The 54,837-nt window shown below is 70.7% G+C and carries 51 protein-coding genes, 2 tRNA genes and 1 riboswitch (2 of these 54 only partly in view); of the genes, 23 read left to right on the forward strand and 30 right to left on the reverse strand.

From position 1 onward, the window contains the following. From ACFSC0_RS18100 to ACFSC0_RS18110, 3 genes are all read right to left on the reverse strand, one after another. Positions 1-385, reverse strand: the start of a protein-coding gene (locus tag ACFSC0_RS18100) for a glycine--tRNA ligase subunit alpha (RefSeq protein ID WP_377282270.1). The gene continues 515 nt to the left of window position 1, outside the view; only the first 385 of its 900 coding nucleotides appear in the window; its start codon is at positions 383-385; its stop codon lies beyond the left edge, outside the window. A 132-nt stretch (positions 386-517) separates the two neighbouring features. Next, a complete protein-coding gene (locus ACFSC0_RS18105; RefSeq protein WP_377282271.1) occupies positions 518-979 on the reverse strand; it encodes a hypothetical protein in 462 nt (153 codons plus the stop codon). Positions 980-1,046: 67 nt separating this feature from the next. Continuing rightward, a complete protein-coding gene (locus tag ACFSC0_RS18110) occupies positions 1,047-1,673 on the reverse strand; it encodes a fasciclin domain-containing protein (RefSeq protein ID WP_377355218.1) in 627 nt (208 codons plus the stop codon). Between ACFSC0_RS18110 and ACFSC0_RS18115 the strand changes: the two genes are divergently transcribed. The 3 genes from ACFSC0_RS18115 to ACFSC0_RS18125 all read left to right on the forward strand — a co-directional run bounded on the left by ACFSC0_RS18115 (position 1,651) and on the right by ACFSC0_RS18125 (position 4,264). After that, positions 1,651-1,866 (forward strand): hypothetical protein, encoded by a 216-nt coding sequence (locus ACFSC0_RS18115; protein WP_377355219.1) that lies wholly within the window; start codon positions 1,651-1,653, stop codon positions 1,864-1,866. The two genes, ACFSC0_RS18110 and ACFSC0_RS18115, sit on opposite strands and share 23 nt — an antisense overlap. A gap of 453 nt (positions 1,867-2,319) precedes the next feature. Next, entirely contained in the window at positions 2,320-2,658 is a 339-nt protein-coding gene (locus tag ACFSC0_RS18120; protein WP_329633267.1) for a P-II family nitrogen regulator, read from the forward strand. 28 nt (positions 2,659-2,686) lie between these two features. Continuing rightward, the gene (locus ACFSC0_RS18125) at positions 2,687-4,264 is read left to right on the forward strand and encodes an ammonium transporter (protein WP_377355220.1); all 1,578 of its coding nucleotides are present in this window, start codon (positions 2,687-2,689) and stop codon (positions 4,262-4,264) included. Between the two features lie 229 nt (positions 4,265-4,493). Here the strand turns inward: ACFSC0_RS18125 and ACFSC0_RS18130 are convergent, their stop codons facing one another. The 3 genes from ACFSC0_RS18130 to ACFSC0_RS18140 are packed head-to-tail and all read right to left on the reverse strand — an operon-like array spanning position 4,494 to position 8,841. Next, positions 4,494-5,375 (reverse strand): 4-(cytidine 5'-diphospho)-2-C-methyl-D-erythritol kinase, encoded by an 882-nt coding sequence (locus ACFSC0_RS18130; RefSeq protein ID WP_377284195.1) that lies wholly within the window; start codon positions 5,373-5,375, stop codon positions 4,494-4,496. Between the two features lie 19 nt (positions 5,376-5,394). Continuing rightward, positions 5,395-7,110 carry a tetratricopeptide repeat protein gene (locus tag ACFSC0_RS18135; protein WP_377284194.1) on the reverse strand — a complete coding sequence of 572 codons (1,716 nt, stop codon included), beginning with the start codon at positions 7,108-7,110 and terminating at the stop codon, positions 5,395-5,397. Positions 7,111-7,167: 57 nt separating this feature from the next. Further along, positions 7,168-8,841, reverse strand: a complete 1,674-nt coding sequence (locus ACFSC0_RS18140) for an electron transfer flavoprotein-ubiquinone oxidoreductase (RefSeq protein ID WP_377284193.1) — start codon at positions 8,839-8,841, stop codon at positions 7,168-7,170. A gap of 119 nt (positions 8,842-8,960) precedes the next feature. On the opposite strand from ACFSC0_RS18140, the gene ACFSC0_RS18145 reads away from it, so the two are divergent. Then, positions 8,961-9,776 carry a uracil-DNA glycosylase gene (locus tag ACFSC0_RS18145; RefSeq protein WP_377284192.1) on the forward strand — a complete coding sequence of 272 codons (816 nt, stop codon included), beginning with the start codon at positions 8,961-8,963 and terminating at the stop codon, positions 9,774-9,776. Positions 9,777-9,930: 154 nt separating this feature from the next. After that, positions 9,931-11,544, forward strand: coding sequence for a lytic transglycosylase domain-containing protein (locus ACFSC0_RS18150; protein WP_377284191.1), 1,614 nt, complete (start codon positions 9,931-9,933; stop codon positions 11,542-11,544). Positions 11,545-11,548: 4 nt separating this feature from the next. Here ACFSC0_RS18150 and ACFSC0_RS18155 read toward each other — a convergent pair whose 3' ends face one another. Next, positions 11,549-11,923, reverse strand: coding sequence for a hypothetical protein (locus ACFSC0_RS18155; protein WP_377284190.1), 375 nt, complete (start codon positions 11,921-11,923; stop codon positions 11,549-11,551). Positions 11,924-11,999: 76 nt separating this feature from the next. Between ACFSC0_RS18155 and ACFSC0_RS18160 the strand changes: the two genes are divergently transcribed. After that, positions 12,000-13,076 carry a PA0069 family radical SAM protein gene (locus ACFSC0_RS18160; RefSeq protein ID WP_377284189.1) on the forward strand — a complete coding sequence of 359 codons (1,077 nt, stop codon included), beginning with the start codon at positions 12,000-12,002 and terminating at the stop codon, positions 13,074-13,076. Positions 13,077-13,247: 171 nt separating this feature from the next. Here ACFSC0_RS18160 and ACFSC0_RS18165 read toward each other — a convergent pair whose 3' ends face one another. Both ACFSC0_RS18165 and ACFSC0_RS18170 read right to left on the reverse strand, forming a co-directional pair. After that, the gene (locus ACFSC0_RS18165) at positions 13,248-13,562 is read right to left on the reverse strand and encodes a polyhydroxyalkanoic acid system family protein (RefSeq protein ID WP_377284188.1); all 315 of its coding nucleotides are present in this window, start codon (positions 13,560-13,562) and stop codon (positions 13,248-13,250) included. A gap of 3 nt (positions 13,563-13,565) precedes the next feature. After that, positions 13,566-14,741 (reverse strand): YihY/virulence factor BrkB family protein, encoded by a 1,176-nt coding sequence (locus ACFSC0_RS18170; protein WP_377284187.1) that lies wholly within the window; start codon positions 14,739-14,741, stop codon positions 13,566-13,568. Between the two features lie 56 nt (positions 14,742-14,797). Between ACFSC0_RS18170 and ACFSC0_RS18175 the strand changes: the two genes are divergently transcribed. Continuing rightward, on the forward strand, positions 14,798-15,259 hold the full coding sequence (locus ACFSC0_RS18175) for a YaiI/YqxD family protein (RefSeq protein WP_377284186.1): 462 nt from the start codon (positions 14,798-14,800) through the stop codon (positions 15,257-15,259). Here the strand turns inward: ACFSC0_RS18175 and ACFSC0_RS18180 are convergent. Both ACFSC0_RS18180 and ACFSC0_RS18185 read right to left on the reverse strand, forming a co-directional pair. Continuing rightward, positions 15,209-15,523, reverse strand: coding sequence for an EF-hand domain-containing protein (locus tag ACFSC0_RS18180; protein ID WP_377284185.1), 315 nt, complete (start codon positions 15,521-15,523; stop codon positions 15,209-15,211). The two genes, ACFSC0_RS18175 and ACFSC0_RS18180, sit on opposite strands and share 51 nt — an antisense overlap. Before the next feature lie 63 nt (positions 15,524-15,586). Continuing rightward, positions 15,587-16,855, reverse strand: a complete 1,269-nt coding sequence (locus tag ACFSC0_RS18185) for a class I SAM-dependent RNA methyltransferase (protein WP_377284184.1) — start codon at positions 16,853-16,855, stop codon at positions 15,587-15,589. A 163-nt stretch (positions 16,856-17,018) separates the two neighbouring features. On the opposite strand from ACFSC0_RS18185, the gene ACFSC0_RS18190 reads away from it, so the two are divergent. Then, a complete protein-coding gene (locus ACFSC0_RS18190) occupies positions 17,019-17,435 on the forward strand; it encodes a glycine zipper 2TM domain-containing protein (protein ID WP_377284183.1) in 417 nt (138 codons plus the stop codon). 43 nt (positions 17,436-17,478) lie between these two features. Continuing rightward, positions 17,479-18,099 (forward strand): glycine zipper 2TM domain-containing protein, encoded by a 621-nt coding sequence (locus ACFSC0_RS18195; RefSeq protein ID WP_377284182.1) that lies wholly within the window; start codon positions 17,479-17,481, stop codon positions 18,097-18,099. A gap of 155 nt (positions 18,100-18,254) precedes the next feature. On the opposite strand, the gene ACFSC0_RS18200 is transcribed toward ACFSC0_RS18195, so the two are convergent. From ACFSC0_RS18200 to ACFSC0_RS18225, 6 genes are all read right to left on the reverse strand, one after another. After that, entirely contained in the window at positions 18,255-18,992 is a 738-nt protein-coding gene (locus ACFSC0_RS18200; RefSeq protein ID WP_377284181.1) for a TlyA family RNA methyltransferase, read from the reverse strand. A 7-nt stretch (positions 18,993-18,999) separates the two neighbouring features. Further along, positions 19,000-20,760 (reverse strand): class I adenylate-forming enzyme family protein, encoded by a 1,761-nt coding sequence (locus tag ACFSC0_RS18205; protein ID WP_377284180.1) that lies wholly within the window; start codon positions 20,758-20,760, stop codon positions 19,000-19,002. A 135-nt stretch (positions 20,761-20,895) separates the two neighbouring features. Beyond that, on the reverse strand, positions 20,896-23,562 hold the full coding sequence (locus tag ACFSC0_RS18210; RefSeq protein WP_377284179.1) for a valine--tRNA ligase: 2,667 nt from the start codon (positions 23,560-23,562) through the stop codon (positions 20,896-20,898). A 120-nt stretch (positions 23,563-23,682) separates the two neighbouring features. After that, on the reverse strand, positions 23,683-24,258 hold the full coding sequence (locus ACFSC0_RS18215; RefSeq protein ID WP_377284178.1) for a DUF2497 domain-containing protein: 576 nt from the start codon (positions 24,256-24,258) through the stop codon (positions 23,683-23,685). Positions 24,259-24,381: 123 nt separating this feature from the next. Next, positions 24,382-25,914: a TolC family outer membrane protein gene (locus ACFSC0_RS18220; RefSeq protein WP_377355222.1), complete on the reverse strand. Its 1,533-nt coding sequence runs from the start codon at positions 25,912-25,914 to the stop codon at positions 24,382-24,384. 166 nt (positions 25,915-26,080) lie between these two features. Continuing rightward, positions 26,081-26,653: a protein-L-isoaspartate O-methyltransferase family protein gene (locus ACFSC0_RS18225; protein WP_377284176.1), complete on the reverse strand. Its 573-nt coding sequence runs from the start codon at positions 26,651-26,653 to the stop codon at positions 26,081-26,083. Between the two features lie 133 nt (positions 26,654-26,786). Between ACFSC0_RS18225 and ACFSC0_RS18230 the strand changes: the two genes are divergently transcribed. Together ACFSC0_RS18230 and ACFSC0_RS18235 are read left to right on the forward strand one after the other, a co-directional pair. Next, a tRNA-Cys gene (locus ACFSC0_RS18230) sits at positions 26,787-26,860 on the forward strand. Between the two features lie 347 nt (positions 26,861-27,207). Further along, positions 27,208-27,283: transfer RNA gene (locus ACFSC0_RS18235), tRNA-Asn, on the forward strand. Between the two features lie 55 nt (positions 27,284-27,338). On the opposite strand, the gene ACFSC0_RS18240 is transcribed toward ACFSC0_RS18235, so the two are convergent. Beyond that, positions 27,339-28,118: an SDR family NAD(P)-dependent oxidoreductase gene (locus ACFSC0_RS18240; protein ID WP_377284175.1), complete on the reverse strand. Its 780-nt coding sequence runs from the start codon at positions 28,116-28,118 to the stop codon at positions 27,339-27,341. Continuing rightward, positions 28,115-28,555, reverse strand: a complete 441-nt coding sequence (gloA, locus tag ACFSC0_RS18245) for a lactoylglutathione lyase (protein WP_377284174.1) — start codon at positions 28,553-28,555, stop codon at positions 28,115-28,117. The genes ACFSC0_RS18240 and gloA overlap by 4 nt, the downstream gene beginning before the upstream one ends. A 228-nt stretch (positions 28,556-28,783) precedes the next feature. Here gloA and ACFSC0_RS18250 point away from each other — a divergent pair, with 228 nt between their 5' ends. Next, positions 28,784-29,854 (forward strand): efflux RND transporter periplasmic adaptor subunit, encoded by a 1,071-nt coding sequence (locus ACFSC0_RS18250; protein ID WP_377284173.1) that lies wholly within the window; start codon positions 28,784-28,786, stop codon positions 29,852-29,854. Between the two features lie 24 nt (positions 29,855-29,878). Continuing rightward, positions 29,879-33,115 (forward strand): efflux RND transporter permease subunit, encoded by a 3,237-nt coding sequence (locus ACFSC0_RS18255; RefSeq protein ID WP_377284172.1) that lies wholly within the window; start codon positions 29,879-29,881, stop codon positions 33,113-33,115. A gap of 3 nt (positions 33,116-33,118) precedes the next feature. Here the strand turns inward: ACFSC0_RS18255 and ACFSC0_RS18260 are convergent, their stop codons facing one another. Further along, positions 33,119-34,969 carry an ABCB family ABC transporter ATP-binding protein/permease gene (locus tag ACFSC0_RS18260; RefSeq protein ID WP_377284171.1) on the reverse strand — a complete coding sequence of 617 codons (1,851 nt, stop codon included), beginning with the start codon at positions 34,967-34,969 and terminating at the stop codon, positions 33,119-33,121. Positions 34,970-35,163: 194 nt separating this feature from the next. Here ACFSC0_RS18260 and ACFSC0_RS18265 point away from each other — a divergent pair, with 194 nt between their 5' ends. After that, the gene (locus ACFSC0_RS18265; protein WP_377284170.1) at positions 35,164-35,766 is read left to right on the forward strand and encodes an LOG family protein; all 603 of its coding nucleotides are present in this window, start codon (positions 35,164-35,166) and stop codon (positions 35,764-35,766) included. A 57-nt stretch (positions 35,767-35,823) separates the two neighbouring features. Here the strand turns inward: ACFSC0_RS18265 and dksA are convergent, their stop codons facing one another. After that, a complete protein-coding gene (dksA, locus tag ACFSC0_RS18270) occupies positions 35,824-36,258 on the reverse strand; it encodes an RNA polymerase-binding protein DksA (protein ID WP_377284169.1) in 435 nt (144 codons plus the stop codon). Positions 36,259-36,357: 99 nt separating this feature from the next. After that, positions 36,358-36,789: a flagellar assembly regulator FliX gene (gene fliX, locus ACFSC0_RS18275; protein WP_377284168.1), complete on the reverse strand. Its 432-nt coding sequence runs from the start codon at positions 36,787-36,789 to the stop codon at positions 36,358-36,360. A gap of 216 nt (positions 36,790-37,005) precedes the next feature. Here fliX and ACFSC0_RS18280 point away from each other — a divergent pair, with 216 nt between their 5' ends. The 6 genes from ACFSC0_RS18280 (at position 37,006) to ACFSC0_RS18305 (ending at position 42,072) form a co-directional block, all read left to right on the forward strand. Beyond that, complete coding sequence (locus tag ACFSC0_RS18280; RefSeq protein WP_377284167.1) at positions 37,006-38,112, forward strand: flagellar basal body P-ring protein FlgI; 1,107 nt, start codon at positions 37,006-37,008, stop codon at positions 38,110-38,112. Continuing rightward, complete coding sequence (locus ACFSC0_RS18285) at positions 38,112-38,435, forward strand: rod-binding protein (RefSeq protein ID WP_377284166.1); 324 nt, start codon at positions 38,112-38,114, stop codon at positions 38,433-38,435. The genes ACFSC0_RS18280 and ACFSC0_RS18285 overlap by 1 nt, the downstream gene beginning before the upstream one ends. 3 nt (positions 38,436-38,438) lie before the next feature. After that, complete coding sequence (locus ACFSC0_RS18290) at positions 38,439-38,882, forward strand: flagellar basal body protein (protein WP_377284165.1); 444 nt, start codon at positions 38,439-38,441, stop codon at positions 38,880-38,882. Between the two features lie 188 nt (positions 38,883-39,070). Further along, positions 39,071-39,224: riboswitch (FMN riboswitch) on the forward strand. A gap of 88 nt (positions 39,225-39,312) precedes the next feature. Beyond that, complete coding sequence (locus ACFSC0_RS18295) at positions 39,313-39,807, forward strand: 6,7-dimethyl-8-ribityllumazine synthase (RefSeq protein WP_377284164.1); 495 nt, start codon at positions 39,313-39,315, stop codon at positions 39,805-39,807. A gap of 5 nt (positions 39,808-39,812) precedes the next feature. Further along, the gene (locus tag ACFSC0_RS18300; RefSeq protein WP_377284163.1) at positions 39,813-40,229 is read left to right on the forward strand and encodes a PaaI family thioesterase; all 417 of its coding nucleotides are present in this window, start codon (positions 39,813-39,815) and stop codon (positions 40,227-40,229) included. An 82-nt stretch (positions 40,230-40,311) separates the two neighbouring features. After that, positions 40,312-42,072: a sensor histidine kinase gene (locus ACFSC0_RS18305; protein ID WP_377284162.1), complete on the forward strand. Its 1,761-nt coding sequence runs from the start codon at positions 40,312-40,314 to the stop codon at positions 42,070-42,072. 142 nt (positions 42,073-42,214) lie between these two features. On the opposite strand, the gene ACFSC0_RS18310 is transcribed toward ACFSC0_RS18305, so the two are convergent. After that, positions 42,215-43,798: an ABC-F family ATP-binding cassette domain-containing protein gene (locus ACFSC0_RS18310; RefSeq protein ID WP_377284161.1), complete on the reverse strand. Its 1,584-nt coding sequence runs from the start codon at positions 43,796-43,798 to the stop codon at positions 42,215-42,217. Between the two features lie 233 nt (positions 43,799-44,031). On the opposite strand from ACFSC0_RS18310, the gene uvrA reads away from it, so the two are divergent. Continuing rightward, positions 44,032-46,923 (forward strand): excinuclease ABC subunit UvrA, encoded by a 2,892-nt coding sequence (gene uvrA / locus ACFSC0_RS18315; protein WP_377284160.1) that lies wholly within the window; start codon positions 44,032-44,034, stop codon positions 46,921-46,923. 87 nt (positions 46,924-47,010) lie between these two features. Beyond that, positions 47,011-47,622 carry a glutathione S-transferase family protein gene (locus ACFSC0_RS18320; RefSeq protein WP_377284159.1) on the forward strand — a complete coding sequence of 204 codons (612 nt, stop codon included), beginning with the start codon at positions 47,011-47,013 and terminating at the stop codon, positions 47,620-47,622. Here the strand turns inward: ACFSC0_RS18320 and ACFSC0_RS18325 are convergent. Next, on the reverse strand, positions 47,619-48,518 hold the full coding sequence (locus tag ACFSC0_RS18325) for a hypothetical protein (RefSeq protein WP_377284158.1): 900 nt from the start codon (positions 48,516-48,518) through the stop codon (positions 47,619-47,621). The two genes, ACFSC0_RS18320 and ACFSC0_RS18325, sit on opposite strands and share 4 nt — an antisense overlap. 236 nt (positions 48,519-48,754) lie before the next feature. Here ACFSC0_RS18325 and trmFO point away from each other — a divergent pair, with 236 nt between their 5' ends. Next, positions 48,755-50,158, forward strand: coding sequence for a methylenetetrahydrofolate--tRNA-(uracil(54)-C(5))-methyltransferase (FADH(2)-oxidizing) TrmFO (gene trmFO / locus ACFSC0_RS18330; RefSeq protein WP_377284157.1), 1,404 nt, complete (start codon positions 48,755-48,757; stop codon positions 50,156-50,158). 108 nt (positions 50,159-50,266) lie between these two features. On the opposite strand, the gene ACFSC0_RS18335 is transcribed toward trmFO, so the two are convergent. From ACFSC0_RS18335 to secD, 6 genes are all read right to left on the reverse strand, one after another. Beyond that, a complete protein-coding gene (locus tag ACFSC0_RS18335) occupies positions 50,267-50,947 on the reverse strand; it encodes a squalene/phytoene synthase family protein (protein WP_377284156.1) in 681 nt (226 codons plus the stop codon). 66 nt (positions 50,948-51,013) lie between these two features. Beyond that, entirely contained in the window at positions 51,014-51,625 is a 612-nt protein-coding gene (locus ACFSC0_RS18340) for a urate hydroxylase PuuD (RefSeq protein ID WP_377284155.1), read from the reverse strand. Positions 51,626-51,709: 84 nt separating this feature from the next. Beyond that, positions 51,710-52,660 carry an aldo/keto reductase gene (locus ACFSC0_RS18345; protein WP_377284154.1) on the reverse strand — a complete coding sequence of 317 codons (951 nt, stop codon included), beginning with the start codon at positions 52,658-52,660 and terminating at the stop codon, positions 51,710-51,712. Between the two features lie 20 nt (positions 52,661-52,680). Beyond that, complete coding sequence (locus tag ACFSC0_RS18350; RefSeq protein ID WP_377284153.1) at positions 52,681-53,040, reverse strand: Mth938-like domain-containing protein; 360 nt, start codon at positions 53,038-53,040, stop codon at positions 52,681-52,683. Positions 53,041-53,043: 3 nt separating this feature from the next. After that, complete coding sequence (secF, locus tag ACFSC0_RS18355) at positions 53,044-54,003, reverse strand: protein translocase subunit SecF (protein ID WP_377284152.1); 960 nt, start codon at positions 54,001-54,003, stop codon at positions 53,044-53,046. Positions 54,004-54,018: 15 nt separating this feature from the next. Further along, positions 54,019-54,837, reverse strand: the 3' portion of a protein-coding gene (gene secD, locus ACFSC0_RS18360; protein ID WP_377284151.1) for a protein translocase subunit SecD. The gene runs 771 nt beyond the window's last position; only the last 819 of its 1,590 coding nucleotides appear in the window; its start codon lies beyond the right edge, outside the window; it ends in the stop codon at positions 54,019-54,021.

Here is a 54,837-nt window from a genome sequence, read left to right on the forward strand (position 1 = left end):
CCCAGGCGCCCACGGTGGGGTTCTCCCAGTCGTCCTCGACGAAGCGGATGTCGTGCAGCTTGAGATCGAGGCCGATCGCCTCCAGCGAGCCGAGGTAGAGGTCCTGGAGGTTGTCGGGGTTCGGCTTCAGGATGACCTGGTACTGGTAATAGTGCTGCAGCCGGTTCGGGTTCTCGCCGTAGCGGCCGTCCGCCGGCCGGCGGGAGGGCTGCACATAGGCCGCCCGCCAGGGCTTCGGGCCCAGCGCGCGCAGCACCGTCGCCGGGTGGAGCGTCCCCGCCCCCACCTCGACGTCATGGGGCTGCAGGATCACGCAGCCCTGACGGCTCCAATACTCGTGCAGCTTCAGGATCAGGCCCTGAAACGATAGCGGCTTGTCCGACATGAGGGCGGTGTGTTCGCAGGCGCAAAAAAAGTCGGCGGACCATAGGGCCCGCCGACCTTCGCTTCAAGCACGCTGGAGCCCGCCTCGTCCGCCCCCGCTGATCGGCGGCGGAACAGGCTCCAGACACCTGGATCAGTTGCCGGCCGGAGCCGTCCGCTTGCCGGCGCGCGACATGGGCTCGCCGTACTTGGCGCGGTTCTCGGGCGTGTCCGGAACCGGTCCGTTGGTGATCAGCTGCACGTTGCCGCCCATGGAGGCGTTCACGCCGGCGCTCGTGGCCGCAGGGGCGCTCGTCGTGCCGACGGTGGCGCTGGTGTCGCTCGACACCGAGCCGGAGGTGGTGACGCTCGAGCTCGTCGAGGCGTCTTCGTCCGCATCCACCGTGCCGCCCGGCAGGTTGGTCCGGCCCGCTTCGGCGCCCGTCGGGCGCGTCGCGTCCACCGACGGCACGCCGGTCTGGGCGTCCTTCGGATCGGCCGGGACGCTCTGATTCGGGGTCGCGCCGGCCTCGGCGCCGGCGCCGAGCTGGGCTTGCGCAGCGCCGGCCATGAGGGCCGAGGCGGCGATGCCCGCGAGCAAGTAGTGCAGTTTCATCTGTCTCACTCCTGGTCTGTGCTCATGCTGGAATGCGCGAACGGCAAAGCCGTTTCGCTCCGCCCGACTATTGATCCTCCCCCTCGTCGGCCGCGCCCGCGGCGCTGCCCGGCGAACGCGACGGGGACTGGGCCCCGGCGTCGCTCGAGGCGCCGGTGCTGGCGACAGGACCCGAGCGCGGCGCCGACGTCGACGCGGTCGCGCCGGCCGAGGTGGTGGTGGACGTGGAGGCCGAGGGGCCGGCGCTCGGGGCCGAGGAGGCCGTGGCCGCGCCCGGCGGCAGCAACACCTTGTCGATGACGTGAATGGTGCCGTTGGTGGGCCGCACGTCGGCTTGGACGATGGTGGCGTCGTTCACCTTCAGCGCCTCGCCGCTGCCGTCCAGCTCGACATTCGTGCCGGCGACCGTCGGGACCGGGCCCCGGGCGCCCTTGATCTTGCTGGAGTCCACCTGGGCGTTGATCACGTGGTAGGTCAGGATCTTCTGCAGCTGCGCCCGGTTGGCCGGCTGCATCAGCCGCTCGAGCTCGCCCGGCGGCAGCGCGGCGAAGGCCGCGTCGGTCGGGGCGAAGACCGTCAGCCCTTTGTTGTTCTTCAGAACCTGGGTCAGGTTGGTGGCCTCGACCGCCTTCAGGAAGGTGCTGAACTGCCCGGCCGACCTGGCGGTCTCGATGATGTCGCCGGACGCCCTCACCTGGGCGCCGGCCGCGGCCGACGCGGTCGCCGCGGCGGCCGGGGTGGAAGCGCTTGCGCCGGCGGCGGGCGCGGCCGGCGTGGCGCGCGTCGCGGGCGTGGCCGGGGTCGCCGGCGCGCCCGGCGCCTTGGTGGCAGGCTCGGCGGGCGTGGCCGGGGTGGCCGGGGTGGCTCTCGTGCTGGAAGTCGACTGAGCCGAAGCGGCGCCGGCGACAAGTGCGAAAGCGGCCGCGGCGGTCAGTAGGCTTGTGCGATTCATACTTGGATCCTCTGGGGTTTGGGTTCGCGCCCCCACGAACCGTGGCGCCAGGCGCACGGGTCCGGCCTGTCTACGCTCGGGCAAGCTCAACGGTTCCGCCCGCTCCCTGAGCTCACGGACTCGTGACGCCGAATGGAAAAATCGGCCATTTACCGGCGCTTAGCGCCGCCGCTCCGGAGAACGCCGGTCGCCTGCCCAATGCGCAGGCAGTCGCGCGGACTCGCCGCCTCCTTTTTGGGCGCAGCTTCGCTTTCCCGCGCAAAGGCGGCCTAGCGGCGCCGGAGGCCGTCCGGGGCGCCCATAGGTTCCCCCTCGCCATCCGGTCGCCCGGCCGGAGGCGGACGGATCAATCGAGGGCGCGGATTCGGGGCCGCGCGGGGAGTTTCGGATGAAACTGATCATGGCCATCGTCAGGCCGTTCAAGCTGGAGGACGTGCGCGAAGCGCTCGTGGCGGCCGGCGTTGAGGGCCTGACCGTCTCGGAAGTGAAGGGCTACGGCCGCCAGAAGGGGCAGACCGAGATCTACCGCGGCGCCGAGTACCAGGTGAGCTTCCTGCCCAAGGTGAAGCTCGAGGCGGTGGTCGAGGACTCCGCCGCCGCCAAGGCCGTGGAGGCGATCAAGGCCGCGGCCGCCACCAACAAGATCGGCGACGGGAAGATCTTCGTGCTGAACGTCGAAGACGCGGTGCGCATCCGCACCGGCGAGACCGGGGCCGCCGCCCTCTAACGCGACATCGGGGACCAAGGGGAAATCCATGAGATCACTGTTTCACCGAGGGCTGGCCGGGCTGACGCTCGCCGCCGTCATCGCCGGGGCGCCGCTGGGCGCGCTGGCGCAGGAGGCGGCCGCGCCCGCGGCGCCGGCCGCCGAAGCGGCGGCGCCCGCCGCCGAAGCCCCGCCATCGGCCGGCGGAGTCGCTGCGGCGGCCGCCGCGGGCGAGACCTCGCCGGCGGAAGCCGCCGCTCCGGCGGTCGCCGAGGACGCCCCCGCCGGCCCGACGGTCGACAAGGGCGACACCACCTGGATGCTCATCTCGACCATCCTGGTGCTGCTGATGATCCTGCCGGGCCTGGCGCTGTTCTACGGCGGCCTGGTCCGCCAGAAGAACATGCTGTCGATGCTGATGCAGGTCTCCACGGTGACCGTGATCGGCATGATGGCCTGGATCCTGTGGGGCTATTCGCTGGCCTTCACCGACGGCGGCGGCCTCGACACGTTCGTCGGCGGCTTCGACCGGCTGTTCCTGAAGGGCGTCACCACGGAGTCGACCGTCGGCACCTTCTCGACCGGGATCGCCATTCCCGAGCTGGTGTTCATCGCCTTCCAGATGACCTTCGCCTGCATCACCGCCTCGCTGGTGCTGGGCGGCGTCGCCGAGCGGATGAAGTTCGCCGCCGTGGTGGTGTTCGCGGTCCTGTGGCCGATCCTCTCCTACTACCCGATGGCCCACATGGTCTGGTGGTGGGCGGGTCCGGACGCGGTCGCGGCCGCGCCGGAAGATCCCATCCAGTCCGGCCTGCTCTGGGGCTTCGGCGCCCTGGACTTCGCCGGCGGCACCGTGGTGCACATCAACGCCGGCATCGCCGCGCTGGTCGGCGCCCTGATCCTGGGGCCGCGCAAGGGCTACCGCCAGGAAGCCATGCCTCCGCACTCGCTGACGCTGACCCTGGTCGGCGCGGGCCTGCTGTGGGTCGGCTGGTTCGGCTTCAACGCCGGCTCCAACCTGGAAGCCAACGGCTACGCCGCCCTGGCGATGGTGAACACCTTCGTGGCCACGGCCGCGGCGGGCTTCTCCTGGGTCATCACCGAGTGGGTCACCCGTAAGCGGGCCAGCATGCTGGGCCTGGCCTCCGGCCTGGTCGCGGGCCTGGTGGCCGTCACCCCGGCCGCCGGCTTCTCCGGCCCGGTGGGCGCGCTGATCCTGGGTCTGATCGTCTCGCCGATCTGCGTGGTCTTCTGCTCGACCATCAAGAATGCGCTGAAGTACGACGACAGCCTGGACGCCTTCGGCATCCACGCGGTCGGCGGCATCGTCGGCGCTATCGCCACCGGCCTGCTGGTCAATCCGGAATGGGGCGGCGCGGGCGTGGTGGACTACACCACCTGCGCGGCCGACGGCGACATCGCCACCTGCGACGTCGGCTCCTACGTGCTGGGGACCCAGGTCATGGCCCAGATCAAGGCCGTGCTGGTGGCCATCCTCTGGTCGGGCGTCGCCAGCGCCATCGTGTTCGCCCTGATCAAGTACACGGTCGGGATCCGCGTCACCGCCGATGTCGAGGAAGAAGGCCTCGACATCACCGAACACGGCGAGCGCGCCTACCACTACTAGAGGACTTGTCTCCCAAGACTTCGGGCGCGGCGGCTCTGCCTCCGCGCCCATTTTCTTTGGGCGAAGGTTTCCCACCGGGTTCGGTTGCGCCGTTTCCGGACCGCCAAGACAGCCAAGATCGCCAAGGCAATGAGGGTGCACAGTCGCCGCGGCGACCGACGGCCGCCTATGCGGGGCCGGCGCGTCCAGTGGCGGTCTTGGCGGTCGACGAATACGTTGGCGGACGCCGCTAAAGCTGGGGCGCGCCGAGGCGGGTGCGGCGGACCCACCAGGCGGGGCGCAGGGCTTCGATGCGTTCGGCCAACGTCTCGGCCTCGTAGTCGCTGGCGCAGAGGGCGAAGCAGGTGCCGCCGGAGCCGCTCATGCGGGCCAGCAGGGTCTCGGGCTCGGCGCGCAGGAAGTCGAGGGCGTCGCCGACCTCCGGGGCGATCTCGACGGCGGCGGTCTCCAGGTCGTTGCGCATCAGCGACAGGAAGCCTGCGGCCTCGGCGGCGTCCTCCAGCGTCTCGGGCAGAGGCGGCCGCTCGGCCGGGCCCCATCCCTTCAGGGCGTCCAGGCGTGCGTAGACCTGGCCCGTTGGAACCGGAACGCCCGGGTTGACCAGCACCGCGTCGAGCGGCGGCGTCGCCGGCGCCGGCGAGAGCCGCTCGCCGCGCCCTTCGGCGATCACCGGCCGGGCCCACAGGCAGGCCGCGCCGTCCGAGCCCAGACCGGCGGCGAGCGCCTCCAGGTCCGGATCGCTCAGGTCGACGTCCAGCGCCCGGCGCAGAAGGCGTAGCGCGGCGCCCGCGTCGCTGGAGCCGCCGCCCAGGCCCGCCGCCACCGGCAGCGCCTTCTCCAGCATCAGGCCGAAGGGCCGCGTGGGTCCCTTGGCCCTCTCCAGCAGGGCGTGTGCGGCGCGCAGGACAAGGTTGTCCGCCTCGCGGGCCAGCGCGAGCGCGAACGGGCCGGAGACCTTCACCTCCAGCGCGTCCGCCTCGTAGGCGCTGACCCGGTCGCCGACGTCGGCGAAGGTCATCCAGCTGCAGATGGGATGGAAGCCGTCCGGCTCCGGCGGACCCACGTGCAGGAAGAGGTTGACCTTGGCGGGCGCGAGCGTTTCGGCCGACATGCCCCCTCCCCCAGCCGCGCTACGGCTGGGCCACCTGCGCCGGGGCCGCGGGGCCGTCCGGGCCCAGGCCCGAGGCGAGCTTGGCCTCGGCGTCGGCCTTGATGCGCGCGTCCGGGTCCAGGGTCAGCACCCGCCGCCACTGGAACATCGCCTCGTCGCGGCGGCCGACGCGCCAGTAGGCGTCGCCCAGGTGGTTGTTGATCTCCGGATCGCCGGCCTCGAGCTCGACGGCCTGTTCGAGCTTCTCGACGGCCTTCTTGTAGTCGCCCATGCGGTAGTAGGCCCAGCCGAGGGAATCGACCATGGCGCCGGACTTCGGATTGGTCGCCACCGCCTTCTCGACCATGGCCAGGGCCTCGGTCAGCCGCTCGCCGCGGTCGATCCAGGAATAGCCGAGGTAGTTCAGCAGCTCCGGGTCGTTGGGCTCGATCTTCAGCGCGGCCATCAGGTCGGCCTCGGCCTTGGGCCAGTCCTTCAGCCGCTCATAGGAGACGCCCCGGGCGTAGAGCAGGCGCCAGTCTTCGGGGTTCTTGGCGATCAGTCCGGTGAGCACCTCCACCGCCTCCTGATGCCGGTCGTTGGCGCGCAGGAGGTCGGCGAGGGTCAGTTGGGCGTCCTCGTGGCCGGAGGCGGCCGCCGCGCGGGCGACCTTCATCGCCGTCTCCGGGTCCTCCGCCTGCTGGTGGCTCCAGGCGAGCTTGCTCTGGGCGGCGGCGTAGGACAGCGAGCCGGGCTTGGGCCGGGTGTAGGCGGCGCGCGCGCCTTCCAGGTCGCCCGCCCCGGCCAGCACGTCGCCGACCAGCAGCCAGGCCTCGTCCCGCTCCGGATCGAGGTGCAGCACCATGCGCAGGTAGACCAGGGCCAGCTGGTCCTGCTTCTGGGCCAGCATCCCGGCCGCCGGAGCCAGCAGCGCCTCGGCCGCGCCCTGCCTGAGAGTCGGCGCCTTGGGGGCGCTCTTGCCGGCGGCTGCGCGGGCGCGGGCCAGCCGCACGCCGGTGGCGTCGGGCTCCTCGGCGAGCGCCTTGTCGTAGAGCGCCACCGCGTCGGCGCGCCGCCCGCGCCGCTCCAGGAACTCGCCGTGGGCGAGCAGGATCATCTCGCCGGGGAAGGCGCCGTCGGTGAGCGCCTTGTAGGCCGCCTCGGCCTCTTCGTGACGGCGGGCGCGCTCGAACAGCCGCGCCTGGCCGAGCCGGCCGAAGAAGTCCACGACCTGGTCGCCGCGCACCTCGGGCTTGGCCAGCGAGGCCTCGGTGTCGCCGGCCATCGCCGCCGCCCAGGGCTCGAGCAGGGCCGCGGCGGCGCGGTGCGGGAATCCGATGCCCTCGGCAAGCTCGGCGCGCGCCGTCTTGGCCTGGCCGCTCGCGAGGCCGTCGACGGCGCGGGTCAGGCGGGCCAGTCGCTTGACGGCCTCGGAGGCGTCCTCGCCGGTGGGCTCCAGGGCCAGCGCCCTCTTCAGGTCGCCGGCCAGCACCGCGGCGTTGAAGGCCCGCTCGCGGACCATGAGGTTCTCGGCGCCCTCGGCGCTGGCGCGATCGAAGAAGCCCGCGGCCTCGCGGCTGCGGCCGTCGTTCAGTGCGGCCTGGCCGGCCAGGAACAGGCCATAGGGCGAGGCGCCCGGCGTCGGGGTCGCCCCTGGGACCGCGGGCGCGAGGCCGACCTCGGCGTCAGGAGCCGGAGTGGCGCAGGCTGCGAGGAGCACGAACGGGGCGACGGCGGCCAGAAGCGGAAAACGCATGGGCCGCAAACTCCATGCTTCGGCGCCGCGGCGCAAGCCCGCCGCAGCGCCCCATCGTCACATGTTCGGGTAGTTCGGCCCGTCGCCGCCGTTGGGCGTGGTCCAGTTGATGTTCTGCGACGGATCCTTGATGTCGCAGGTCTTGCAGTGGACGCAGTTCTGGAAGTTGATCTGGAACTTCGGGTTCTTGCCCTCGTCGTCGTACAGCACTTCGTAGACCCCGGCCGGGCAGTAGAGCCGCGCCGGCTCGCCGTACTTGGGCAGGTTCACCTTGATCGGGACCTCGGGGTCCTTGAGCTTCAGGTGCGCCGGCTGGTTCTCGTCGTGGTTGGTGTTCGACAGGAACACGCTCGACAGCTTGTCGAAGGTGATCACCCCGTCCGGCTTCGGATAGACGATCGGCTTGTACTTGTCGGCCTCGCCGGTGGAAGCCGCGTCCGACTTGCCGTGCTTGAGCGTGCCGAAGAAGGAGAAGCCGCCGAACAGGTTGGTGACGTGCATGTCGAACACGCCGACCGCCCCGCCGAGGAAGGTGCCGAGCTTGGAGAGCAGCGGCTTGGCGTTGCGCACGCCGTAGAGCTCTTTGCGGATCCAGGAGTTCTCGTAGGCGGTGGCGTACTCCACCAGCTCGTCCCCGGCGCGGCCGGCCTGGATGGCGGCGAAGGCGCTCTCGGCGGCCAGCATGCCGCTCTTCATGGCGTTGTGGGTGCCCTTGATCCGCGGGACGTTCACGAAGCCGGCGCTATCGCCGAGCAGCACGCCGCCAGGGAAGTAGAGCTTGGGCACCGCCTGGAAGCCGCCCTCCGAGATGGCCCGGGCGCCGTAAGCGATCCGCTTGCCGCCCTCGAGGTTCTTGCGAACCGTCGGGTGGGTCTTCAGCCGCTGGAACTCGTCGAACGGCGAGAGCCAGGGGTTGCGGTAGTTGAGGTGCACCACGTAGCCGATGGCCACGTAATTGTCCCCGAAGTGGTAGCAGAAGCCGCCGCCGCCGGTCTTGTCGTCCAGCGGCCAGCCGACGAAGTGGGCGACGTAGCCCGGCTTGAAAGCCTCGTCGGGGACCTGCCACAGCTCCTTCAGGCCGATCCCGTACTTCTCGTAGTCGCGGCCCTCGTTGAGGCCGAACTTGGCCTTCAGCTGCTTGGCCAGCGAGCCGCGGACGCCCTCGGCGACGAAGACGTACTTGCCGTGCAGTTCGACGCCCGGCTGGTAGTCGGCGGTCTTCTCGCCGTTCTTGTCGACGCCGAAGACGCCGGCGACGACGCCCTTCAGGCCGCCGCGCTCATCGAAGACGCCGTCGCTGACGGCCATCCCCGGATAGATCTCGACGCCCAGCGCCTCGGCCTGCTGGCCGAGCCAGCGGCAGACGTTGCCCAGCGAGGCGATGTAGTTGCCGTCGTTGTGCATGAACTTCGGGAACGGGAAGAGCGGGATGTCCAGATCCCCCTGCGGCCCGAGCATGATGTAGTGGTCTTCGGTGACCGGCGTCTCCAGCGGCGCGCCGAGCTCCTTCCAGTTCGGGAACAGCTCGTTGATACCCTTGGGATCGATCACCGCGCCAGACAGGATGTGGGCGCCGATTTCGGAGCCCTTCTCCAGCAACGCGACCGAGATGTCGGTTCCCGCCTCGGCAGCCAGCTGCTTCAGACGGATCGCCGCCGACAGCCCCGACGGGCCGCCGCCGACGATTACGACGTCGTACTCCATAGACTCGCGTTCGACGTCTTCGCTCATCTCGTCCTCGCCCTCGCGTGCGGGAACTCGCCGCACGTTCCAATTGGCGCGACTTATCGATAGCTTGGCGCGCAGCGGTCAAGGGCGAACCGCGAATTCAGGGACAATCCGCGACACCGATGCAGCCCAGCCAAGCCTATCGCGCCGCCGAAAGCCTCCTCGCCTTCTGGGCCGAGGCCGGGGTTGACGCCATGCTGCTGGACGAGCCGCTCGACCGGATCGAGGCCGGCAAGATCGCCCCGCCGCCCCCGCCCGTGGCCGCGCGGCCGATTCCCGCGCCCGCGGTCCGGACCGCCGCGCCGACGCCCGACATCTCCGCCGCCATCGCCGAGGCGCAGAGGCTGGCGCAGGCGGCCGGCGACATCGCCGCCCTGAAGGCCGCCATCGAGGGCTTCGAGGGCTGCCCCTTGCGTTTCGAAGGCGCCGCCCGCCAGGCGGTGTTCTACCGCGGCGATCCGGCCGCGCCGCTGATGGTGGTCGGCGAAGGCCCGGGGGCGGAGGAGGACGCGCAGGGCGCGCCCTTCGTCGGCCGGGCCGGACAGCTGCTGGACCGCATGCTGGCGGCCGCGGGCCTCACCGGCCGGGTGTTCATCACCAACACCGTGTTCTGGCGCCCGCCAGGCAACCGCACCACCTCGCCGCCCGAACAGGCCGTCTGCGCGCCCTTCCTGGATCGGGCGATCGAGCTCGTGCGGCCGCGGATGCTGCTCGTTCTGGGCGCCTCGGCGGCCAAGGCGCTGCTGAAGAAAGACGAGGGAATCCTGTCCCTTCGCGGGCGCTGGCACGAGTGGCGTTCACACTCTGGAAACCTCGAGCTGCCAGTGATGCCGACACTTCACCCGGCCTTTCTGCTCAGGCAGCCGGCAGCGAAGAAAAAGGTCTGGAGCGACCTTTTGACCGCAACCGAGCGGCTTGATCGGCCGGAACGGCCTTAGGTACACCTTCACCGTATCGGGAAACGGCGTAGTCTGGACCCGGATCGGTGTTTGCATCGAGCGGCCGGGAAGGTTCCGAATCGGGACAGGCTCGGAGCCGTCATTGGGAAAAGGGCCACGCCTCAACGCCGAATGCGGCGGGCGTGGAAAGAAGATGACGACGAAGACGCGCCTGCGGCTCGCCGCCCTCGCTCTCCTTTGCGCCGCGTCCATCGCGACCTCGGCCGCGGCCGGTCCGCAGGCCCTCTCGCCGTGGGACGTGGCCCGCTACAAGGCCGCCTTCGCCGCCGCCGAGCGCGGCGACTTCATCGAGGCCCAGATCCAGTCCGCCGAGATCAAGGACAAGGCGCTCGCCGGCCACCTGGCCTTCCGCAAGCTGATGCACCCCTCGCACAAGGCCTCCTACGAGGAGCTGGCGGCGTGGCTCGACAAGTACGCCGACCTGCCGGGCGCGGAGCGCATCTACGCCCTGGCCAGCAAGCGCAGGCCTGCGGGCGCGCCGGCGCTGAAGGAGCCGCTGCTGGCCGGCCAGGACTGGTCGCGCATCGAGGTGACCGCCCGTGGCCTTTCCGGCCCCGCCAACCCCGACCGCGCGGCCGCCGCGCGGCAGGCCTTCTATTCGGGCGACGCCCGCCGGGCGCTGAGCCTGGCCCAGGCCTCCGGCGAGCGCTGGATCGCCGGTCTGTCGGCCTACCGGCTGAAGGACTACGCCCTCGCCGAGAGCTATTTCGACAAGGTCGCCCACGACGCCCAGGAAGACGCCTGGCTGCGGGCCGCGGCCGGCTACTGGGCCGCCCGCGCGGTGACCGAGGCCGGCGAGGCCGAGCGGGCCGACGGCTATCTGCGGCTGGCCGCCCGCCATCCGCACACCTTCTACGGCATGATCGCCGAGCGTCAGGCGAACCTGCGCACCGCCCAGCGCGAGCAGGAGCTGTCGCAGGCGCCGAGGGCGGAGACGGGCGAGTTCGTGCTGGCCTCCTTCTCGGGCGGCTCGGACCTCACCGGCTTCGTGAAAGCCAATCCCCGCGCCCACCGCGCCGTGGCCCTCTCCCAGGTGGGCCAGACCACCGAGGCGGGCCTGGAGCTGCGCGCCGGCCTGGCGCTGGCCAAGGGCAAGTCCGAGCGCGACCAGTGGGGCGCGCTGCTGCTGGCCCTGAACGCCCCCCTCACCTCGCGCGTGGATGCGCCGGCGCCTGCGCGCCCCGGGACGATGAGCCCGATCTACGGCCAGGTGATCGACTACCCGACCCCGACGCTGGAGCCGAAGTGGGGCTTCACCATCGACAAGGCGCTGGTCTACGCCATCGCCTACCAGGAGAGCCGGTTCAACCCGATGGCCGTCAGCCCGGCCGGCGCCGTGGGCATGATGCAGCTGATGCCGGAAGCGGCCGCCCGCGCGGCCGGCGACGACAAGCTGAAGGCCGACATGAGCCCGCTGTTCGACCCGGCCTTCAACCTGCGGGTCGGCCAGGACTATTTCACCTGGCTGCTGGAGCGGGGCGTCGGCTACGACCTGCTGCGCGCCGTGGCGGCCTACAACGGCGGCCCGGGCACCCTGCAGAAGACGGCCCAGATGCTGGGCGAGGACGCCGACAGCCTGATGATCATCGAGTGCCTGCCGAGCCTGGAGACCCGCAACTACGTCGAGAAGGTCCTGGCCGCCTATTGGACCTACAAGCGGAAGTTCGGCGAGCACCCCAACACCCTCGACGCCCTGGCCCAGGGCGCCAAGTTCGTCGACGCCCGGCTGGACTTCGGGAAGAAGTAGCCGCTCAGCGCCCGGACAGCGGCCGCAGCTCGGCCGAAGGGCTGCGAGAGAACCAACCGCCCGTCCTCATCCCCCTGATCCTCAGGGCGCCGGATCGGTGCGCCACGTGCGCCGCCGCCCTGTCCTGCCAGTCCTCGGGCGGGCGGAAGGTGGCGGGCGCCATCAGCAGCCAGGGTCCTTTGGCCTGCGCCAGCGCCGCCTCGACGCCGGCCACGACGCGCGCGCCCGTCGCCTCGCAGATCTCCTCGACGGTGGCGTCGGCGGCCCCGGCATAGATCACCTCGCGCACCAGGCCATCCACGGCGGCCGGCACGAGCCGCGCGAACAGGGAAGCCAGGTCCTCGGGCCCTCCGGCGGGCGTGATCACGACGCTGAGCATGGGGCCACAAGCGGAGCCCTGGCGGCGGGGTCAAGAAGTTCTTGTTTCGTTCTCCCCCGAGCGATAGGTTCGCCGGGTGCCCACCTTCACCCAGCAGCTGCGCGGCCGAGGCGCGCGGTCGAACGCTTCGGGACGCTACGAGAGCCAGGTCCGCGAAGCCTTCGACGACGGCTGGGAGCTGGACGAGGCGCTGCCCGAGCAGATCGCCACCACCGTCGAGCCCGAGCGCGCCAGGACGGTCATCACAAAGAACGACAGCCCGGACGTCGGCTTCTCCCGCTCGATCAACCCCTACCGCGGCTGCGAGCACGGCTGCACCTACTGCTACGCCCGCCCGGCCCACGCCTACATGGGCCTCTCCCCCGGGCTCGACTTCGAGACGAAGCTGTTCTTCAAGCCCGAGGCGGCACGCCTGCTGGAGGCCGAGCTCTCCGCGCCGCGATATCGGCCCGAGTTCATCCACATCGGCGGCAACACCGATCCCTATCAGCCGCAGGAGCGGCGGCTGCGCGTCACCCGCGGGGTGATGGAGGTGCTGACGAGCTTCCGGCACCCGTTCTCCATCATCACCAAGTCGGCGCTGATCCTGCGCGACCTCGACCTGCTCTCCGAGATGGCGGCGCTGAACCTCACCCGGGTGGCGATTTCCGTGACCAGCCTCGACCGCAAGCTCTCGCGCAGCATGGAGCCGCGGGCCGCCACGCCGGAACGGCGCATCGAGGCCATCCGCCAGCTCTCGGCCGCGGGCGTGCCGGTGACGGTGATGTTCGCTCCGTGCATCCCCGGCCTCAACGACCACGAGATGGAGGCGGTGCTGGAGCGCAGCGCCCAGGCGGGCGCCCGGACCGCCGGCTACGTGGCGCTGCGCCTGCCGCTGGAGATCAAGGACCTGTTCCGCGAGTGGCTGGAGAGCGACCATCCCGACCGCGCCAGGCGGGTGATGTCGCTGGTGCGCCAGATGCGCGGCGGCCGCGACTACGACGTGCAGTGGTTCAAGCGGATGAAGGGCGAAGGCCCGATCGCCGAGCTGATGAGCCAGCGGTTCGCCGCCGCCAAGCGGCGCTACGGGCTGGACCAGCCGATGTCCGACCTCGACCTGACGCAGTTCCGCGTACCGCCGAGGGCCGGAGATCAGATGGAGTTGTTCGGGTGAGGCCTTTCCCTCCCCTTCAGGGGAGGGTGGCGCGGAGCGAAGCGACGCGACGGGTGGGGACGTAAGGGGCCTGCAGGGAGTTGGACGATCAGCGCCTCGCGGGTGCGAGACTCCCCCACCCCGGTCGGCTGCGCCGACTCGGCCCTCCCCTGAAGGGGAGGGAAAGGCGGGTCATTTCTTTTCGAGCAGCAAGGTCCCCTTCTGCTCGATCTTGCCTTTGATCTTGCCGGCGATCATGGCCAGGAACGGCGGCAGGATGAGCTTGAGGTTCACGGCGCTGTCCAGCACGTCGATGGCGCCGGAGACGCTCTGGCCCATGACCTGGGCCGAGAAGCTCATGGTGTCGCCGCTCCAGCTCTGCTTCAGCTGGGCGAAGCCGCCGCCGGGCAGGCTGCCGCCGAGTTCGCCGAAGCCGCGCTCGATGCGCCGCTTGGCCTCGGCGGTCCCGAGGCTGTGGGGGATGTTGACGGTGATCGGCTGGGTCATCGGCTACTCCGCGGCGAGGGCCTGATCTGGTGCGGTTCGGCCGCGGCGCAAGCGGCGGGCGACGAAATCGGGCAGCATCTCGGCCGGCCCGCCGGTCTTGGCGCGCCCCACCGTGTCGGCGACGACGGCCCCGCGCTGGCCCATCGGCTCCTCCGGGCCGGTGGTGGAGTCCACCGCTGTCTGGTGCTCGATCTCGGCGTTCAGCTCGGCGCCGGTGAGGACGATCACCGCCGACAGCCAGATCCAGATCAGGAAGCCGAACACGGCGCCGAGCGAGCCGTAGGTCGCGTTCAGGCTGGCGACATTGGTCACCCACCAGGAGAATCCGGCCGAGCCCGCCAGCCACAAGCAGGAGGCGGCGATCCCGCCCCAGGTGACCCAGCGCCACTTCGCCCGCTCGCGGCTGGGTCCGTAGCGGTAGACGAACGTCAGCGCCGCGAAGGTCACCGCCAGCAGCAGCGGCCACCTGAGCAGCGCCAGCGGCAGCAGCCGCGGGTCGATGTGCAGCAGCTTCAGGGCGACGGGCACGGCGACCACGGCGGTGGCCGCCACGACGAAGAACAGCGTGCCGCCCACGGTGAAGAACAGGGCGATCAGGTTCACCTGGAAGAAGTTGCGCTTCTCGGTCTCCTCGTAGGCGACGTTCAGGCCGTTGAAGAGCGCCTTCATCCCGGCGTTGGCGCTCCACAGCGAGATCAGCAGGCTGACGGCGAAGGTGATGGACAGGCTCGCCTGCCGCTCCTCGGCGATGCGGACCATCTGCTCGCCGATGAAGGTCAGCACGCTGGCCGGGACCAGGCCGGTGAGGATGGCCAGATGCTCGCGGGCGGTCTCCACGTCCGAGAACAGGCCGTACAGCGCGACGAAGGCGGCCAGGGCGGGAAACAGGGCCATCACGCCGGTGAAGGCGATGCCGCCGGCGACGAAGGTCACCCGGTCGCGCATGAACTCGCGCCAGGTCCGCCAGAGGATGTCCTTCCACCCCTGGAACGGGATCCGCGACGGGGCGACCGCCGTCCGGCCGCGGTTCGCCTCCAGCGGCGCGTCCTCCGGCTGGCTCATCCCCCGCGGCTTGGGCTTGCGCCGCGGCCAGGCGGCGAGCATCAGGCCCAGCGCCAGCCAGGGCGCCACCACGAGCGGCGAGGTCGGCTTCAATCCGGATCGGGCGATGGCGGCCATGGCTGAGCATGAAATCCGCCAGAGCCGGCGCCCGTTCCGGCCGCTAAGATCGGGAAATGCCGAGCCGAATCTTCGTCGACGCCGACGCCTGTCCGGTCAAGGACGAGGTCTACAAGGTGGCCCGCCGCTATGGCCTGCAGGTCTATGTCGTCGCCGGCGCGTTCCTGATGGTCCCCAAGGAGCCGCGCATCGAGCGGGTGATCGTCGAGGCCGGTCCCGACGCCGCCGACGACTGGATCGCCGAGCAGACCGCCCGCGGCGACATCGTCATCACCCACGACATTCCGCTGGCCAGCCGCTGCCTGAAGGCCGGCGCGCTGGTGATCGGACCCTCAGGGCGCCTGTTCACCGAGGACTCCATCGGCCAGGCGCTGGCCGGCCGGGCGATCGGAGAGCATCTACGGTCGGTGGGCGAGATCACCCGCGGGCCGCCGCCTTTCCAGGCGAAGGACCGCTCGCGCTTCCTCTCAGCGCTCGACGAGGCGGTTCACCGGGCTCGGCGGCTTGGGGGCGGATGAGGACTGGAAGGGGCCGATCCCCTCCTTCTTCATGAACCAGTTGGCGAACTCGGGGCCGATGACGAAGCCGTCACGGTCGGCGTCGGCGGCCCGGAAGCCGTCCGCGCTCTCACCGGAGGCGACCCATTCGGCCTTGCTGACCTTCTGGTCCTTGTTGGTGTCGGCCGGATGGACGAAGCGGCCGGGGGCGGGCCCGGCCAGGGCGGGGCTCGCCAGGCCCGCGGCGAGCGCGGACAGGACGGCGAGGCGGAAGAGACGGCGCATACTGCGGCTCCGGTAGGGTTCCAGAGCAAGATTCGCGGGAGTCGTGGCCGAATTTGGCCGATTTCAGCGCTCGAATACGCCCACCAACTCAATATGAGGGGACCAGAGGAACTGATCGACCGGGAGCACCCGGGAGAGCCGGAAGCCGCCATCGATCAGCGTCCGGGCGTCGCGCGCAAAGGTCGCAGGGTTGCAGGAGACGCCGATCGCCCGGGCCGCCCCCGACCGGGCGATCTCGTGCGCCTGCTCCAGCGCGCCGGCCCGCGGCGGGTCGAACACCACCACGTCCGTGCGCTTCAGCTCCTCGGCCAGAACGGGCCGGCGGACCAGGTCCCGGGCCTCGGCGGTGATCCCCTTGAGCCGCGGCGCGGTGGCGATGGCGGCGGTGAGGGCGCGGATCGCCTCCGCCGCCCCGTCGGCGGCGTGGACTGGCGCCGCCTCCGCCAGCCGGAAGGTGAAGGTGCCGACCCCGCAGTAGAGGTCGGCGATCCGTTCGGCGCCCTCGGCCTGCGCCCGCACGAAGGCCGCCATCGCCGCTTCGGCCTGGGGAACCGCCTGCAGGAAGGCGCCGGGCGGCAGGCCGACCGTGGCCGGGCCCAGCCGGACGGTCGGCGTGCGGGCTTGGTAGGCGATCTCCCCGTCCAGGGTGATGCGGGCGAAGTCGGCCGCGGCGGCGGTCTCGGCCAGCTGCACCCGCGCGTCGGCCGAGAGGCCGCCGCTCTTGCGCTCCACGCCGGTGATGTCGACGTCCAGGCCCGCGGCGGTGACCGTCACATGCAGGGTGGGCGCGGACTTGGGGTGCTCGAACAGCGGCGCGGCGAGCCGCTTCAGGTCCGGCAGGGCGGCCTGGATGCGCGGGTCGGAGATCGGGCAGACGTCGATCTCCACCAGGCTCCAGGACTTGCGCGCCTTGTAGCCGACGCGGGCGGCGTCCTTGCGCCCCTGGCGGGCGTGCAGGGCCACGCGGCGGCGGGTCTGCGGCTCGGCGGCGAAGGCGGGGAGGAACTCGGTCTCGATGTGCTGGCGCGCCAGGGTGGCGGCCAGGCGGCCGACCTTCCAGGCCAGGTAGGCCGGCCGGTCCCAGTGCTGCAGAGCGCAGCCGCCGCAAGCGCCGAAATGCGGACAGGGCGGCGCGACCCGCTCGGGGCTGGGCTCGAGGATCTGCTCGACGTCGCGCCGGTCGCCGCCGGGCGCCAGCCGCACGCGCTCGCCTGGGAGCGTGAACGGTGCGTAGAGCGGCCCGGGCGCAATCCCGTCGCCCTCCCCGCCGACCGCCTCGATCACCGTCTCTACCGCGGGCCTTGAGCGCGGCTGTGGCCTGGAACTTCGCATCACGGCAGCCATTTAGCGGTCGATCCGCCGCGAGGCGAGCCGCGCCCGGGCCGCATGAACGAAGATGAACGGCCCGATCAACGCGCGTTCACCTTAGCTTTGCCATCAATACCCTCGAAGAGTCGGCAGGGGGCCGCCTTCAAGAGGATCGCCGGAGACAGCCATGAAGCGACTTCTCGTTCTCGCCGCCGCAGCCGCCACCGCGGCGCCGGTGTTCGCCGCCCCCGAACTGGCCAGCGCCCAGTCCGTCCGCAGCTACGGTTCGGGCGACATCTGCCGGTCCGAGCAGCGCCGCTCGGCGACCACCGGCGCCGTGATCGGCGGCGCCGCGGGCGCCCTGGTGGGCCGCAGCGTGGCCGCCGACAACGCCCGCACCGAAGGCACGGTGCTGGGCGCGGCCGTCGGTGCCGTGGCCGGCCACCAGATCGGCAAGTCCCGCGTGAAGTGCGTGGACTATCCGCGCCGGGTCTCGGCCCGGTCCAACTGCCGCTGGGTGCAGGAGTACTACGGCGGCCGAACGCACGATTTCGAAGTCTGCCGCGGACGCGACGGCGTCTGGCGGCCGAGCGGGCGCGGCTAAGGCCGCGCTCTAACCCGACACCATCCGAGGGGAGCCTCCCAACATGACCTTCCGTTCCACCCTGGCCAAGAGCGCCTTGGCCGCCGTCGCCGGCGTCGCGGCGATGACCGCCGTGGCGGCGCCCAGCGTCGCCTCGGCCCAGACCTACGGCGGGGCCTACTACGACCCCTGCCGCCGCGAGCAGACCAACCGCGGCACGGTCGGCGGCCTGATCGGCGGCGCGCTCGGCGCGGCCATCGGCTCCAACGCCGCGGCGCGGAAGAACCGCACCGAAGGCGCCCTCCTCGGCGGCGCGCTGGGCGCGGTGGCCGGTGCGGCGGTCGGCAACAACTCGGCGGCCTGCCGCAGCGGCTATCCGCAGGACAGCTACTACGGCTACGACCGCGGCTACAGCAGCGGCTACTACAACCAGCCCTACGCCCTCGAGGACCGCTACCGCTCCAACGGCTACTACGGCGGCGGCTACTACGGATCGGCCTACGAGGACGACTACGACGGCTACGCCTATGGCTACGGCGGGGAGCGGCTGCGCATCACCCAGCGGGCCGGCGCCGACGGCTGCGCCCTGGCCGAGAGCCCGGTCTACATGCCGGACGGCCGGACCGTGACCCGCATGGTCCGCGTCTGCCGCGACAGCCGCGGCCGCTACCAGGTCGTCGACTAGAGACTTCCAGCTCCTGAGCGAACTTGAGGGCCGCCGGATATCCTCCGGCGGCCTTTTTCTTTGGGCGTTCTGCGGTGACTGGTTGCGCCGCAGGCGCTACCTGTCACCCAGCGCCGCGGGAGGTGACAGGTAGGGCCGCTGCGCGCCCCAACCAGTCACCGCCCACCCTTCCTGGCCCAGACGAGAAACTCGAGATTGCCCTCGCCGCCGGCGATCGGGCTCTCCGCTTCGCCCCGGACGCGCCAGCCGCTGGACTCGAAGAACTGCTTGGCGGCCTCGAGGGCGGCGGCGCGCACGGCGGGGTCTTTGACGAGGCCGCCCTTCCCCACCGCGCCCGGCCCCGCTTCGAACTGGGGTTTCACCAGCGCCACCAGGTCGGCGCCCGGCGCGGCCAGCGACAGCGGGACGGGCAGCACCTTGGAAAGGCCGATGAAGCTGGCGTCGCAGACCACCAGCTCCGGCGCCTCGGGCACGAGCGCCGCGTCGAGCCGGCGCGCATCGACGCCCTCCAACGAGACGACGCGCGGATCGGCGGCGAGCCTGGGGTGCAACTGCCCCTGCCCAACGTCCACGGCGTAGACGCGGGCCGCGCCGCGGGCGAGGCAGACCTCGGTGAAGCCGCCGGTGGAGGCGCCGACGTCGAGCACCACGCGCCCCCCGACAGCGATCGGCCACAGATCCAGCGCGTGGACCAGCTTCAGCGCGCCCCGGCCGACCCACGGGTGCGCCGCCTCGGCCGCAATCTGCGCCTCGATCGCGATCAGGTCGGAGGCCCGCGCCACGGGCCGCCCGTCGGCGAAGACCCGGCCCGCCTCGATGGCGGCCCGGGCCTTGGCGCGGCTCTCGAAGAGGCCGCGCTCGACCAGCAGGACGTCGGCGCGCCTCTTCTCCACCGGCGGGTCAGGCGCCCGCCTGCTCCTCTTCGAAGGCCTTCTTCAGCTCGTTCTTGAGGATCTTGCCGTTGGCGTTGCGCGGCAGGATCTCGTGCCAGAACTTCACCTTCACGGGGACCTTGAACGCCGCCAGATGCTCGGCCACGTGGGCCCGCAGCTCCTCCTCGGTGGCCGAGGCGCCCGGCTTCAGGGTCACGACGGCGGCCGGCTCTTCGCCCAGCGTGCGGTGCGGGATGCCGACGATCGCCGCGTCCATCACCGCCGGGTGGTCGTAGAGGACGTTCTCCACCTCGACGCAGTAGATGTTCTCACCGCCCCGGATCAGCATGTCCTTGGCCCGGTCGATGATGAAGCAGAAGCCTTCCTCGTCGAGCTTGGCGAGGTCGCCGGTGCGGACCCAGCCGTCGACGAAGGTCTTGGCCGTCTCCTCGGGCTTGTTCCAGTAGCCCTTGCAGACCTGCGGCCCCTTGGCCCACAGCTCGCCCACCTGGCCCGGCGGCAGCACGGTGACGCCGTCGTTCGGGTCGCGGATCTGCAGCTCGGAGACGGGAACCGCCGGACCGCAGCTGTCGGGCCGGTTCTGATAGTCCTCGCCCGAGTGGCCGGTGACCGAGGCGCAGGTCTCGGTCATGCCCCAGCCGTTGCTGGGCGCCGACTTGGGGAAGGTCTCCTTGATCTTGCGGACCAGCTCCGGCGCGGAGGGGGCGCCGCCGTAGCCGACGGATTCCAGCGACGACAGGTCGTAGTTCTTGCGGGCCGGGTGCTCGATCAGCTGCCAGGCGATGGTCGGCACGCCGCCGGCCTGGTTGATCTTCTCGCGCTCGATCAGCTCGAAGGCGCGGATCACGTCCCACTTGTACATCATCACCAGCTTGGCCCCGCCGAACAGGCTGGGGTTCAGCACCGCGAAGCAGCCGGTGACGTGGAAGAAGGGCACGCTGATCAGCGAGGCCCGCTGCGGCGCGTTGGGATCGGGCTGCGGCGGCGCCTCGCCCCGGCGCAGGAAGGAGCGCGCCGCGCCGATGGCGCCGGCCATGATGTTGGAGTTGACCGCCCGCTGGGTGGCCAGCGCTCCCTTCGGCTTCCCGGTCGTGCCGGAGGTGTAGAAGATGGTGGCGTCGTCCTCGGGGCCGATCTCCACCGGCGGCAGGGGCTCGGCCGGCAGGTCCTTCCAGCTGTTCGGCGCGCCGATGACGTCTTCGAGCTTCTTGACCAGCGGATGGGCGATCTCGTCACGCTCGCGGCTGACGTAGACGCGCACCAGGCTCGGGCAGTTGGGCAGGTGCTCGGTCATGCGCTCGTAGCGCTCGGCGTCGACGACCAGCACCTTGGCGCCGGAGTCGGTCACGCCGTACTCGAGCTCGGGGCCGGTCCACCAGGCGTTCAGCGGCGTGACGATCGCACCGACCGAGGCGGCCGCGTAGAAGGCGACGACCCATTCCGGCAGGTTGCGCATGACGATGGCGACGCGGTCGCCCTTCTGCACGCCCTGCGCCTGCAGCTCGCGGGCGAAGGCCGAGACGGCGCGGTAGAAGGCCTCGAAGCTGACCCGCTCGTCCTCGTAGACGAGGAAGATCTTCTCGCCGTGCTGGCGCGACCACTCCACGACCGAACGGATGGACGGCGGGGCGTTCTTCCACACCTTGGTCTTGATCCCGCGGATCTCGAGCTCCTCGATCTCGGTCGGCAAGCCGGGGGCGGTGAGGATGGCGTGAGCCTGCTGGATGGACATCGCAGGCCAACCCGGAGGCAGCGCGGCCTCGGTCATGAGCGTCAACTCCCGTGTGCTCCGCGCGCGGATGAACGACCGCGCGTCGTCATAGGTGAACAAGCATAACCTACGGCGCGAGGCAAATAGGCCATGCTCTTCAGACCTCTCCCCGCTCGCGGGGGGAGAGGTCTGCTAGACCACCGCCTGTAGCCGGCCGAGCGCGCTCTCCAGTTTCGCCTTGGCGGCCTCGGCCTCGGCCAGGCGCTCGCGGTTCTCCTCGACGACCTCCTCCGGCGCACGGGCGACGAAGTCGGGGTTGGAGAGCTTCTTGGCCGTGCGCTCGATGTCCTGGGCGTGGGCGGCGATCTCCTTGGAGAGGCGCGCGCGCTCGGCGGCCAGGTCGATGAACTCGGCCACCGGCAGCGCCAGGGTGGCGCCGTCGACGACGTAGGGGATGGCCCCCTCCGGCGCCGCCGCCTCGGAGCGCACCTCGGAGACCCGCAGCATCAGGCCGATGGAGCCGGCGGCGGCCTCGAGCGTGCGGCGCTGGGCAGCGTCGGCCTCGATCACCAGCAGCGGCGGGCGGGCCGAGTTGGGCACATTGAGCTCGTCGCGCACCGACCGGCCCTCGCGGATGGCCGCGATGATCAGCTCGATCTCGGCCTCGGCGGCCTCGTCGATGAGGCCGGCGTCGAGCTGCGGCCAGGGCGCGGTCATCAGGAAGCCGGCGTGGGCGCGGGGCGCCCCGCTGGCGGCGGTCTGCGCCCACAGCTCCTCGGTGAGGAACGGCATCACCGGGTGCAGCAGCAACATGATCTGGTCGAGCACCCAGGCGGCGGTGGCCTGGGTCTCGGCCTGGGACGCGGCGTCCTCGCCCTTCAGGATCGGCTTGGAGAGCTCGACGTACCAGTCGCAGTAGACGTTCCAGATGAAGCGGTAGAGGGCGCTGGCCGCATCATCGAAGGCGCACTCTTCGAGCGCCTCGGTCACCGTCCGGGCGGTCCGGGCGGTCTGGCCGACGATCCAGCGGTTCAGCGGCAGGGCCACCTTGGCCGGGTCGAAACCCTCGGCCCGCTCGCAGCCGTTGGCCTGGCAGAAGCGCGCCGCGTTCCACAGCTTGGTGCCGAAATTGCGATATCCTTCAATGCGTTGTCGAGAGAGCTTGATATCGCGCTGATGGCCGCTCATGGCCGTCAGCGTGAAGCGCAGGGCGTCGGCGCCGTAGTCGTCGACCAGCTCCAGGGGGTCCATGACGTTCCCCTTGGTCTTGCTCATCTTCTTGCCCTCGGCGTCGCGCACCAGGGCGTTGAAGAAGACGCGCTTGAAGGGGACCTCGCCCATGAAGTGCAGGCCCTGCATCATCATCCGCGCGACCCAGAAGAAGATGATGTCGCCGGCGGTGATCAGCACGCTGGTGGGATAGAAGCGGGCCAGGTCCGGCGTCTTGTCCGGCCAGCCCAGCGTCGAGAACGGCCACAGCGCCGAGGAGAACCAGGTGTCGAGGACGTCCTCGTCCTGACGCAGCGGCTCCTCGTGGCCGTAGACTTCCAGCGCCTGCGCCTTGGCCTCGGCTTCGGTCTCGGCGACGAACACCTTGCCGTCGGGGCCGTACCAGGCCGGGATGCGGTGACCCCACCAGAGCTGGCGCGACACGCACCAGGGCTCGATGTTCCGCAGCCACTCGAAGAAGGTCTTCTCCCAGTGCTTGGGGACCATGGTCGTGGTCCCCTCCTCCACCGCCTTGATCGCCGGCTGAGCCAGGACCTTGGCGTTGACGTACCACTGGTCGGTCAGGAAGGGCTCGACGGGCACGCCGGAGCGGTCGCCGTGCGGGACGACGTGACGGGTCTTCTCGATCCCGCGCAGCAGGCCGAGTTGTTCAAACTCCTCAACGACCTTCGCTCGCGCCTTGAAGCGGTCGAGGCCGCGATAGGCCTCCGGCGCGTTGGCGTTGATGCGGGCGAACTCGTCCATCACGTTGATGGCGGGCAGGTTGTGGCGCTTGCCGACGACGAAGTCGTTGAAGTCGTGCGCGGGCGTGATCTTCACCGCGCCGGAGCCCTTCTCCGGGTCCGGATACTCGTCGGCGATGATGGGGATCGGCCGGTTGACGATCGGCAGGCGCACGGCCTTGCCCACGAGGTGCTTGTAGCGCTCGTCCGACGGGTGAACCGCGACGGCCGTGTCGCCCAGCATGGTCTCGGGCCGGGTGGTCGCGACGACGATCTCGCCGGAGCCGTCCTCCAGCGGATAGGCGAAGTGCCAGTAATGGCCGTCGACCTCGCGCTGCTCGACCTCCAGGTCGGAGATGGCGGTCTGGAACTGCGGGTCCCAGTTCACCAGCCGCTTGTCGCGGTAGAGCAGCTTCTCCTTGTAGAGCTGGACGAACACCTTGCGGACAGCGGCCGAGAGGCCCTCGTCCAGGGTGAAGCGCTCGCGGCTCCAGTCGCAGGAGGCGCCCAGGCGGCGCAGCTGGTGGACGATGCGCCCGCCGGACTGAGCCTTCCACTCCCACACCTTGGCCACGAACTCGTCGCGGGTCATGTCCCGGCGGCTCATGTTGCCCTCGGCGGCGAGCTGGCGCTCGACGACCATCTGGGTGGCGATGCCGGCGTGGTCGGTGCCCGGCAGCCACAGGGCCGCCTTGCCGCGCATCCGCTCGAAGCGGGTCAGCACGTCCTGCAGGGTGTTGTTCAGCGCATGGCCGATGTGCAGCGAGCCGGTGACGTTCGGCGGCGGGATGACGATGCTGAACGGCTCGGCGTTCGGGTCGTCCTTGGGCGCAAAGGCGCCCGAGTCCTCCCAGGCGGCGTAGAGGCGCGGTTCAACGGTCTTGGGATCGAAGGTTTTGTCGAGCATGGCGTGTCCGGCGGTGCATATAGAACCGCTCGCCCCCGGGGAAGCGGGGACCCAGGCCTGACGTGGGTCGGGGCGGCGCTCCGTGCGGCCGACGCGGTTCGTGACGGAGGCTCTGCGCCCCTAGCGTACTCGTCCGCGGGCGATCCGCTCGACCTCGGCCTCGACGGCGGTCTGGACGATGCCGGGCAGGTTGTCGTCCAGCCACTGCTTCAGCAGCGGGCGGAGGAGTTCGCGCACGATCTGTTCCAGGGTGGCGTCGCCGTTGCCCAGGCCGATGTTGGCCGAGAGACGGGTGAAGGCGGTCGCCGCCAGGCTGGCGGCTTCGGGGCCGACGAGGCCTTCGCCCATGTCCGCGGGCGGGGCCGGCGCGGGCGGCGGAACGGGGGCTTCCTCGTAGGCCGCCGATTCCGGCTCCTCGATGGCCGGGGCGCTGGTCGGGCTGTAGGCGTCGATGTCGCCGACGCTCTCGACCCGCTCGGTCAGCTCGAGGACCTCGTCCTCGGCCTCCTCGGCCTCGGGTTCCGGCTCGGGCTGGGGTTCGGGCGCCGCGGCGGCCGCGGGCTCCGGCTCCGCCTCCGCAGCCGGCATCGGCAGGTCCTCGGCCTTCGTCTCCGGCCCATCTTCCTCGGAGATGATGCGCCGGATGGAGGCGAGGATCTCCTCCATTGTCGGTTCCGGAGAGGTCTGGTCAGACATGAGGGCCGGCCGCGCTCCGCGCTCAGAGAATCCGTCGCGCCAAACTAGGCGCGCAACGGCGATGGTGCAATTTTCCGAAGGACTAGCAAAGGCCTGCCGCCCGTGAAATGCGGCGGCGCGCCATTATTGTCCGGGCGCCGTGGGGGCGGCCGGGGCCGGAGCCGGCGCCTCGGGCGGCCCGGCGGCGGCCGGCGTCGCCGTCACGGCGGGCGGCTCGGGCTTCTCGACCGGCTGCGGCGTCAGCAGCGAATCGATCACCGAGATCGGCTCTTCCCAGGGCACCCAGCCCCAGGTGAAGCGCAGCTTCCGGAAGTTGGTCTCCGGATCGTAGATCTGCACGCCGGCCACCAGGTTCTGGGCCTCCAGCCGGCCCATGGCCCCCAGGACGGAGGTGGCGGCCACATACTCCTCGCGGCGGGCGTTGATCTGCGACAGCTCGGCGGCGCGCAGCTCCTGCTCGGCGTTCAGGACGTCGAGGGTGGTGCGCAGGCCCACCTGCTGCTCCTGGCGCGTGCCCTCGGCGGCGATGCGGGCGGCCCGCACCTGCTCCTCGGTGGAGACGATGTTGGCGCGCGCGGCCTGCAGCGCGTTCCAGCTCTGGGTCGCCTGCTGCAGGGCGGTGCGGCGGTTGATCTCGACGTTCAGCCGATCGACGTTGTTGCGCTCGACCGACTGGCGGATGCGCGAGCTGACGAGGCCGCCGGAGAACAGCGGCACGCTGACCGTGGCGGTGGCGGTCACGTTCCGCGAGTAGTCGCGGCGGTCGAACGGGTCGAGGCGGCCGCCGCTATGGCCGAGGCTGGCGTCCACCGAAACGTTCGGCAGCCGCTCGGCGCGCGCGCCGGCGATGCGGGCGCGGCTGGCCTGCTCGGTGTATTCGGCGGCCCGGATGTTGGGGTTGAACTGCTCGACCGCGTCGAACACCTGGTCGGGGTCGGACGGCAGCAGCGCCGCGAGCGAGGGCTCGGGCGCCAGGTCGCCGGGGTTCTGGCCGACCACGGCGGCGTAGTTGGCGCGGCTGGTGGCCAGCTGCGACTGGGCCAGCTGGTACTGGGCCTGGGCGGCGGCGAGCCGCGCCTCGGACTGGGCGACGTCCGTGCGGGTGATCTCGCCAACCTCGAAGCGGGCCCGGGACTCCTCCAGCTGGCGCTCCAGCACCTGGACGTTCTCGTTGCGGATCCGCAGGCCCTCGATGTCGCGGCGCACATCCACATAGGCGGTGATCACGTTCAGCAGGATCTGCTGCTCGATCCGCCGCAGGTTCTCGCGCCCGGCCAGCACCTCGGCCTCGGCGGCGGAGACGTTGGCGGCGACCCGGCCGCCGGTCCAGATCGGCTGGCTGAGACGGAGACTGACGGAACCGGAGTTCTGCTCGCGAATGGTCGGAAGCCCGTTCGCCAGGACATCCGGGCGCCCGTCGCCGTCCAGGTCCTCGCCGTTCCGCTCGGTGATGGGCGTGCGGCTCTCCTGCCACGACGCGGAGCTGCTCAGGCCGAGCGTCGGGCGCCAGCCGGTGCGGGCCTGGACCCAGCTCTCGTCGAGCGCGCGCTGGGCGGCGCGCTGGGCCTGCAGGCTCGGGTTGTTCTGGTAGGCGAGCGCGATGGCGTCGGCGAGGGTCTCGGCCGAGGCCTGGCTCGTAAGCCCAAGGGCGATCACGCACGAGACAGCGGCGAGCAAGCCTCCGCGACGGCTACCGACCATGTGAAATATCCCCGACAGCGGCGTGAGAACGCGACTTTGTATGACCCGCCCGGCCCATATGGACCAGAGGTCGTATCCTTAAGCTTTTTTCACGCTGACGTTTCGAAAGGATTGCAAAACCTCAGAACGCGAAGCCGTGTTTCGGCTCGAAACCGGGCAGGAAAGCGGCGGCGGCGTCGAACACCGGGCGCGATCCGACCCCCTCTTCGGTGCGCACGTAGACCACGGCGCGGGCGAGGCGGCCGTCGCGCTCGATGACGCCGAGGCGCCCGTTCAGGGCCAGCGCTTCGAGCCAGGGCTGCGGCGGCGCAGCCACCGCGCCTTCGCAGACGATCAGGTCGTAGTCGCCGCCCGGCGGCGTGATCAGGTCGCCCTCGTCGAGCCTCTCGACCTTCAGGCCGATGTGCTCGAGCACCGCCGCGGCGTAGGGCGCGGCGATCGCCAGGGCCCGCTCGCCGGGCTCCGGCCGCAGCGCATGCAGCAGCTTGGAGACGTCGCGCGGGCGCAGCAGGAAGCGGCCCGGCGCATACTCCACCTCCACGTCGGCGTAGGCGAGGTAGGCCTTGCCGGGAGGCGTGAACTGCTCCCTGGGGATGGCGCGCATGGCGTCCTGGATGCGGACGTCGGTGACGTCGTTGGTTCGCACCTGGCTCTCGACCATGTTGATGCGAGCTGCGGCGAGGTCGGCGACCATGGGGCCCCTTCATTGCTCCGGCGAGCGTTGGACGCGGGCTTATAGGGCGGTGCGGCGATGGTCCGCAATCGCCCGTTCCGAGAGAGATTGCCGCGCGCATGCGGTTCTGTTAGCGATCCGGCCTTCCAACGCCGGCCTGGTGGCGGAGTGGTTACGCAGCGGACTGCAAATCCGCGTACCCGAGTTCGATTCTCGGCCAGGCCTCCAGCGTCTCTCCCCTCGCCTCCCCGCTTCGGATCTCCGCCGGCGATTCGCGCCGCCGCGCCCATTCGCCGCGACGCCGGCCGCAGGCGCGGCGGTGAAAACCCCGCGAAACGCGTGGGTTGGCCGGGTTTCCGTCCAGGCCACGCCCGGCCTGGCAGCCGTTAACGCTCGCTTAACCATGTGCGCAGACGCTCACCTCGTCTTCCTTGAAGACACCCCACCATCACCGACTTCTTTAGAGCCCGGCCTCGCGCCGGGCTCCTTTTTGCCGGCCGGCGGGATCTTAACCATTCTGGTCACTTGCGCGGAAAATCGACGCGGCGTATACGCCCGGCCCTCGACGGCCCTGATCCTCGGTAGCTCAGTTGGTAGAGCAGGCGGCTGTTAACCGCCGGGTCGCAGGTTCGAGTCCTGCCCGGGGAGCCATCGAGAACCCCTTCTCCACAACCTCACGATCAGCCCCCACCGGGGACGGCCGGAATCACCCCACCGGCACGGTGTAGTTCAGCGCCAGGCGCCCGCCGTCCGGATAGATGGTCTGGCCGGTCATGTAGCTGGCCTCGTCGCTGGCCAGGAAGACGGCGACGCTGGCGACCTCGGCCGGCTCGCCGATTCGGCCGAGCGGCGTGCGGGCGAGGATGCTCCGCCGGGCCTCCTCCGAATCCATCACGCCCTTGAGGATGTCGGTCATGATCGAGCCGGGGCCGATGGCGTTCACCCGGATGCCGTGGGGCGCGAGGCCCAGGGCCATGGTCTTGGTCAGCTGGTTGATCCCGCCCTTGGAGGTCACGTAGGCGAGCTGGGCCGGGATCGCGAGCACGGCGTTGATCGAGCTCATGTTGATGATCGCGCCCTTCAGCCCCCGCTCGACCATGTGGCGGGCCGCCGCCTGGCCGACCACGAAGGGGGCGCGCAGGTTGACCGCCAGCACCCGGTCGAAGTCCTCCAAAGAAAGGTTCAGGACGTCGCCGGGCGCCAGCATGCCGGCGTTGTTCACCAGGATGTCGAGCTTGCCGAGGCCCTGCACCGCGTGGGCGACGGCGGCGCGGGCCGCGTCCGCGTCGGCGAGGTCGCAGGGGATCGCCAGGATGGTCCGCCCGGAGCCGGCGAGGCCCCGCTCGGCCTCGGCCAGGCGCTCGGCGTCGCGATCGAGCAGGGCGACGTCGGCCCCCTCGCCCGCAAAGGCCTCGGCGATGGCGCGGCCGATGCCGGCGGCGGCGCCGGTGACCAGGGCCGAGCGGCCGGAGAGCCGCCCGCTCACCACGCCCCCACGTTCGGCATCGAGGCCCAGGGCTCGCGCGGGGCGAGCGCCGGGCCGGCCTGCAACAGCTCGATCGAGATGCCGTCCGGCGAGCGGACGAAGGCCATCCGCCCGTCGCGCGGCGGCCGGTTGATGGTGACCCCGCCCGCCTGCAGCCGCTCGCAGGCGGCGTAGATGTCGTCCACCGCATAGGCCAGATGGCCGAAGTTGCGGCCGCCCGTGTAGTCCTCCGGATCCCAGTTGTAGGTCAGCTCGACCATCGGCGCCTTCTCCGCCGCGGCCTGCTCGGCGTCCTTGGGCGCGGTCAGGAACACCAGGGTGAAGCGGCCGGCGGGGTTCTCGGTGCGGGAGACCTCCCGCAACCCAAGCTTGTTGCAGTAGAAGTCCAGGGACGCGTCCAGGTCCTTCACGCGGACCATGGTGTGCAGGTACTTCAAGCCCATCTCCTCAGATGCTTTGCGCGCCGCAAAACCCTGGCGGCGCAAGAGTGTGCCGCCGCGCCCACGCCGCCCGGCAGATTATGCGGCCAATGGCCATCCTGTCCGGGAATTCATTTGCGCTCGGAGAACGCTGGCATCAAAAGCGCGGCAACCATTCGTAGGTGATCCTGCGCGAGGCGGCGAATCAAGGCCGCAGGCCGGTTCGAGTTCGGGGACTGCAGCTTCATGAAGCTGAAATCGTCATGGGTGTTCGCGGTGGGCCTGGTGGGCGCCCTGGTGCTCTACCTTGTCGTGCGGTCCCTGATCACCGCCGGCGAAGCCGGCAAGGCCGAGGCCAAGCCGGCCGCCGGCGTCGACGCGCTGCCGACCGTGCAGGTCATCGACGTGCCCGAGACCCAGCATCCGCACGCCGTGGTGATCCGCGGGCGCACCGAGGCGGCGCGCGCCGTCGTCGTCCGCTCCGAGACCGCCGGCGTCGTCGCCGCGACGCCGACCACCGAAGGCGCCTTCGTGCGGCCTGGGCAAGTGCTGTGCCGGCTCGCTGTGGACGCCCGCAAGGCGACCCTCGACCAGGCGCGCGCCGCCCTGCGCTCGCGCCAGCTGCAGCACCAGGCGGCGACCGAACTGGCCGCCAAGGGCTACCGCTCGGAGACCCAGGTGCTGCAGGAGAAGGCCAACCTCGACGCCGCCGCGGCCGCCGTGCGCCAGGCCGAGATCGCCCTGGAGCAGGTCAACATCCGCGCCCCCTTCGCCGGCGTGTTCGACCGCCGCGAGGCCGAGGTCGGGACCTACCTCGCGCCCGGCCAGCCGTGCGGCACGATGATCGAGCTCGACCCGCTGCTTATCGTCGGCGACGTCCCGGAGACCGAGGCGGCCAAGCTCAACATCGGCGCGCCGGCCACCGCCAAGCTGGTCTCCGGCCAGACGCTGAGCGGCCAGATCCGCTACGTGGCCCGGGACGCCGACCCGCAGACCCGCACCTACCGCGTCGAGATCGCGGCGCGGAATCCCGGCAACGCGGCGCGCTCGGGCCTTTCGGCCGAAGTGCGCCTGGGGGCCGGCGTCGGACCGGCCCACCGGGTGCCGGTCTCGGCCCTGGTGCTGGACGCCGCCGGCCGGCAGGGCGTCCGCTACGTGACCCCCGACGGCCGCGTGGGCTTCTCGCCAGTGCGGGTGCTGGAGGAGACGCCGGAAGGGCTCTGGGTCGCCGGGCTGAGCGGCCCGGCGCGGGTGATCACCGTCGGCCACTCGTACGTGGGCGAAGGCCAGAAGGTTAAGGTCGCCCTCGCCCGCTAGGGTGCGCGCGCCGAGGAGGCAGGCATGATCGGAGCCCTGATCGACGGCGCCATCAAACGGCGGAAGGTGGTGCTCGGCGTCACCCTGATCGCCAGCCTGTTCGGCCTGTTCGTCTACCTCAACATGCCCCGGGAGTCGGAACCCAACATCGACATCCCGTTCATCTCGGTCGTGGTCCCCTACCCCGGCGTTTCCCCCGAAGACGCCGAGCGCCTGCTGGTCAAGCCGCTCGAGACGGCGCTGCAGAGCATCGAGGGGGTCAAGCAGATGGACTCGGTGGCGCGCCAGAACATGGCCGCCGTGAACCTCGAGTTCGAAGCCGATTTCGACAAGGCCAAGGCGCTAGCCGACGTCCGCGCCAAGGTCGATCTCGCGCGCGGCGAGTTCCCGCCCGACGCCGAGGAGCCGATCATCGAGGAGGCGAACTTCGCCGGCGAGCCCGTGATCGGCGTGGTGCTCTCCGGCGCCGCTCCCGAGCGGGCCCTCTACCAGGCCACCCGCAGCCTTCAGGAGCGTCTGGAGGCCTCCCCGGGCGTGCTGGAGGTCTACCTCAGCGGCACCCGGGAGGAGTTCCTCGAGGTCACCATCGATCCCCTGCGGATGGAGGCCTACAACGTCACCGTCGGCGAAGTCACCCAGGTGATCGGGCGCAACAACCAGCTGGTGCCGGCCGGCAGCCTGCGCTCGGGGCCCGGCCAGTTCGCCGTGAAGGTGCCGGGGGTCGTCGAACGGCCCGAGGACATCCTGGCCCTGCCCATCAAGAAGAGTGGCGACAAGGTCGTCACCATCGGCGACATCGGCGACGTGCGGCGCACCTTCAAGGAGGCGGCCAGCATCAGTCGGTTCAACGGCGAGCCGGCCTTCATCCTGGAGGTCTCGAAGCGCTCCGGCGCCAACATCCTGGAGACCACCGCCATGGTCCGGGAGGTGGTCGCCGAGGAGCAGAAGCGCTGGCCTTCGACGATCCGGGCGGACTTCCTCTACGACGAAAGCGAGATGATCCACCGCAACCTCCTGGTGCTGGAGGCCGGGATCATCATCGCCGTCATCCTGGTGATGGTGATCATCGTCGCCAGCCTGGGCATACGGCAGGGGCTGATGGTCGGCGCGGCCATTCCCGCCTGCTTCATGCTGGCCTTCCTGATGATGAACGCCATGGGCGTGACGCTGAACATGATGGTCATGTTCGGCCTGGTCCTCGCCGTCGGCATCCTGGTCGACGGCGGCATCGTGGTGGTCGAGTACGCCGACCGGAAGATGGCCGAGGGGATGGGCAAGTCCGAGGCCTTCGCGGCGGCGGGCAAGCGGATGTTCTGGCCCGTGGTCAACGGCACGCTGACCACCCTGTGCGCCTTCCTGCCCTTCCTGTTCTGGAACTCGATCCCCGGGAAGTTCATGAGCTTCCTGCCGCTGACGCTGTTCTTCGTCCTGGGCGCCTCGATCTTCGTGGCGCTGGTGTTCACCCCTGCGCTCGGCTCGCTGATGGCCCGCAAGGCCGGCGTCGACCTGGAGGCGCTGGCCGAGATCGAGAAGTCCGAGCATGGCGACCCGCGCCAGATGAGCGGCTTCATGGGCTGGTACGCGCGAAGCATTCACGACCTGTCGCACAGGCCGCTGCTGGTGCTGCTGGCGACCCTCGTGCTGGTGACGGTGATCGTCTTCGAGTTCGCCTCCAAGCCCAGGGCCACCGAGTTCTTCCTGCGCGAGGACCCGCCGTGGGCGGCGGTGTTCGTGAAGGCCCGCGGCAACCTCTCGCCCGAGGCTCAGAACGTGCTCGTCCGGCAGGTCGAGGCGCGGCTCGAAGGCATGAAGGGCGTGGAGTCCATTCTCGCGCGCGCCGGCCCGATGACCAACAACGGGCCCGGTGGCGCTCCCAACGACTCCGTTGGCCGCGTGCGGGTCGACTTCGTCGAATACGAGGAGCTCAAGGAACTCGGCGTCACCGGCAAGGACCTGGCCAACGAGGTGCGCCGGCGGGTCGCGGGCATCCCCGGCGTTCAGATCGAGGTGCTGGAGCCGCAGAGCGGCCCGCCCGTCGGCAAGGACGTGCAGGTCGAGCTGCGAGGCCACGACCCGGCCGCCCTCAACCGCGCCGCCGATCTCGTGAAAGCCAAGCTAGCGGCCGACCGGCAGCTGATCGAGCTGGAGGACAACCGCACCTCCCCCGGGATCGAGTGGAACCTGCGGGTCGATCGTGAGATGGCGGGACGCTACAACGTCGACGTCCTGACCGTCGGCCAGGCGATCCAGTTCGTCACCGGCGGGGTGCTGGTCGGCCGCTTCCGGCCGGACGACGCCGAGGACGAGCTCGACATCCGCGTTCGCTTCCCGCCGGAGGCCCGCAACATCGCCGCCTTCGACCGGCTGAAGATCGGCACCGCCCAGGGGCCCGTGCCGGCCAGCTACTTCGTCACCCAGGCCCCGGCCCAGCAGGTGACCACCATCCAGCGTCGCGACGGCCAGCGCCTGGTGGTGGTGCAGGCCAACACCATCGAAGGCGTGGCCGCGAACCAGAAGATCGCCGAGCTGCGGCCCTGGCTGGAGAAGGCGCCGCTGGACGCATCCGTGCGCTGGAAGTTCACCGGCGCCGACGAGGAGGGCCAGGAGGCCGCCCAGTTCTTCGCCGTGGCCATGCTGGCCTCGCTGTTCCTGATGTTCCTGATCCTGCTGTGGCAGTTCAACAGCTTCTACGGCGTGTTCGTGACGCTCTCGGCGGTGATCCTGGCGACCGTCGGGGTGCTGCTGGGCGTGGTCGTCAACGTCGCCCACACCTTCGACTACATGTCGGTGATCATGCTGGGGACCGGCATCGTGGCCCTGGCCGGGGTGGTGGTGGGCCACAACATCGTGCTGGTCGACACCTTCTATCAGCTGAAGCGCGGCGGCTATCCGGACGACGAGGCCGCCGTCCGCGCGGCGACCCAGCGCTTCCGGCCGGTGATGCTGACCACGGTGGTGACGGTGGTCGGCCTGTTCCCGCTGATGTTCAAGGTCCACCCCAACTTCCGCACCGGACATCTCGAGTACGCCGCGCCGGGCTCGGAGTGGTGGGTGCAGCTGTCGGCGTCGGTGGTCTGGGGCCTGTCCTTCGCCACCCTGCTCACCCTGGTGCTGACGCCGGTGCTGCTGGCCGCGCCCAAGGTCTGGGCCGAACAGATCCGCTGGCTGCTCGGCTTCGTCCGGCGGGTCGTCGGCCACGCCCAGGCGCGGCCGGTCCCGGCCGGGAACGATGCGGACGACGTGGTCCGGGCGGCTGAGTAGACCCTAGGACTCCCGCGTCTGGCGCCGCCACAGGGCGGCGTACTCGCCGGCGCGGGCCAGCAGCTCGGCGTGGGTCCCCCGCTCGACGATACGGCCTCGGCGGATGACCAGGATCTGATCGGCGTCGACGATGGTCGACAGGCGGTGGGCGATGACCAGGGTGGTGCGCCCCGCCCTCACCTTGCGCAGCGTCTCCTGGATGGCGGCCTCGGTGGGCCCGTCGAGGGCGCTGGTGGCCTCGTCGAGGATCAGCAGGCGCGGGTCGGCCAGCAGGGCGCGGGCGATGCCCACCCGCTGGCGCTCGCCGCCGGACAGCTTCAGGCCCCGCTCGCCGACCTGGGTGGACATGCCTTCCGGCAGGGCCTCGATGAACTTGCCGAGCTCGGCGGCCTCGGCCGCGGCGCTGACCTCCTCCGGCCGCGCGCCGGGCCGGGCGAAGGCGATGTTGGCGTAGAGGGTGTCGTTGAACAGGGCCACGTCCTGCGGCACCAGGGCCACGGCGTGGCGCAGGCTCTCCTGCTTCACGCTGCGCAGGTCCATGCCGTCCATCAGGATCCGCCCCGACTGCGGGTCGATGAGCCGAAGGGCCAGCCGCACCACCGTCGTCTTGCCCGCGCCGGAGGGGCCGACCAGGGCCGTGGTGGTGCCCGGCGCGGCGGTGAAGCTGACGTCGCGAAGGCCGGTGGAGCGGGCGTCGTGGCGGAACTCCACGTGGTCGAAGACGAGCTCGGCGCCGCGACCGGTGGCGGGCGGCAGGTCCTTGGCGTCGGGGGCGTCGACGATCTCGGGCTCCAGCCCGATCAGGGAGACCATCTGCTCCATGTCGATGAAGGCCTGCCGGATTTCGCGGTAGTTGAAGCCCAGCATGTTCAGCGGCTGGTAGATGCCCGTGAGCAGCAGGACGGCGACGGTGATGTCGCCGATCTCCATCCGCCCGCCGGTCACTTCGTAGCCGGCCAGCACGGTCATGAGCGCCAGGCCGACGTTGAGGATCAGCGACTGGGAGGCGTTGAGCAGGTTGAGCGAGGTGTTGGCCTTCACCGCCGCACGCACGTAGTCGCGCATCGCCGCCTGGTACTGGGCGCCCGTGCGGCCCTCGGCCCCGAAGGTCTTGATGGTCTCGTAGTTGATCATCGCATCGACGGCGAGTCCGGCGGCGCGGCTGTCGGCCTCGTTGAGCTGGCGCCGGTGCGAGAGCCGCCAGTCGGTGATCTTGAAGGTGATGACCGTGTAGATGACGATCGTCGCCAGCGCGGTGAGCGCGAAGCGCCAGTCGAGCCGGATGGTCATGGCGATCATCGCCAGCACGAGCTCGATCGCGGTGGGCCCCAGGTTGAAGACCACCGAGCGCATCAGGAAGTCGGTCGAGCGCGCGCCGCGGTCGATGATCCGCGACAGCATCCCGGTCTGCTTGGACTGGTGGAAATCGAGCGACAGGGCCAGGGCGTGGTCGAAGGCCTCGGTCGCGGCGCGGGCCATCGTCGATTGCGAGACGACGGTGAAGATGGCGTCGCGAGCGTAGGGCGCGCAGGCGGCGATGAGGCGCAGGCCGACGAAGGCCAGCGCGAAGGTCAGGAAGCCGTCGGTGATCGAGACGGCCGCGGCGCCCGCGCCGGGGGCCAGGCTGTTGATCGCGTCGCCGATCATCAGCGGCGCGCCGACCGCCGCCACCTTGCCGACGAAGACCAGGCCGAGGGCGGCGGCGATCCGCAGCCGCAGCTGCGGGGCGCCTGAGCGCATCACCAGCCGGCCGAGGTCGGCCAGCGCGGCCCTGACGTTGAACTTGACCGAAGGCGGGGAGATCGCGCCCGGAACGGCGAACCGCCGCTGGGGACCGGCCTGGATGAATGCCACGCGCGCACCGCTCCTTCGAAGGCCCGCCGCGTGCGGACCCGCTCCGATTGTGACGGAATTCCTGCGCCAGCCAAACCCGCGGCGGCGGGGGTGCGACAAGGGCCGGCTTGCCAGGGCCGGCGCCACCTCCTAGCAGTGGCCCTCGGCGCGCGCGACCGGCGCGCGCCTCATCCCGACCCCTGGAGTGTCGATCGATGGGCGGCGAGCCCGAACGCCTGGATTCCGTCTGTGTCTACTGCAGCTCGTCGAACGCCGCCGACCCGGCCTATCTGGCGGCGGCGGCCGCGCTCGGGCGCGCGCTGGCCGGCGCCGGCCTGCGGCTGGTCTACGGCGGCGGCGGCGTGGGCCTGATGGGCGCCTGCGCGGCCGCCGCGCATGCCGCCGGCGGCCAGGTGCTGGGGATCATCCCCCAGTTCCTGGTGGGCAAGGAGCGGCCGCTCACCGAGGTCGAGACCATCGTCGTGACCTCCATGCACGAGCGGAAGATGCGGATGTTCGAGGCCTCGGACGCCTTCGTCGTGCTGCCCGGCGGCATCGGCACGCTGGAGGAGGTGATCGAGCTGCTCTCCTGGCGCCGGCTCGAGCTGCACTCAAAGCCGATCGTCTTCTACAACCCGGACGGCTTCTGGGACGGCCTGTTCGAGTTCTTCCGGGCCAGCGTCGCCCAGAAGCTGACGCCGCCTGAGTTCCTGCAGGCCTGGAGCGCCGTCACCCGCATCGAGGACGTCGTCCCCGTCCTGCGCGGCGCCTCGCCCGAGGACTTCGAAACCGATCCCCGCGTCGCGCGGCTGACTTAGGATTCGCGCCCCGCCGCGGAGGATCGGAAAGGAAAAAGGGGCCCGAAGGCCCCTCCCCTAGTCGTCGCGGTGAACCCGCTCGCGCCGCTCATGCCGTTCCTGGGCCTCGAGGCTCAGGGTGGCGATGGGCCGCGCCTCGAGGCGGGCCAGACCGATCGGTTCGCCGGTCTCCTCGCAGAAGCCGTAGCTTCCGTCTTCGATGCGCCGGAGCGCATCGTCGATCTTCGAGATCAGCTTCCGCTGGCGGTCACGCGTGCGAAGTTCGAGTGCACGATCAGTTTCCGACGAGGCGCGATCGGCCAGGTCGGGATGGTTTTCGGTTTCGTGCTGAAGGTGAGACAGCGTTTCGCGAGATTCGCGAAGGATGTCTTCCTTCCACGCGAGCAGTTTCTTTTTGAAGTACTCGAGCTGACGCTCGTTCATGAACTCCTCGTCCTCGGAAGGACGATAGTCTTGTTCATCGGCGCTAGCCAAAACAGCGGCTGCCTTCATAGACACCTCACGCCCCTGGACGAAATCCCCCTGGTTCTTGGCGACGGGCTTATAGCGCAAAACGACCGCCGTTCAATGAAGGTCGCGTTTTCCGGGCGTTTAGGCCGCACGGGTCGCACCTTCGTGCTTCGCAAGCTCGACCGCCGCCCGGGTCTCGATCTCGTTCAGGACGGCCTCCAGGGCCGGATCGTCGGTCTGGTCGCGCTCCTCGCGCACCGCGCGGCGCAGCCGCTCCAGAGTGGCCAGGTTGAGCTCGCCGCCGAGCAGGGCGATGCGGACCTCGTCGAGCACATCGAGGATGCGGCCGGCCCGGCCGACCGCGCGCCTGCGGCGCTCCAGCGGGCCGCCCGAGGCCTGCAGCGCCAGCAGGGCGTCGACGCTGGCGACGCCCGACACGCCCGAGGCGCCGCCGACCTGCGCCGGCCCGGCCGCCTCGCTGGGGATGTTGATCCGGAAGCCCGATCCGCCGGCCGGCCGGGACGGGCCGCTGCCCTTGGTGGATCCGACGCCGCTTGGTCCGCTGACTTTCATGCAAGTCCACTTTGCCTGACTCGCCCGTCAGGTGGGCAGTCTCTTCCCCGCTCCATTAGGTCAAGGTTAACGCCCGGCAGCTTTTGCCGCAGGACGTGCGCAGGCCTTGGGCGCCCCTGACGGCCCACTCGGTTGACTCTGTTGAGGGATTCCCGAGGGGGCGGACTGGCACGCGGCTCGCAGAGACGGAACGGGCCCAAGTTCCAGCGAGTTCCCATGCGCCGCACCCTCTCCGTCCTCGCCATCGCCGCCCTGGCGGCCGGACTCGCCGCCGGGCCGGCCACCGCCGCCTCGCGCATCAAGGACGTGGTGGAGTTCGAGGGCGTGCGGGAGAACATGCTGGTCGGCTACGGCCTGGTGGTCGGGCTGAACGGCACCGGCGACTCGCTGCGCAACTCCCCCTTCACCCGCCAGAGCCTGGAAGCCATGCTCGAGCGGCTGGGCGTCAATGTCCGCGACGCCAATCTCAACACCAAGAACGTGGCGGCGGTGATGGTCACCGCCAAGCTGCCGCCGTTCGCCGCCGCCGGCTCGCCGGTCGACGTCTCGGTCTCGGCCATGGGCGACGCCAAGAGCCTGCAGGGCGGCTCGCTGCTGGTCACCCCGCTGCTGGGCGCCGACGGCCAGGCCTATGCGGTCGCCCAGGGGACGGTGGCGACCGGCTCGATTTCGGCGCAGGGCGCCTCCGGTTCGTCGATCTCCAAGGGCGTGCCCACCGCCGGCCGCATCGCCGGCGGAGCCCTGGTCGAGCGCGAGATCGGCTTCCAGATGGCCTCGATGGGTCAGCTGCGGATGACCCTGCGCAATCCGGACTTCACCACCGCCCAGCGGATCGCCGGCGCCGTCAACGCCAAGTTCCCCGGCACGGCCTACGCCGAGAACCCGACCATCGTGGCCATTCGCCCGCCGGCCGGCCAGGACATGCCGAGCTTCCTGGCCCAGGTGGAGAACCTGGCGGTGGAGCCGGACAACGCCGCCAAGGTGGTCGTCGACGAGACCAACGGCGTGATCGTGATGGGCGAGAACGTGCGCGTCTCCACGGTCGCCATCGCCCAGGGCAACCTGACCATCAAGATCGGCGAGTATCCGCTGGTCAGCCAGCCGGAAGGCTTCAGCCGCGGCCAGACGGTGGTCGTGCCCCAGTCCGAGGTCGAGGTGGACGAGGAGAAGGGCAAGCGCTTCCTGACGCTGCAGGACGGCGCCTCGCTGGCCAGCCTGGTCTCGGGCCTGAACGCCCTCGGCGTCACCCCGCGCGACATGATCTCCATCCTGCAGACCATCAAGGCCGCCGGCGCCCTGCAGGCCGAAATCGAGGTGATGTGATGAGCGACCTGGTTTCCGCCGTCGCTCTGCCGACCAATCTGCTCACCGCGACCGCCCAGCCCCCGTCGCCGCAAGACCTGGCCAAGCGGGCCGACATCAGGAAGACCGCCCAGGAGTTCGAGGCCTCGTTCCTGTCGGTGATGCTGCAGGAGATGTTCGACGAGGTGGAGGTCGGCGCGCCGTTCGGCGGCGGCCAGGGCGAGCAGATGTTCAAGTCGTTCCTCTCCGACGCCATGGCCAAGCAGATGGCCAAGGCCGGCGGCGTCGGCCTGTCCGACACCGTCGCCAAGGAGATGCTCAAGTTGCAAGGCCTGGAGGAGTAGCCGATGGCCCTCGCCGCCCATGACGCCGCCGATCGCGTCGACCAGTTGATCATCCTGACCGAGCGGCTGACCGCCCTCCTGGTCGAGGAATGCCAGGCCTTCGAGCGCCGCCGCCCGCAGGACATCGCCGGCCAGGTCGAGGAGACCCAGCGGCTGGCCAACCTCTACCGCCACGAGTCCACCCGCGTGCGGGCCAACCCGGCCCTGGTGTCCAGCGCCCCGCTCGCCCAACGCCAGCGGCTGATGCGCGCCACCGAGGCCTTCGACGCCGTCCTCGCCCGCCACGGCCGCGCCCTGGCCGCGGCCAAGACCATCACCGAGGGCCTGGTCCGCGCCATCGGCGAGGAGGTCGCCAGCCAGCGGACGTCGGCGACCGCCTACGGGCCGGGGGCCACCCAGGCCTCGGCGAGCGCGGCCACGGCGATCACGCTGAACAAGCGGGCCTAGATTCCCCCCTCCCTTCCACCCGTCATCCCGGACGGCCGCGAGGCCGAGCGGGCCCCGGCGCCGCCTGCGCCTGGCTCTGGGTCCCGGCTGCTCCGCTTCGCTGCGGCCGGGATGACGGCGGAATTCGAACACTTGTTTGATGGGCGTTTCGGCGCCAAGCTGTCCCTGCCGTCGGACGTTCCGGCGGCCTGCGTTCTCAGGGCGGGGTGAAACTCCCCACCGGCGGTAATGCCCTCTTCGGAGGGACGAGCCCGCGGGCGCCTGGCGGCTTTTGCCGGCAGGGACGAGCAGACCCGGTGCGATCCCGGGGCCGACGGTCATAGTCCGGTTATGAGAACTGTCGTGCGCGCGGCCGGAGTCCGACTCCGCCTGCCCCGCGCCCGGCGTCTCCCTGAGTCGTGGTCTTCGAACCCAACCAGGGAAAAGAACCATGACCCAAGTCGCTTACGAACTGCCCACCGCCACCGGCGCCTTCCGAGCCGCCCGCGTCGCCTTCGTCCACTCGCTGTGGCACGCCGACATCGTCACCGAGTCCTACGTCGGCTTCGTGGACGAGATGGCCAAGCTCGGTTTCGGGGGCGAGGCCATCGAGCGCTTCGAGCTGCCCGGCGTCTTCGAGATCCCGCTGCACGCCAAGCTCCTGGCCCGCACCGGCCGCTTCGCCGCGGTGGTGGCCGCGGGCCTGGTGGTCGACGGCGGCATCTACCGCCACGACTTCGTCTCCGAGACGGTGGTGCGGGCGCTGATGCAGGTGCAGCTGGAGACCGACACGCCGATCTTCTCGGTGGTGCTGACGCCGCATCACTTCCACGAGCACGAGACGCACCGGCGCTTCTTCCGCGACCATTTCCGGATCAAGGGCGCGGAGGCGGCCCAGGCCTGCGCGACGACGCTGGCCAGCCTCGGCCGGCTGCAGGCGGCGTGAGCGTCATGGAAACCCTCATCTCGCCGCCGCCGGGCTTTGCGCCGCATGCGCGCAAGAGCCCCCTCACCGCCCCCTGGGAGCCGATCTTCGCCCGCGAGAGCGAGCGGGCCCTGGTGTTGGGCCTGATGGCCGCCGAGGCCCACACCAACAGCCGCGGCTTCGTCCATGGCGGGCTGATCACCGCGCTGGCCGACAACGCCATGGGCCTGTCCTGCGGGCGGGTGGTCGGCGACGCCGGCTTCGTGACGGTGAACCTGGCCGTCGACTTCCTGGCGGCAGCCCGGATCGGACAGTGGCTGGAGTTCGACACGGTGTTCGTGCGCCCGGGCGGGACGCTCTGCTTCGCCCAGGCCTTCGTCACCGCCGACGGCGAGCCGTGCGCCCGCGCCAATGGCGTGTTCCGGGTGGTGCGAAAAACCTGAGGATGAGCGCCCCTGTGACAGTAGAGGCAGTTGCCTTGCGTTTCGCCGTTCGCCAAGAGTCCCGTTCTTCGAGGACGGGCGTGTGGACGCGGGACTGATCATCACCGGCCCAGCCTTTCTCGCCGGCGGCGGCGAGATGGGCGAACGGATCCGGCGCCACGACTGGCGGTCGACGCCGCTCGGGGCGCCGGAGGGCTGGCCTGCGCCGCTGCAGACAGCCGTGGGCCTGATCCTGGCCGCGCCGCAGCCGATGATGATCTGGTGGGGCCAGGCCCTGGTGCAGATCTACAACGACGGCTACGCCCACATCCTGGGGCCGCGGCATCCGGAGGCGCTGGGACAGCCGGCCGAAGCGTGCTGGGCCGAGCGCTGGCCGCTGATGGACCTCGCCGTGCGGCGGGCGATGGCGGGCCATGGCGGGCCGGTGGGCGAAACCCAGGACCTAGCGCCGATCTACGACGCGGCCGCGCCGGGCCAGGTGGGCGGGGTCATGGCCATCCGCCGGCCGACGCCGCCGGCGCCTTCCCGCGCCGACGCCATCATCGCCGCGATCAGCGAAGGCTGCGTGGTGCTCGACCGCGACCTGATCATCACCGAGATCAATCCCGAAGGCCTGCGGATGGACGGCCGCCCCGCCTCGGAGATCGTCGGCCGGCGCTACTCCGAGGCCTGGCCGGCGCTGGTCGGCTCCCCGTTGGAAGGCGCCTACAAGCAGGTGCGCGAGACCGCCAGCCCGGTCTACCTGCAGCACCACTATGTGGACGCGCGGCACGACGCCTGGCTGGAGGTGCGGCTCTATCCGGTGCAGGACGGCGTCGCCTTCCTGTTCCGCGACGTGACCAGCGCCAAGCGCGCCGCCGACGCCCTGCGCGAGAGCGAAGGACGGCTCAGGCTGGCGCAGGAGGCCGGCGGCGTCGGCGCCTACGACTGGAACCTGAAGACCGGCGAACTCTACGCCTCGGACGTCGCCAAGCGCCTGTGGGGCATGGCGCCCGATTTCCCGCTGACCCTGGATTACGCCGTCAGCCTCATCCACCCGGAGGACCGTCCCAATTCGATGCCGGTCACCGACCGGCCGCTGGAGGAGATGGTCGGCCAGGCCGAGTACCGGATCCTCCGGGCCGACACCGGCGAAGTCCGCTGGATGTCCCGGCACGTGGAGATCGTCCGCGATGAGGAGGGCCGGCCCGAGCGTGTGGTCGGGGCCATCACCGACATCACGGACCGCAAGCGGCTGATGGAGCACCAGCAGCTGCTGATCAACGAGCTGAACCACCGGGTGAAGAACACCCTGGCCACGGTGCAGTCGATCCTCAACCAGACCCTGCGGCGGGGCCACTCCCCGGAGGAGCTGAAGGCCCTCTTCACCTCGCGGCTGCTGGCGCTTTCGGCGGCGCACGACGTGCTGACCAAGGCCAACTGGGAGCGGGCGGCGCTGTGCGACATCGTCACCGGCGCCCTCACCCCCTTCCAGGGACCGGAACTGCCGCGCGTGCGGATCACCGGGCCCCAGGTGCTGCTGGCGCCGAACGTCGCCCTGGCGATCGCCATGGCCCTGCACGAGCTGGCCACCAACGCCGCCAAGTACGGGGCCCTGTCCAACGCGGCGGGCGTCGTCGCCCTGGAGTGGACGTTCGGCGGGGCCGAGCGGCCGGTGCTCGAGCTCGTCTGGCGCGAGCAGGACGGCCCGGCGGTGACGCCGCCGGCGACCCGCGGCTTCGGCTCGCGGCTGCTGCAACAGGGCCTGGCGGGCGAGCTGGGCTCGCCGGCCGAGCTCGACTTCCGCCCCGAAGGCCTGGTCTGCCGGATGCGGACGGCCCACGTCCTCGAGGCGGCGGGCTAGCCGCGCCCCCTCCACCGCCTTCGGCGGTCCCCCTCCCCCGCAGTCTGCGCTGCGGGGGAGGAGAAGGACGCATCGGATCCTCCCCCGACGCGAAGACGGCGGGGGAGGTCGATCGGCGCGAAGCGCCGAGACGGAGGGGGCGCTAGGTCAGCGCGATCTCCCGCTCGACGCCGATCGCGTCCAGGAAGTCGGGGTCGTGGCTGACCACCAGCAGGGCGCCGTCGTAGCCGGAAAGGGCGCTCTCCACCGCCTGGATCGACTCCAGATCCAGGTGGTTGGTCGGCTCGTCCAGGATCAGCAGCTGCGGCGGCTCGGCGCCCATCAGCACGCAGGCGAGCGCCGCCCGCAGCCGCTCGCCGCCGCTGAGCGCGGCGACGGTCTTCTGGGCGGCGGTGTTGCGGAACAGGAAGCGGGCCAGGGCGGCGTGCGCCTCGCGGTGGCCGAGGCTGGGATTGAGCCGCCTGAAGGCCTCGAGCAGCGTCTCGTCCTCGCGCAGGATGGCCGTCTGCTGGTCCAGCAGGGCCGGCCGTACGCCCAGCGCCGCCCGGCCGGCCGTCGGCGCCAGCTCGCCGACCGCCAGGCGCAGCAGGGTCGTCTTGCCCGAGCCGTTCGGGCCGGTGACCGCCACCCGCTCCGGCCCGACGATGCGGAAGGAGAGATCGGAGATCAGCTCAGGGCCGCCAGGGTGGGCGAAGGCGACGCCCTCGAAGGCGAGCACGGTCTTGCCGGCCGGCAGGCCGCTCGGCGGCAGGTCGAAGGCGAGCGCGCGGCGCACCTCGACCTTGGCGCGGGCGGCGGCGTGCTCGGCGGCGGCGGTCTCCCGCTGGCGCTCGGCGAGGCGGCTTCCACGGCCCGCCGACTGCTCGGCGCGCTCGGCCCTGAAGTCGAGCAGCATCTTGGGCGCATCGCCCTTGGCGCGGGACCGCTTGCCGGCGGCGTCGCGCCGGGCCTGCCGCTCGCGGGCGGCCTGAGCCTGGCGCTCGACGGCGACCAGGGCCCGTTCGGCCGAGGCCAGCTCCCGCTCGGCGGCGGCCTCCTCCGTCGCCTTACGCTCGGCGTAGGCGTCGAAGCCGCCGCCGTAGACCTTGGCCCCGAGGCCGGACAGCTCGACGATGCGATCCATCCGGCGCAGCAGCGCCCGGTCGTGGCTGACCACCAGGGCGCCGCGCCGCCAGCCGGCGAGCAGGTCGGTCACGTAGCCGCGGGCCTCGGCGTCGAGGTTGTTGGTCGGCTCGTCGAGGATCAGCAGGTCGGGCTCGCGCGCGACCAGGCCGGCGAGCTGGGCGCGGGTCGCCTCCCCGCCGCTGAGGCTGGCGGCGGGCCGGGTCAGCTCCAGGCCCGGCAGGCCCAGTTCGGCCAAGGCCGAATCCAGCCGGATGGGCAGCTCCCAATCGGCGTCGGCGAGATCCTCGGCCGTCCCCTCCCCGGCCGTGATCCGATCGAGGCGGGCGAGGTCGTCGGCCACCCCCAACAGGGTCGCGACCGTGGCGCCGGGCGGCGGCTGCAGGGCCTGGCGCAGCATGGCGATGCGGCCGCCGCGGACCACCGCGCCGGCGCTCGGCGCAAGCTCGCCGACGGCCAGGCGCAGCAGCGTCGTTTTGCCCGCGCCGTTGCGGCCGACGAGGCCGGTGCGCTCGGCCCCGAAGGCCAGGGTCAGGTTGTCGAAGAGGTTGCGGCCGTCAGGCGTGCGGTAGGAAAGACCGTCGAGGGTGAGATAGGCGGGCATCGGAAACCATGGGCGCGTGGGCGTGCGGGACGGAGCGGAAGATCGTCGCGCGTTCCATGGTCTGGCCTCCTCGACAGCAGAGCCCGATATAGTCCGTGGGCTGCGGGTGTGTAACCCCGCGACGGAAGAACACAGGTTTGTTCCCCTTGTGTTCCCGTGTTATGAGTGAGTCCCTGATCCTACATTAACGAATTCCCCGCCCGGCCGGCGGGGGTGAGCGTTCCCGGGACATCATGGCTGATCAACTGAACTCGATCCGGGTGCGCGGCGCCCGTGAGCACAATCTGAAGGACGTCAACGTCGACATCCCGCGCGGCGAGCTCGTTGTGCTGACGGGGCTGTCCGGCTCCGGGAAGAGTTCGCTGGCCTTCGACACCATCTACGCCGAGGGCCAGCGGCGCTATGTGGAGAGCCTGTCGGCCTACGCCCGCCAGTTCCTGGAGCTGATGAGCAAGCCGGACGTGGACCTGATCGAGGGGCTGTCGCCGGCCATCTCCATCGAGCAGAAGACCACCAGCCGCAACCCGCGCTCGACGGTCGGCACGGTCACCGAGATCCACGACTACATGCGCCTGTTGTGGGCGCGGGTGGGCGTGCCCTATTCGCCGGCCACGGGGCTGCCGATCGAGAGCCAGACGGTCAGCCAGATGGTCGACAAGCTGACCGCCCTGCCCGAGGGCACGCGTCTGTATCTGCTCGCGCCCGTCGTGCGCCGCCGCAAGGGCGAGTACCGCAAGGAGATCGCCGACTGGCAGAAGCAGGGCTTCCAGCGACTGAAGATCGACGGCGAGTTCTATCCGATCGAGGACGCGCCGGTCCTCGACAAGAAGTTCAACCACGACATCGACGTGGTGGTCGACCGGCTGGTCACCCGCGAGGGCCTGGAGACCCGCTACGCCGACTCCATCGAGCAGGCGCTGCGGCTGGCCGACGGCATCGCCGTGGCCGAATGGGCCGACATCGAGGAGGGCCAGACCGAGCCCCGAAGGATCATCTTCTCCGAGAAGTTCGCCTGCCCGGTCTCCGGCTTCACCATCAGCGAGATCGAGCCTCGGCTGTTCTCGTTCAACAACCCGCACGGCGCCTGCCCGGTGTGCGACGGCCTGGGCGCCAAGCTGGCCTTCGACCCGGACATGGTGGTGCCGGACAAGGACCGCACCCTGCACAAGGGCGCCATCGCGCCCTGGAGCAAGGGCCCCTCGCCGCTCTACACCCAGACGCTGCAGGCGCTCTCGCGCCACTACGGCTTCTCCATGGATGAGCCGTGGTGGAAGCTGCCGGACGCCGCCAAGCAGGTCATCCTGCACGGCTCGGGCGGCGAGAAGATCAAGTTCACCTACGACGACAACGCCCGGAAGTACGAGGTCAACAAGACCTTCGAAGGCGTGCTGCCAAACCTGGAGCGCCGCTGGCGCGAGACGGACTCGGCCTGGGTGCGCGAGGAGCTGGGCCGCTTCCAGTCTCAGATCCCCTGCGAGGCCTGCGGCGGCCAGCGGCTGAAGCCCGAAGCCCTGGCGGTGAAGATCGCCGGCAAGAACATCGCCGAGATCTCCGGCCTGTCCATCAAGCACGCCCGCGAGTGGTTCGTGGACCTCGACGGCCAGCTCACCGAAAAGCAGATGGAGATCGCCCGGCGGATCCTGAAGGAGATCAACGACCGGCTGCGGTTCCTGGTCAACGTCGGCCTGGACTACCTCAACCTCTCACGCGGCTCGGGCACGCTGTCGGGCGGCGAGAGCCAGCGCATCCGCCTGGCCAGCCAGATCGGTTCGGGCCTGACGGGCGTGCTCTACGTGCTCGACGAGCCGTCTATCGGCCTGCACCAGCGCGACAACACCCGGCTGCTGGACAGCCTTCGGGGCCTTCGCGACCTCGGCAACTCCGTGCTGGTGGTGGAGCATGACGAGGAGGCGATCCTGACCGCCGACCACGTCATCGACATGGGCCCGGCCGCCGGCGTGCACGGGGGCGAGGTGGTGGCCGAGGGCAAGCCCGAGGACATCATGGCCAACCCGCGCAGCCTGACGGGCCAGTACCTGTCCGGCGCGCGCGAGATCGAGGTGCCGGAGGACCGCCGGCCGATCTCGAAGAAGAAGGTGCTGCGCGTGGTCGGCGCGAGCGGCAACAACCTGAAGGGCGTCACCGCCGAGATCCCCGTGGGGACCTTCACCTGCATCACCGGCGTCTCCGGCGGGGGCAAGTCCACCTTCACCATCGAGACCCTCTACAAGGCCGCGGCCCGCCGGCTGCACAACGCCGCGGACGCGCCCGCGCCCCACGAGCGGATCGAAGGCCTGGAGAACTTCGACAAGGTCATCGACATCGACCAGTCGCCGATCGGGCGCACGCCGCGCTCCAACCCGGCCACCTACACCGGCGCCTTCCAGCCGATCCGCGACTGGTTCGCGGGGCTCCCGGAAGCCAAGGCGCGCGGCTACGGCCCGGGGCGCTTCTCCTTCAACGTGAAGGGCGGCCGCTGCGAGGCCTGCCAGGGCGACGGCGTCATCAAGATCGAGATGCACTTCCTGCCGGACGTCTACGTCACCTGCGACGTCTGCAACGGCCAGCGCTACAACCGCGAGACGCTGGAGATCCTGTTCAAGGGCAAGTCCATCGCCGACGTGCTAGAGATGACCGTCGAGGAGGCGGCCGACTTCTTCAAGGCGGTGCCGCCGATCCGCGAGAAGATGGAGACGCTCAAGCGGGTGGGGTTGGGCTACATCAAGGTCGGCCAGCAGGCGACGACGCTGTCCGGCGGCGAGGCCCAGCGGGTGAAATTGTCCAAGGAGCTCTCGCGTAGGGCGACCGGGCGGACGCTCTACATCCTGGACGAGCCGACCACCGGCCTCCACTTCGAAGACGTGAAGAAGCTGCTCGAGGTGCTCCACGAGCTGGTGGACGCCGGCAACACGGTGGTGGTGATCGAGCACAACCTGGACGTGGTGAAGACCGCCGACTGGCTGATCGACTTCGGTCCGGAAGGCGGCGACGGCGGCGGCGAGGTGGTCGCCACCGGCTCGCCGGAGAAGGTCGCCGCCGACCCGCGCAGCTGGACCGGCCGCTACCTCGCCGAGCTGCTGGAGCGGCATCGCCAGCGGCGCGGCGCTCGCAGGTTGAGCGCCTGAGGCGGTGACTGGCTAGCCTGTCCCACGCCCTTTCCGAACGGTGTTCGGCCGCCTAAGCGTGGCCGCCAGTTCCCATCGGAGATCCCCATGAAGCTCTACGGCGCGCCCTACCCTGCCCCGAATCCGCGGCGGGTGCGGATCTTCCTGGCGGAGAAGGGCATCGATCTGGCCGAGACGCCGGTCGACATGGGAAAGCGCGAGCACAAGAGCCCCGAGCACCGGGCCCGCAACAGCCTGGGCCAGCTGCCGACGCTGGAGCTGGACGACGGCACGACGATCTCCGAGACGGTCGCCATCTGCCGCTATTTCGAGGAGGTCCAGCCGGACCCGCCGCTGTTCGGCCGCACGCCGGTCGAGAAGGCGCAGGTGGAGATGTGGATCCGCCGGACCGAGTTCGTGCTGATGCAGCCGGTGGGCGCCTTCTGGCGCCATGCCCATCCCTACACCGCGGCGCTGCTGACCCAGTTCAAGGACTTCGGCGAGTCCAACCGCGAGACCTATGCGGGCGCGCTGAAGTGGTTCGACCGCGAGCTGGCCGAGCGGCCGTTCGTGGCCGGGGACGAATACACCATGGCCGACATCTGCGCCCTGACGACGGTGGATTTTGCCAAGTGGATCGGCCTGCCGGTCGGCGAGGAGCACGCCAATGTGCTGGCCTGGCGCGAGCGGGTCGGCTCGCGCCCGAGCGCGCGGGCCTAGGTTGCGGCCGGTTCGGCGGACGCGGGCGGGGTGACGGGGACAGGGTCCTCCGGCCCGCTGAGCGCCTGGTAAGCGACCGCGAACGGCGCGAAGATCATCACCACCTGCAAGGTGGGCACCAGCAGTTGGATGGCGACCGAGACCAGCAGGGCGATGACCGTGCCGACGCTCGGCGGGCCGTCGCTTGCGACGGCCTCGGCGCCGCCGGACAGCCCGACGATGACGACCCCCAGGAAGGTCACCAGCAGCCAGACCATCACGTAGAAGATCACCGCCAGGACGGCCATGCCGAGCAGCGGCCAGAACCGGCCGCGGGTCAGCCGCCAGGCGCGGGGCAGGGAAATCCTGTGCTCGGCGAAGGTGACCGGCGTGGCCAGGCACAGCCGCACGCCGACCCAGAACATGGCCAGGATCAGCGCCAGCGCGGCGACCGTCAGCACCGGCCCGCCGATGCCCCCCATCGCCCCCAGCAGCAGCATGTTGATGGGGATCACGAAGGCCATGAGGATGAGGAACAGCAGCATGTGCACGGCCGCCAGCCGCACTTCGTCGGCGCCGATCCGCAGGTAGGCGACGCTGCGCTCGTCGGGGCGAAGGATCGAGCGGTAGACCGCGCTGGTCAGGATGCCGAACAGGAACATCGCCAGCAGCAGCACCAGGATGAAGGCGGGCCACGAGTTGGCCAGCTGCTCGGCGAACACGTCGGTGCGCCCGGACTCGAGGCCGCCGTCCTGGATGAACTCGATGAACGTCGGGCCCAGCACCACGGCCATCACGGCGGCGATCGCCATGATCCCCAGGAAGTAGACGCCGCACCAGGCGAGGATCGCTACAGGATGGCGCCGCACGAGGCGGAAGCCTTCCAGCGCCGCGTCGCTGGCGGAGAACTGGCTCATTCTGTCCCTCGGGCCGGACTCTGTGGACAAACGAGTCGGCCGCCCCTTTGGCTGCAAGTTAGAGCCGGCCCCGCGCGCCGCAAGGCCCCGCTCGCGATTGCGCCGGAAGGTTGCCCGCGCCTGTCCGGTTCAGGCGGTCCGCCTGATCCGATCAGACAGGCTCGATTCCAGAATTTGAGCGCGCCGGACGGGTTAACCGGCTTCCACTTAACCCTTGCGCGCTCTACCTAGCGCCTATGACTACAGCGCCCATCCACGTCGTCGGCGGCGGCCTGGCCGGTTCGGAGGCCGCCTGGCAGATCGCCCAGGCCGGGGTTCCGGTCGTGATCCACGAGATGCGCCCGGTGCGCGGCACGCCCGCCCACCAGACCGACAAACTGGCCGAACTCGTCTGCTCCAACTCCTTCCGGGCCGACGACTGGGCGGGCAACGCCGTCGGCCTGCTGCACGCCGAGATGCGCAAGCTGGGCTCGATCATCATGGCCAGCGGCGATGCGCACCAGGTGCCCGCCGGGGGGGCGCTGGCGGTTGACCGCGAGGGCTTCTCGGCGGCGGTGACGGAGAAGCTGCTGTCCCACCCGCTGGTCACCGTCTCGCGCGAGGAGGTCGCGGGCCTGCCGCCGGCCGAGTGGGACAGCGTGATCGTCGCCACCGGCCCCCTCACCTCGCCCGCCCTGTCGGAAGCGATCCTGGAGCTGACCGGCGAGGGCCAGCTCGCCTTCTTCGACGCCATCGCCCCCATCGTCCATCTCGAGAGCATCGACATGGACGTCGCCTGGCGCCAGTCGCGCTACGACAAGGAAGGCCCGGGCGGCGATGCGGCCGCCTACATCAACTGCCCGATGAGCCGCGAGCAGTACGAGGCCTTCATCGACGCCCTGCTGGCCGGCGAGAAGAGCGAATTCAAGGACTGGGAGCAGGTCCCCTACTTCGACGGCTGCCTGCCCATCGAGGTGATGGCCGAGCGCGGCCGCGAGACCCTGCGCCACGGCCCGATGAAGCCGGTGGGCCTGACCAACATCCACAAGCCGGACGAGAAGCCCTGGGCCGTGGTGCAGCTGCGCCAGGACAACGCCCTGGGCACCCTGTGGAACATGGTGGGCTTCCAGACCAAGCTGAAGCACGGCGCGCAGACCGAGATCTTCCGCACTATCCCGGGGCTGGAGAAGGCGGTGTTCGCCAGGCTCGGCGGCCTGCACCGCAACACCTTCATCAACAGCCCGCGGCTGCTGGACCGGCAGCTGCGCATGAAGGCGCAGCCGAGGCTGCGGTTCGCCGGCCAGGTGACCGGGGTGGAGGGCTACGTCGAGAGCGCCGCCGTGGGCCTGCTGGCGGGCCGCTTCGCCGCGGCCGAGCGGCTGGGCCGGCCGATCGACCCGCCGCCCGTCACCACCGCCCTGGGCGCCCTGATCGGCCACATCACCGGCGGCCACCTGGACGCCGGGGCCGGCTCGTTCCAGCCGATGAACATCAACTACGGCCTCCTGCCGCCGATCGCCCCGCCCAAGCGCGCCGAGGACGGCCGCCGGCTGGGCGCCAAGGAGAAGAGCCGCATCAAGAAGCGCCTGGTCGGCGAGCGGGCGCTGGCCGATCTGGAGACCTGGGTGAACGGCGCGAGCACGCTGGCGGCGGCGGAGTAGCGGCTTGGGTTTCCGGTGACTGGTTGCGCCGCAGGCGCGACCTGTCACCCAGCGCCGCGGGAGGTGACAGGTCGGGCCGCTGCGCGCCCCAACCAGTCACCGATGCCCTCAGATGCGGCCCCTCGCGACCGCCAAAGTCAGCCGCACCCGCTTGCCGAGTTCCGAGAGATCCTTGCGGCGCGCGTAGGGCCGGGCGAACGCCGCATGGGCGACCGCCGGAAAGGCCGCGGGGCTGACCGGGGCCGAGCGGGCGTCCTTCAGGGCCATGGCGACGGCTTCGGTGAGGTGCGGCCCGCCGCCGTTGCGCTCCATCACCGCCAACGCCCAGGCCTGGCCGGCGGCGCGGGCCGCGGCGGCGTCCTGCCCCGGGTCGAGCAGCCGCGCGGCGGCGGCGGCGGCCTGGCCGGCGGTGGCGTCGGCCCAGCCGATGGCCTCGTCGCGGCTCATGGGAGCGCGGTCGAGTTCGCGGTAGCGGCCGTCGATCATCGCCTCCAGCGGCTCTCGGGGCAGATCGTGGCGACGCACAACGGCGGCCAGGGCCTCGGCCGTGGGGTGGCGGCGCACCGGGCGGCCTTCGAAGACCTCGTCCAGCACCTCGCGCCACCAGGTCAGGCGGATCTCGCCCAGCAGCGGCTCGGAGGCGACGCGCGGGGCGCGGGCCAGCTCATGGTCGAACGCGTAGAGGGCGATCACGTCGGCCCGGTGGGCCGCATCGTCGATGAACCGGCTGGAGAGCCAGCGGTCCGGGTCCACCCGGCGGATCAGGGCGTCGAGGTCGTCATCGCTCATGGCGGCCTCCCATAGCAAAAGGCCCGCCTGGAGGGGCGGGCCTTTCGTCAGCTTTCGCCGTAAGGCTCAGCCGAACATGGTCTGCTGCATGGTCATTGAGACCAGCATCGGCAGCGACAGCAGAAGGTTGGTCCGGGAGAACAGCATCGCCATCCGCGCCGACCGCGCCTTGGCGTCGTCGTCCGCCGGCACGATGCCGAGCGCCCGCTTCTGGTTCGGCCAGATGACCGCCCAGACGTTGATGAACATGATGATCGCCAGCCAGACGCCGACGCCCATGAGCACGAAGCCGGGGGCGAAGCCTTCGGTGGCGCCCACGCTCAGCACGCCGATCGCGTAGTCCGTGCCGCGGGCGAAGGCGAGCAGGACGCCGGCCACGACGGTGAACAGCGCCGCCCAGCGGAACCAGAACAGCGCCTCGGGCGCGATGTACTTGGAGACCGCCGGCTTAAGCTCGGCCGGAATGTCCGGCATCTTCCGGATCTGGACGAAGTTGAAATAGTAGAGCAGCCCGATCCACAGGATGCCGAAGAAGACGTGCACCCAGCGCAGCACCGCCTGCCAGAAGGCGAGGTCGAACTGCTGGGGAGATCCGGTCCCGTAGAAGAACATCATGATCAGCGCCAGCACGAGGCTGACGATGATGGTGTTGCGGAAATTCGCGAGGATTCCGGCCATGCTAAGCCCTTTCCATTCCTGCCCTGAGCCCAGGTTAAGGGCGTTTCGTCGCAGCGGTAAAGCTTCAACGGCCAAGCCGCGAGCTTAGTTGCCGGAGACGGAGTCCACGCGGCCGAACACGGCTTCGAGGCGGGCGGAGAGCTCGGCGGGCAGCGGCGGGGCCAGGATCGAGCGCACGTTCTGCCTCAGGTGCTCGCCGCTTCCCGTGCCGGTGAGGATGACGTTCGCGCCCGGCTCGTGGCGGCAGAAGCGGTAGGCGGCCTGGACGACCGACTCCACGTCCGGATGGCGCGCCACGAAGTCCAGCGGATCGTCCGGATCGAGCGCGCCGCGATCGACCTCCCCGCTCTCCACGAGCCTGGCGGCGACGTCGCGCAGGGCCGCCGGATCGCTCAGCGCGCGACGCACGGCGAACATGATCAGCGTGCCGACGTCGTGCCGGATGGTGAGCGGGAAGACCCGCCTGCGCGCCGAGGGGTTCAGCAGGTTGAAGCCCACCATGACCACGTCGAACAGCCCCTCCGGGACCGCCCGGGCCAGCGTCTCGTGGCGGGTGTCGCGGCCGAACTGCTCGGTCAGGCCCAGGAAGCGGATCTTGCCCGCCGCCTGCTGGCGCTTCAGCTCCGGGACCAGCACCTGGGCGCAGTGATCGTAGTGGGCCGGCTGCACGCCGTGGAGATTGAAGAGGTCGACGCGGTCGGTCTGCAGGCGGCGCAGCGACAGCTCCAGGCTTTCGGCGAGCGCCTCGGCGGAGATCAGCTCATCGCGGCCGACGCCGCCTCGCGTCGGCGCGGCCTTGGTGGAGATGAACACCTGGTCGCGGCGGCCCTGCACGCCCAGGCCGACGGCCTCTTCGGTGCCGTAGGCGCGGGCGGTGTCGATGAAGGTGATCCCGAGGTCGAGGGCGAGCCGGACGATGCCGGCGGCGTCCTCGGCGCTGGCGCCCCGGGCCATGCCGAGCCGGCTGTGGCCGCCGCAGCCGAGGCCGGCGACGCTGACCTCGACGCCCGTCCGCCCCAGCCGCACCGTCTGCATCGGCCTCTCCCGCTAGCTGGTCACACCGCGATCAGGGCGGCGGCCACGCGCCGGCCTTCGGACGTCAGCACATTGTACATGCGCGCGGCGGCGGGCGTGTCCATGAACTCCAGCCCCAGGCCCGCGGCGCGGACGGCCTCGCGCAGCTCGCGGGGCGGCAGGGCGTTCTTGGCGCCCATGCCGAGGAGCAGGAACTCGACGTCCCTGGGGCCCGCCTCGATCACGTCGGCCAGGGCCTGCGGAGTCAGCTCGGCGGGGCTGGTGACCGGCCAGTCGCGCGCCTCGTCCCTGAGGATCAGGACCGATCCGGGCCGCCATTCGCCGGACAGGCGGAAGCCGCCCTCGCCGTAGGCGTCGACGCTCGGCGCGTTGCGGGCCACGGCCTACGGCCTGGCGCCGGCCGGCCGGATCGGCTCGGCGTCCTCATCGCCGCGCTTGACGCCCCACAGCAGGAGGACCGGCGCGGCGACATAGATCGACGAATAGGTGCCGATGATGATCCCGAAGATCATGATGATCGAGAAGGCGAACAGCGTCGGCCCGCCGAAGACCGCCAGCCCGGTGAGCGCCAGGATGGCGGTCAGGCCGGTGATGATCGTCCGCGACAGGGTCTCGTTGATCGACAGGTCGATGACGTCGCCGAGCGGCATGCGCTTGTACTTGCGCAGGTTCTCCCGCAGCCGGTCGAAGACCACGACGGTGTCGTTCATCGAATAGCCGATGATCGTCAGGATGGCGGCGATGCTGGTGAGGCTGAACTCGAGGTCCAGCAGCGCGATCAGGCCCAGGGTCAGGATCACGTCGTGGAACAGGCCCACGACAGCGCCCAGGCCGAACTGCAGCTCGAACCGGAACCAGATGTAGACGAGCATCAGGACGATCGCGAGGCCGAGGGCCATCAAGCCGGCCCGGAACAACTCGCCGGAGACCTTGGCGCCGATGCTGTCGCCGCGCTGGAAGGTGACCTCGCCGAGCGCCCGGGTCAGGTCGGCGCGCACGGCCGCCAGGGTGGCGTCGGGCGTCGCGCCCTCCGGGTTCTCGAAGCGGACGACCGCGGAGGTCGGCGAGCCGAACTCCTGCACCTGCACATCGCCCAGGCCCTTGCCGGCCAGGGTCCGGCGCACCAGACCGAGGTCGACCGGCTCAGGGGTGGAGAACTCCAGGACGGTGCCGCCCTTGAAGTCGATGCCGCAGTTGAGGCCGCCGCAGGGCGGCTCGAACGGCAGCGCCGCGAGCAGCAGGGAGCCGATCACCCCGATGATGGACATCGCCCCCGCGATCTTGGCGAAGGCGACGAACTTCAGGTTGGTCTTGGCCGGGAGAAGCTTGATCAGAGGCCACATGGCGGATCAGGGCTCCTAAACGATCGGCAGCGTCTTGGGCCGGCGGGACCGGAACCACAAGGCGAGCAGGACCTGGGTGACGTAGACGGCGGTGAACACCGAGGTGACCACCCCGATGGACAGGGTCACGGCGAACCCCTTCACCGCCCCGGACCCCAGGGCGAACATGATGAGGGCCGCCAGCAGGGTCGTGATGTTGGCGTCCAGGATGGTGGTCATGGCCCGCGAGAAGCCGGCGTCCATGGCGGTGATCACCGGTCGGCCGGCCCGCACCTCGTCGCGCATTCGCTCATAGATCAGCACGTTGGCGTCGACCGCCACCGCAAGCGTCAGGATCAGGCCGGCGATGCCCGGCAAGGTCAGCGTCGCTCCGATGGCCGACATGCTGGCCATGATCAACAGGCCGTTGATCAGCAGGGCGATCACCGAGATGCCGCCGAACAGGAGGCCGTAGGCGAGCACCATGAACACCAGGATCGCCACGAAGCCGACGGCCGTGGAGATGGCCCCCGCCTGGACCGCGTCGGCGCCCAGTTCGGCGCCCACCGTCTGCTGGGCCTCCACCCTGAGCGGGGCCGGCAGCGCGCCGGCGTCGAGCAGCAGCACGAGGTCGTTCACCTCCTGCTGGCTGAAGCTGCCGGTGATCTGGCCCGAGCCGCCGAGGATCGGCGTCTGGATGACCGGGGCCGAGACGATCTTGTCGTCGAGGACGATGGCGAACGGCTTGCCGATGTTCTGGCGGGTGGCGTCGCCGAACCGGCGGGCGCCCTGGCTGTCGAATCGGAAGCCCACCGCCGGGCGGCCGAACTCGTCGAAGGTCGGATAGGCGTCGGT

This window comes from Phenylobacterium terrae, from assembly GCF_042681205.1.
GTDB classification, from domain to species: Bacteria; Pseudomonadota; Alphaproteobacteria; order Caulobacterales; family Caulobacteraceae; genus Phenylobacterium; species Phenylobacterium terrae.

What these genes read in the sequence shown, in the direction of transcription:
- ACFSC0_RS18105 (WP_377282271.1), bottom strand. Translation starts at nt 979, where the DNA reads ATGAAACTGCACTACTTGCTCGCGGGCATCGCCGCCTCGGCCCTCATG.
- ACFSC0_RS18115 (WP_377355219.1), top strand. Translation starts at nt 1,651, where the DNA reads ATGATGTCGCCGGACGCCCTCACCTGGGCGCCGGCCGCGGCCGACGCG.
- ACFSC0_RS18120 (WP_329633267.1), top strand. Translation starts at nt 2,320, where the DNA reads ATGAAACTGATCATGGCCATCGTCAGGCCGTTCAAGCTGGAGGACGTG.
- ACFSC0_RS18125 (WP_377355220.1), top strand. Translation starts at nt 2,687, where the DNA reads ATGAGATCACTGTTTCACCGAGGGCTGGCCGGGCTGACGCTCGCCGCC.
- ACFSC0_RS18130 (WP_377284195.1), bottom strand. Translation starts at nt 5,375, where the DNA reads ATGTCGGCCGAAACGCTCGCGCCCGCCAAGGTCAACCTCTTCCTGCAC.
- ACFSC0_RS18135 (WP_377284194.1), bottom strand. Translation starts at nt 7,110, where the DNA reads ATGCGTTTTCCGCTTCTGGCCGCCGTCGCCCCGTTCGTGCTCCTCGCA.
- ACFSC0_RS18140 (WP_377284193.1), bottom strand. Translation starts at nt 8,841, where the DNA reads ATGAGCGAAGACGTCGAACGCGAGTCTATGGAGTACGACGTCGTAATC.
- ACFSC0_RS18145 (WP_377284192.1), top strand. Translation starts at nt 8,961, where the DNA reads ATGCAGCCCAGCCAAGCCTATCGCGCCGCCGAAAGCCTCCTCGCCTTC.
- ACFSC0_RS18150 (WP_377284191.1), top strand. Translation starts at nt 9,931, where the DNA reads ATGACGACGAAGACGCGCCTGCGGCTCGCCGCCCTCGCTCTCCTTTGC.
- ACFSC0_RS18155 (WP_377284190.1), bottom strand. Translation starts at nt 11,923, where the DNA reads ATGCTCAGCGTCGTGATCACGCCCGCCGGAGGGCCCGAGGACCTGGCT.
- ACFSC0_RS18165 (WP_377284188.1), bottom strand. Translation starts at nt 13,562, where the DNA reads ATGACCCAGCCGATCACCGTCAACATCCCCCACAGCCTCGGGACCGCC.
- ACFSC0_RS18170 (WP_377284187.1), bottom strand. Translation starts at nt 14,741, where the DNA reads ATGGCCGCCATCGCCCGATCCGGATTGAAGCCGACCTCGCCGCTCGTG.
- ACFSC0_RS18175 (WP_377284186.1), top strand. Translation starts at nt 14,798, where the DNA reads ATGCCGAGCCGAATCTTCGTCGACGCCGACGCCTGTCCGGTCAAGGAC.
- ACFSC0_RS18180 (WP_377284185.1), bottom strand. Translation starts at nt 15,523, where the DNA reads ATGCGCCGTCTCTTCCGCCTCGCCGTCCTGTCCGCGCTCGCCGCGGGC.
- ACFSC0_RS18185 (WP_377284184.1), bottom strand. Translation starts at nt 16,855, where the DNA reads ATGCGAAGTTCCAGGCCACAGCCGCGCTCAAGGCCCGCGGTAGAGACG.
- ACFSC0_RS18190 (WP_377284183.1), top strand. Translation starts at nt 17,019, where the DNA reads ATGAAGCGACTTCTCGTTCTCGCCGCCGCAGCCGCCACCGCGGCGCCG.
- ACFSC0_RS18195 (WP_377284182.1), top strand. Translation starts at nt 17,479, where the DNA reads ATGACCTTCCGTTCCACCCTGGCCAAGAGCGCCTTGGCCGCCGTCGCC.
- ACFSC0_RS18205 (WP_377284180.1), bottom strand. Translation starts at nt 20,760, where the DNA reads ATGACCGAGGCCGCGCTGCCTCCGGGTTGGCCTGCGATGTCCATCCAG.
- ACFSC0_RS18210 (WP_377284179.1), bottom strand. Translation starts at nt 23,562, where the DNA reads ATGCTCGACAAAACCTTCGATCCCAAGACCGTTGAACCGCGCCTCTAC.
- ACFSC0_RS18215 (WP_377284178.1), bottom strand. Translation starts at nt 24,258, where the DNA reads ATGTCTGACCAGACCTCTCCGGAACCGACAATGGAGGAGATCCTCGCC.
- ACFSC0_RS18225 (WP_377284176.1), bottom strand. Translation starts at nt 26,653, where the DNA reads ATGGTCGCCGACCTCGCCGCAGCTCGCATCAACATGGTCGAGAGCCAG.
- ACFSC0_RS18250 (WP_377284173.1), top strand. Translation starts at nt 28,784, where the DNA reads ATGAAGCTGAAATCGTCATGGGTGTTCGCGGTGGGCCTGGTGGGCGCC.
- ACFSC0_RS18255 (WP_377284172.1), top strand. Translation starts at nt 29,879, where the DNA reads ATGATCGGAGCCCTGATCGACGGCGCCATCAAACGGCGGAAGGTGGTG.
- ACFSC0_RS18265 (WP_377284170.1), top strand. Translation starts at nt 35,164, where the DNA reads ATGGGCGGCGAGCCCGAACGCCTGGATTCCGTCTGTGTCTACTGCAGC.
- dksA (WP_377284169.1), bottom strand. Translation starts at nt 36,258, where the DNA reads ATGAAGGCAGCCGCTGTTTTGGCTAGCGCCGATGAACAAGACTATCGT.
- fliX (WP_377284168.1), bottom strand. Translation starts at nt 36,789, where the DNA reads ATGAAAGTCAGCGGACCAAGCGGCGTCGGATCCACCAAGGGCAGCGGC.
- ACFSC0_RS18280 (WP_377284167.1), top strand. Translation starts at nt 37,006, where the DNA reads ATGCGCCGCACCCTCTCCGTCCTCGCCATCGCCGCCCTGGCGGCCGGA.
- ACFSC0_RS18285 (WP_377284166.1), top strand. Translation starts at nt 38,112, where the DNA reads ATGAGCGACCTGGTTTCCGCCGTCGCTCTGCCGACCAATCTGCTCACC.
- ACFSC0_RS18290 (WP_377284165.1), top strand. Translation starts at nt 38,439, where the DNA reads ATGGCCCTCGCCGCCCATGACGCCGCCGATCGCGTCGACCAGTTGATC.
- ACFSC0_RS18295 (WP_377284164.1), top strand. Translation starts at nt 39,313, where the DNA reads ATGACCCAAGTCGCTTACGAACTGCCCACCGCCACCGGCGCCTTCCGA.
- ACFSC0_RS18300 (WP_377284163.1), top strand. Translation starts at nt 39,813, where the DNA reads ATGGAAACCCTCATCTCGCCGCCGCCGGGCTTTGCGCCGCATGCGCGC.
- ACFSC0_RS18310 (WP_377284161.1), bottom strand. Translation starts at nt 43,798, where the DNA reads ATGCCCGCCTATCTCACCCTCGACGGTCTTTCCTACCGCACGCCTGAC.
- uvrA (WP_377284160.1), top strand. Translation starts at nt 44,032, where the DNA reads ATGGCTGATCAACTGAACTCGATCCGGGTGCGCGGCGCCCGTGAGCAC.
- ACFSC0_RS18320 (WP_377284159.1), top strand. Translation starts at nt 47,011, where the DNA reads ATGAAGCTCTACGGCGCGCCCTACCCTGCCCCGAATCCGCGGCGGGTG.
- ACFSC0_RS18325 (WP_377284158.1), bottom strand. Translation starts at nt 48,518, where the DNA reads ATGAGCCAGTTCTCCGCCAGCGACGCGGCGCTGGAAGGCTTCCGCCTC.
- trmFO (WP_377284157.1), top strand. Translation starts at nt 48,755, where the DNA reads ATGACTACAGCGCCCATCCACGTCGTCGGCGGCGGCCTGGCCGGTTCG.
- ACFSC0_RS18335 (WP_377284156.1), bottom strand. Translation starts at nt 50,947, where the DNA reads ATGAGCGATGACGACCTCGACGCCCTGATCCGCCGGGTGGACCCGGAC.
- ACFSC0_RS18340 (WP_377284155.1), bottom strand. Translation starts at nt 51,625, where the DNA reads ATGGCCGGAATCCTCGCGAATTTCCGCAACACCATCATCGTCAGCCTC.
- ACFSC0_RS18345 (WP_377284154.1), bottom strand. Translation starts at nt 52,660, where the DNA reads ATGCAGACGGTGCGGCTGGGGCGGACGGGCGTCGAGGTCAGCGTCGCC.
- secF (WP_377284152.1), bottom strand. Translation starts at nt 54,003, where the DNA reads ATGTGGCCTCTGATCAAGCTTCTCCCGGCCAAGACCAACCTGAAGTTC.